56 protein-coding genes and 2 tRNA genes (2 of these 58 cut by a window edge) are annotated in these 57,671 nt (G+C 37.1%); 35 read left to right on the top strand and 23 right to left on the bottom strand.

What is annotated here, in order from left to right; translation table 11 throughout:
• The 5 genes from bamA to V8G61_RS10190 all read right to left on the bottom strand — a co-directional run.
• Positions 1–2,374, bottom strand: the 5' portion of a protein-coding gene (bamA, locus tag V8G61_RS10170; protein ID WP_394875544.1) for an outer membrane protein assembly factor BamA. The gene continues 275 nt to the left of window position 1, outside the view; the window shows 2,374 of its 2,649 coding nt (coding positions 1–2,374); it begins with the start codon at positions 2,372–2,374; the stop codon falls past the left edge of the window.
• Positions 2,307–3,047 carry an isoprenyl transferase gene (locus tag V8G61_RS10175; protein ID WP_394875545.1) on the bottom strand — a complete coding sequence of 247 codons (741 nt, stop codon included), beginning with the start codon at positions 3,045–3,047 and terminating at the stop codon, positions 2,307–2,309. The genes bamA and V8G61_RS10175 overlap by 68 nt, the downstream gene beginning before the upstream one ends.
• 1 nt (position 3,048) lies before the next feature.
• The gene (locus V8G61_RS10180; RefSeq protein WP_394875547.1) at positions 3,049–3,735 is read right to left on the bottom strand and encodes a DUF6089 family protein; all 687 of its coding nucleotides are present in this window, start codon (positions 3,733–3,735) and stop codon (positions 3,049–3,051) included.
• 103 nt (positions 3,736–3,838) lie between these two features.
• A complete protein-coding gene (locus V8G61_RS10185; RefSeq protein WP_394875772.1) occupies positions 3,839–4,723 on the bottom strand; it encodes an NAD kinase in 885 nt (294 codons plus the stop codon).
• Positions 4,724–4,725: 2 nt separating this feature from the next.
• Positions 4,726–5,385: an acetoin utilization protein acuB gene (locus V8G61_RS10190; RefSeq protein ID WP_394875548.1), complete on the bottom strand. Its 660-nt coding sequence runs from the start codon at positions 5,383–5,385 to the stop codon at positions 4,726–4,728.
• A gap of 87 nt (positions 5,386–5,472) precedes the next feature.
• On the opposite strand from V8G61_RS10190, the gene V8G61_RS10195 reads away from it, so the two are divergent.
• The 6 genes from V8G61_RS10195 to clpX all read left to right on the top strand — a co-directional run bounded on the left by V8G61_RS10195 (position 5,473) and on the right by clpX (position 10,985).
• A complete protein-coding gene (locus V8G61_RS10195; protein WP_394875549.1) occupies positions 5,473–6,186 on the top strand; it encodes a pyridoxine 5'-phosphate synthase in 714 nt (237 codons plus the stop codon).
• Positions 6,186–6,950 carry an alpha/beta fold hydrolase gene (locus tag V8G61_RS10200; RefSeq protein WP_394875550.1) on the top strand — a complete coding sequence of 255 codons (765 nt, stop codon included), beginning with the start codon at positions 6,186–6,188 and terminating at the stop codon, positions 6,948–6,950. Before V8G61_RS10195 ends, V8G61_RS10200 begins: the two co-directional genes overlap by 1 nt.
• 38 nt (positions 6,951–6,988) lie before the next feature.
• A complete protein-coding gene (locus V8G61_RS10205) occupies positions 6,989–7,336 on the top strand; it encodes a phage holin family protein (RefSeq protein ID WP_394875551.1) in 348 nt (115 codons plus the stop codon).
• A 194-nt stretch (positions 7,337–7,530) separates the two neighbouring features.
• A complete protein-coding gene (gene tig, locus V8G61_RS10210; RefSeq protein ID WP_394875552.1) occupies positions 7,531–8,859 on the top strand; it encodes a trigger factor in 1,329 nt (442 codons plus the stop codon).
• Positions 8,860–9,003: 144 nt separating this feature from the next.
• A complete protein-coding gene (gene clpP / locus V8G61_RS10215; protein WP_394875553.1) occupies positions 9,004–9,678 on the top strand; it encodes an ATP-dependent Clp endopeptidase proteolytic subunit ClpP in 675 nt (224 codons plus the stop codon).
• 74 nt (positions 9,679–9,752) lie between these two features.
• On the top strand, positions 9,753–10,985 hold the full coding sequence (gene clpX / locus V8G61_RS10220) for an ATP-dependent Clp protease ATP-binding subunit ClpX (protein ID WP_394875554.1): 1,233 nt from the start codon (positions 9,753–9,755) through the stop codon (positions 10,983–10,985).
• A gap of 304 nt (positions 10,986–11,289) precedes the next feature.
• Here clpX and V8G61_RS10225 read toward each other — a convergent pair whose 3' ends face one another.
• Entirely contained in the window at positions 11,290–12,807 is a 1,518-nt protein-coding gene (locus V8G61_RS10225; protein ID WP_394875555.1) for a GH3 auxin-responsive promoter family protein, read from the bottom strand.
• A 41-nt stretch (positions 12,808–12,848) separates the two neighbouring features.
• Between V8G61_RS10225 and V8G61_RS10230 the strand changes: the two genes are divergently transcribed.
• Complete coding sequence (locus tag V8G61_RS10230; RefSeq protein WP_394875557.1) at positions 12,849–13,643, top strand: DUF2797 domain-containing protein; 795 nt, start codon at positions 12,849–12,851, stop codon at positions 13,641–13,643.
• 51 nt (positions 13,644–13,694) lie between these two features.
• Here V8G61_RS10230 and rpsU read toward each other — a convergent pair whose 3' ends face one another.
• The 4 genes from rpsU to V8G61_RS10250 all read right to left on the bottom strand — a co-directional run bounded on the left by rpsU (position 13,695) and on the right by V8G61_RS10250 (position 18,441).
• Complete coding sequence (gene rpsU, locus V8G61_RS10235) at positions 13,695–13,889, bottom strand: 30S ribosomal protein S21 (protein WP_394875558.1); 195 nt, start codon at positions 13,887–13,889, stop codon at positions 13,695–13,697.
• Between the two features lie 29 nt (positions 13,890–13,918).
• The gene (locus V8G61_RS10240) at positions 13,919–14,782 is read right to left on the bottom strand and encodes an RNA polymerase sigma factor RpoD/SigA (protein WP_394875559.1); all 864 of its coding nucleotides are present in this window, start codon (positions 14,780–14,782) and stop codon (positions 13,919–13,921) included.
• Positions 14,783–14,932: 150 nt separating this feature from the next.
• Positions 14,933–17,599, bottom strand: coding sequence for an AsmA-like C-terminal region-containing protein (locus V8G61_RS10245; RefSeq protein ID WP_394875560.1), 2,667 nt, complete (start codon positions 17,597–17,599; stop codon positions 14,933–14,935).
• A 137-nt stretch (positions 17,600–17,736) separates the two neighbouring features.
• Entirely contained in the window at positions 17,737–18,441 is a 705-nt protein-coding gene (locus V8G61_RS10250) for a queuosine precursor transporter (RefSeq protein WP_394875561.1), read from the bottom strand.
• 72 nt (positions 18,442–18,513) lie between these two features.
• Here V8G61_RS10250 and folK point away from each other — a divergent pair, with 72 nt between their 5' ends.
• From folK to V8G61_RS10270, 4 genes are all read left to right on the top strand, one after another.
• Entirely contained in the window at positions 18,514–19,647 is a 1,134-nt protein-coding gene (gene folK, locus V8G61_RS10255; RefSeq protein ID WP_394875562.1) for a 2-amino-4-hydroxy-6-hydroxymethyldihydropteridine diphosphokinase, read from the top strand.
• Between the two features lie 287 nt (positions 19,648–19,934).
• A complete protein-coding gene (locus tag V8G61_RS10260; protein ID WP_394875563.1) occupies positions 19,935–20,828 on the top strand; it encodes a c-type cytochrome in 894 nt (297 codons plus the stop codon).
• 128 nt (positions 20,829–20,956) lie between these two features.
• Positions 20,957–21,640, top strand: a complete 684-nt coding sequence (locus V8G61_RS10265) for a twin-arginine translocation signal domain-containing protein (RefSeq protein WP_394875565.1) — start codon at positions 20,957–20,959, stop codon at positions 21,638–21,640.
• Positions 21,641–21,656: 16 nt separating this feature from the next.
• On the top strand, positions 21,657–22,070 hold the full coding sequence (locus V8G61_RS10270) for a DsrE family protein (RefSeq protein WP_394875566.1): 414 nt from the start codon (positions 21,657–21,659) through the stop codon (positions 22,068–22,070).
• Positions 22,071–22,130: 60 nt separating this feature from the next.
• Here the strand turns inward: V8G61_RS10270 and V8G61_RS10275 are convergent, their stop codons facing one another.
• Positions 22,131–22,676, bottom strand: coding sequence for an RNA methyltransferase (locus tag V8G61_RS10275; protein WP_394875567.1), 546 nt, complete (start codon positions 22,674–22,676; stop codon positions 22,131–22,133).
• Between the two features lie 132 nt (positions 22,677–22,808).
• Here V8G61_RS10275 and mutS point away from each other — a divergent pair, with 132 nt between their 5' ends.
• The 6 genes from mutS to V8G61_RS10305 all read left to right on the top strand — a co-directional run bounded on the left by mutS (position 22,809) and on the right by V8G61_RS10305 (position 28,366).
• Positions 22,809–25,421 carry a DNA mismatch repair protein MutS gene (mutS, locus tag V8G61_RS10280; protein ID WP_394875568.1) on the top strand — a complete coding sequence of 871 codons (2,613 nt, stop codon included), beginning with the start codon at positions 22,809–22,811 and terminating at the stop codon, positions 25,419–25,421.
• A 134-nt stretch (positions 25,422–25,555) separates the two neighbouring features.
• Positions 25,556–25,627, top strand: a tRNA-Gly gene (locus V8G61_RS10285).
• Positions 25,628–25,657: 30 nt separating this feature from the next.
• Positions 25,658–25,741 (top strand) — tRNA-Leu (locus V8G61_RS10290).
• A gap of 415 nt (positions 25,742–26,156) precedes the next feature.
• On the top strand, positions 26,157–26,819 hold the full coding sequence (locus V8G61_RS10295; protein ID WP_394875569.1) for a DUF3800 domain-containing protein: 663 nt from the start codon (positions 26,157–26,159) through the stop codon (positions 26,817–26,819).
• 161 nt (positions 26,820–26,980) lie between these two features.
• Positions 26,981–27,811 (top strand): hypothetical protein, encoded by an 831-nt coding sequence (locus V8G61_RS10300; protein ID WP_394875570.1) that lies wholly within the window; start codon positions 26,981–26,983, stop codon positions 27,809–27,811.
• A gap of 51 nt (positions 27,812–27,862) precedes the next feature.
• The gene (locus V8G61_RS10305; protein ID WP_394875571.1) at positions 27,863–28,366 is read left to right on the top strand and encodes an SHOCT domain-containing protein; all 504 of its coding nucleotides are present in this window, start codon (positions 27,863–27,865) and stop codon (positions 28,364–28,366) included.
• Between the two features lie 69 nt (positions 28,367–28,435).
• Here V8G61_RS10305 and V8G61_RS10310 read toward each other — a convergent pair whose 3' ends face one another.
• Positions 28,436–28,954 carry a hypothetical protein gene (locus V8G61_RS10310; protein WP_394875572.1) on the bottom strand — a complete coding sequence of 173 codons (519 nt, stop codon included), beginning with the start codon at positions 28,952–28,954 and terminating at the stop codon, positions 28,436–28,438.
• Positions 28,955–29,068: 114 nt separating this feature from the next.
• On the opposite strand from V8G61_RS10310, the gene V8G61_RS10315 reads away from it, so the two are divergent.
• From V8G61_RS10315 to V8G61_RS10325, 3 genes are all read left to right on the top strand, one after another.
• Positions 29,069–29,947: an RteC domain-containing protein gene (locus V8G61_RS10315; RefSeq protein ID WP_394875573.1), complete on the top strand. Its 879-nt coding sequence runs from the start codon at positions 29,069–29,071 to the stop codon at positions 29,945–29,947.
• A gap of 72 nt (positions 29,948–30,019) precedes the next feature.
• Positions 30,020–30,298 (top strand): helix-turn-helix domain-containing protein, encoded by a 279-nt coding sequence (locus tag V8G61_RS10320; RefSeq protein WP_394875574.1) that lies wholly within the window; start codon positions 30,020–30,022, stop codon positions 30,296–30,298.
• A 471-nt stretch (positions 30,299–30,769) separates the two neighbouring features.
• Positions 30,770–32,011, top strand: a complete 1,242-nt coding sequence (locus tag V8G61_RS10325; protein ID WP_394875575.1) for a hypothetical protein — start codon at positions 30,770–30,772, stop codon at positions 32,009–32,011.
• A 22-nt stretch (positions 32,012–32,033) separates the two neighbouring features.
• Here the strand turns inward: V8G61_RS10325 and V8G61_RS10330 are convergent, their stop codons facing one another.
• The 4 genes from V8G61_RS10330 to V8G61_RS10345 all read right to left on the bottom strand — a co-directional run bounded on the left by V8G61_RS10330 (position 32,034) and on the right by V8G61_RS10345 (position 35,946).
• Positions 32,034–33,101 carry a nucleotide-binding protein gene (locus V8G61_RS10330; protein ID WP_394875576.1) on the bottom strand — a complete coding sequence of 356 codons (1,068 nt, stop codon included), beginning with the start codon at positions 33,099–33,101 and terminating at the stop codon, positions 32,034–32,036.
• Between the two features lie 546 nt (positions 33,102–33,647).
• Entirely contained in the window at positions 33,648–34,388 is a 741-nt protein-coding gene (locus V8G61_RS10335) for a hypothetical protein (protein WP_394875577.1), read from the bottom strand.
• Positions 34,389–34,476: 88 nt separating this feature from the next.
• On the bottom strand, positions 34,477–34,617 hold the full coding sequence (locus V8G61_RS10340) for a hypothetical protein (protein WP_394875578.1): 141 nt from the start codon (positions 34,615–34,617) through the stop codon (positions 34,477–34,479).
• A 12-nt stretch (positions 34,618–34,629) separates the two neighbouring features.
• On the bottom strand, positions 34,630–35,946 hold the full coding sequence (locus tag V8G61_RS10345; protein WP_394875579.1) for a tyrosine-type recombinase/integrase: 1,317 nt from the start codon (positions 35,944–35,946) through the stop codon (positions 34,630–34,632).
• Positions 35,947–36,598: 652 nt separating this feature from the next.
• On the opposite strand from V8G61_RS10345, the gene V8G61_RS10350 reads away from it, so the two are divergent.
• The 12 genes from V8G61_RS10350 to V8G61_RS10405 all read left to right on the top strand — a co-directional run bounded on the left by V8G61_RS10350 (position 36,599) and on the right by V8G61_RS10405 (position 48,281).
• Entirely contained in the window at positions 36,599–37,399 is an 801-nt protein-coding gene (locus V8G61_RS10350) for an alpha/beta hydrolase (protein ID WP_394875581.1), read from the top strand.
• Positions 37,400–37,555: 156 nt separating this feature from the next.
• Entirely contained in the window at positions 37,556–38,314 is a 759-nt protein-coding gene (locus V8G61_RS10355) for a hypothetical protein (protein WP_394875582.1), read from the top strand.
• Positions 38,315–38,806: 492 nt separating this feature from the next.
• The gene (locus V8G61_RS10360) at positions 38,807–39,577 is read left to right on the top strand and encodes a hypothetical protein (protein ID WP_394875583.1); all 771 of its coding nucleotides are present in this window, start codon (positions 38,807–38,809) and stop codon (positions 39,575–39,577) included.
• Between the two features lie 142 nt (positions 39,578–39,719).
• Complete coding sequence (locus V8G61_RS10365; RefSeq protein ID WP_394875584.1) at positions 39,720–40,586, top strand: helix-turn-helix domain-containing protein; 867 nt, start codon at positions 39,720–39,722, stop codon at positions 40,584–40,586.
• Positions 40,587–40,691: 105 nt separating this feature from the next.
• Complete coding sequence (locus tag V8G61_RS10370) at positions 40,692–41,270, top strand: OsmC family protein (protein ID WP_394875585.1); 579 nt, start codon at positions 40,692–40,694, stop codon at positions 41,268–41,270.
• An 11-nt stretch (positions 41,271–41,281) separates the two neighbouring features.
• Entirely contained in the window at positions 41,282–42,019 is a 738-nt protein-coding gene (gene mddA / locus V8G61_RS10375) for a methanethiol S-methyltransferase (RefSeq protein WP_394875586.1), read from the top strand.
• A 115-nt stretch (positions 42,020–42,134) separates the two neighbouring features.
• Entirely contained in the window at positions 42,135–42,911 is a 777-nt protein-coding gene (locus tag V8G61_RS10380) for a DUF6090 family protein (RefSeq protein WP_394875587.1), read from the top strand.
• Positions 42,912–42,977: 66 nt separating this feature from the next.
• Positions 42,978–43,385 carry a nuclear transport factor 2 family protein gene (locus tag V8G61_RS10385; protein ID WP_394875588.1) on the top strand — a complete coding sequence of 136 codons (408 nt, stop codon included), beginning with the start codon at positions 42,978–42,980 and terminating at the stop codon, positions 43,383–43,385.
• 371 nt (positions 43,386–43,756) lie between these two features.
• Positions 43,757–44,350: a sterol desaturase family protein gene (locus tag V8G61_RS10390; RefSeq protein WP_394875589.1), complete on the top strand. Its 594-nt coding sequence runs from the start codon at positions 43,757–43,759 to the stop codon at positions 44,348–44,350.
• A gap of 117 nt (positions 44,351–44,467) precedes the next feature.
• Complete coding sequence (locus V8G61_RS10395; RefSeq protein WP_394875590.1) at positions 44,468–46,009, top strand: FAD-dependent oxidoreductase; 1,542 nt, start codon at positions 44,468–44,470, stop codon at positions 46,007–46,009.
• Positions 46,010–46,039: 30 nt separating this feature from the next.
• Positions 46,040–47,542 (top strand): glycerol kinase GlpK, encoded by a 1,503-nt coding sequence (gene glpK, locus V8G61_RS10400; RefSeq protein ID WP_394875591.1) that lies wholly within the window; start codon positions 46,040–46,042, stop codon positions 47,540–47,542.
• Positions 47,543–47,552: 10 nt separating this feature from the next.
• The gene (locus V8G61_RS10405; RefSeq protein ID WP_394875592.1) at positions 47,553–48,281 is read left to right on the top strand and encodes an MIP/aquaporin family protein; all 729 of its coding nucleotides are present in this window, start codon (positions 47,553–47,555) and stop codon (positions 48,279–48,281) included.
• A 1-nt stretch (position 48,282) separates the two neighbouring features.
• On the opposite strand, the gene V8G61_RS10410 is transcribed toward V8G61_RS10405, so the two are convergent.
• The 3 genes from V8G61_RS10410 to V8G61_RS10420 form a co-directional block, all read right to left on the bottom strand.
• On the bottom strand, positions 48,283–49,326 hold the full coding sequence (locus V8G61_RS10410; RefSeq protein WP_394875593.1) for an SMP-30/gluconolactonase/LRE family protein: 1,044 nt from the start codon (positions 49,324–49,326) through the stop codon (positions 48,283–48,285).
• Positions 49,327–49,454: 128 nt separating this feature from the next.
• A complete protein-coding gene (locus V8G61_RS10415; RefSeq protein WP_394875594.1) occupies positions 49,455–49,676 on the bottom strand; it encodes a hypothetical protein in 222 nt (73 codons plus the stop codon).
• 74 nt (positions 49,677–49,750) lie between these two features.
• Positions 49,751–50,986 carry a 3-deoxy-D-manno-octulosonic acid transferase gene (locus V8G61_RS10420; protein WP_394875595.1) on the bottom strand — a complete coding sequence of 412 codons (1,236 nt, stop codon included), beginning with the start codon at positions 50,984–50,986 and terminating at the stop codon, positions 49,751–49,753.
• Positions 50,987–51,130: 144 nt separating this feature from the next.
• Here V8G61_RS10420 and V8G61_RS10425 point away from each other — a divergent pair, with 144 nt between their 5' ends.
• The 3 genes from V8G61_RS10425 to V8G61_RS10435 are packed head-to-tail and all read left to right on the top strand — an operon-like array spanning position 51,131 to position 54,609.
• Positions 51,131–52,285: a DegT/DnrJ/EryC1/StrS family aminotransferase gene (locus V8G61_RS10425; RefSeq protein WP_394875596.1), complete on the top strand. Its 1,155-nt coding sequence runs from the start codon at positions 51,131–51,133 to the stop codon at positions 52,283–52,285.
• Positions 52,278–53,306, top strand: coding sequence for a UDP-glucose 4-epimerase GalE (galE, locus tag V8G61_RS10430; protein ID WP_394875597.1), 1,029 nt, complete (start codon positions 52,278–52,280; stop codon positions 53,304–53,306). Before V8G61_RS10425 ends, galE begins: the two co-directional genes overlap by 8 nt.
• A gap of 28 nt (positions 53,307–53,334) precedes the next feature.
• Entirely contained in the window at positions 53,335–54,609 is a 1,275-nt protein-coding gene (locus V8G61_RS10435) for an amidohydrolase family protein (RefSeq protein ID WP_394875598.1), read from the top strand.
• On the opposite strand, the gene lspA is transcribed toward V8G61_RS10435, so the two are convergent.
• The 4 genes in view from lspA to V8G61_RS10455 are tightly spaced (at most 45 nt apart) and all read right to left on the bottom strand, a layout consistent with a single transcriptional unit that may run on beyond the window.
• Positions 54,610–55,134, bottom strand: coding sequence for a signal peptidase II (gene lspA / locus V8G61_RS10440; RefSeq protein WP_394875599.1), 525 nt, complete (start codon positions 55,132–55,134; stop codon positions 54,610–54,612).
• A 4-nt stretch (positions 55,135–55,138) separates the two neighbouring features.
• Positions 55,139–56,026, bottom strand: coding sequence for an ACP S-malonyltransferase (gene fabD / locus V8G61_RS10445; RefSeq protein ID WP_394875600.1), 888 nt, complete (start codon positions 56,024–56,026; stop codon positions 55,139–55,141).
• 42 nt (positions 56,027–56,068) lie between these two features.
• A complete protein-coding gene (locus tag V8G61_RS10450; protein WP_394875601.1) occupies positions 56,069–57,625 on the bottom strand; it encodes an NAD(P)/FAD-dependent oxidoreductase in 1,557 nt (518 codons plus the stop codon).
• A 45-nt stretch (positions 57,626–57,670) separates the two neighbouring features.
• Position 57,671, bottom strand: partial view of a dihydrofolate reductase gene (locus V8G61_RS10455; RefSeq protein ID WP_394875602.1) — a 1-nt sliver only. It continues 911 nt past the right edge of the window; only 1 of the gene's 912 nt is visible here; the start codon falls outside the window, past its right edge; its stop codon straddles the right edge of the window (only 1 of its three bases is visible, at position 57,671).

Genomic DNA, 57,671 nt, shown 5'->3' on the forward strand with positions numbered 1-57,671 from the left:
AGATGGCACCACCATCCTGATTCGATAATGATTGATTAGGATAACCACGCAACTGGATCACCTCTCTACCATCTAGTGAGAAATTACCTAAACCATCACCACCCACAAAAAAGCGTTCAAAAGGAATAATACCTCTGTCGTTATTATAAGCGCCTAAAAAACCAAATTCTATACTTGGTCGTAATACCAAATCTTTAACAATTTGAGTGTACCAATCTGCTTTGAAATTAATCTTATAGAATTCCAACCATTTGTAACGTTCCTGATCGATCTCAGCGATTCGGCCACTAGCGCCCTGTCTTTGAACATTCGTCGAGTTTACATCATTAATGATAGCCTGGTTATCGTCTCTTTCACTTTTTAAGCCTGCATAATCTACCTGATTGAGCAAAGAATAAGGTGGTGATAATTTTGCCTTAATGCTAAAATTCGAACCGCCTGTTGGATAAATAGGGTCTACACTGGTATTATTCCGTGTAAGACCAATGGTGTATGAAAAGTTGTTAGAATAACCATCGCCGAAAGTAAATAATCCGGTGTTGTAATTGTTTAGATCGTAACGTTGAAATCCTAATGCCTGGGATAACACAAAATAGTCATCGGGAGCACTTAAACGCTTAGCTAATCCAAAAGTAATTCCGGTAATGTTAAAACTTTTACTTTTGTCGGCATTACGTGTTAAAGGATTCCATAAAAATTGTTTGGTATGTGATATTGATGTAGAAAACTGTACTGGACGTTTACCGCCTAACCAAGGTTCAGAAAATGAAAAACTATATGTTTGGAAGAATCGGCTGGCCTGAAGGCGAAGTGCTAATTTTTGCCCATCACCCATAGGAATTGGTTTGTAGGCATCCTTTTTAAAGATATCTTTTATCGCAAAGTTGTTAAATGATAAACCTAAAGTACCAATAAAGCCACCACCACCGTAACCACCTTGCAATTCAATTTGGCTCGATCCTGTTTCCTTAACCGAATACTCCATATCGATGGTACCTTCTACAGGATTGGGGTTATTAAAGTTTGGCGCTATTTCCTGAGCGTCAAAAAAGCCTAATTGTCCAAGTTCACGAACAGTACGTACCACATTGGCTTTACTGTAAAGTTCCCCAGGACGTGTTCTCAATTCACGGTAAATAACATGGTCGTTGGTTTTATCATTCCCTACCACAGAAACCCTGTTGAAATAAGCAGGTTTTCCTTCAGTGATACGTATCTCCATATCAATAATATTATTATCGGCACTGGTTTCAACGGCGTTAATGGTCGAAAATAAATAACCGCTGTTTTGGTAGAGGTTTGTTATATCGTTGGCATCTGGTTTTGAATTATCTGCAATACGCTTCGCCAGAGCCACACCATTATAGGTATCTCCTTCTTTAATACGAAGAATACGATTTAAAAGAGCATCAGTGTAAGCTGTGTTTCCAATAAAACTAATGTCACCAAAAGTATATTTATTACCTTCCTCAAGTTTGATATTGACACTCACGGTTCTGTCGTTATTATAAATAAGACTATCCGACAAAATACGTGCGTCTCGAAAACCATTTTCCTTATACTTATCGATGATGCTTTCCAGATCTTCCTTGTAATCTGCTTCAATATATTTGGAACGTTTAAAAATACGGATTGGATTTATTTGCTTCGTATTTTTCATGCTTTTACGAAGTTTCTTACCACTTAAAACTTCATTTCCAATAAAGGTAATGTCCTTTACTTTTACCTTTTCACCCTTATCAATATTAATAACCATATTCACGCGACTCGTTGGTATAGAATCTTTTACTTCGATGGTATTAATATGAACCTTAGTATTTAAAAATCCATCTTTTTTATATTTACTGGTAAGATAGTTTTTAGTGGTTGTAATAAGGTTTTCGGTAACCTTTGTGCCTTTGTCTAATTTGTTTTCTTTAATGATGTCTTCAAATTTAGACTTTTTAACACCGTTAATTTTGAGTTCATTTAACTGCGGAAGATCGGATAATCTAATTTCCAGATAGGCCACATTACCTTCAGTATTTATAAGGTAAATATCAATATCATTAAAGAGCTTGGATTTCCATAATTTCTTGATGGCATCACTAATTTGTTCTCCCGGAATGGTAATTTCTTCGCCCTTACGTAAACCGGAATAAGCTATAATGGTTTGCTCGCTAAAACTGGTGTTTCCTTTTACAGTGATTTCGCCAAGAGTGAATTTATTGCCATTGGGATTTAAATCCTGAGCTTGAGCAATATAACTGCATGCTAATAGAATAAATGTTAGGCAGTATTTGAGGTATGTTTTAAAAGGTATAGTATTAGCTAATCTGCTCACTTGTTTTCCCAAATCTTCGTTCTCTTTGTTGATATTCAATAATAGCTTCATACAAATGCTGTTTCGTAAAATCAGGCCAAAGCACATTTGTAAAATATAATTCGGCATAAGCAATTTGCCAGAGCAAAAAATTGCTTATTCGCTGTTCGCCGCTAGTTCTAATCAGCAAATCTACATCTGGTAAATTTCGCGTGTAAAGATGCTCATTAATAATTGATTCATCAATTTTTTTTGGCGAAATTATATTATTTTTAACTTTAATACTAATTTCTTTAACAGTGTTTATTAATTCTTCTCGCGAACCGTAGCTTAGTGCTAGGGTCAGGGTCATTTTATCATTGTCTTTTGTTTTCTCTATAACCTCGGTTAACTCATTGAAGACTTTTTTTGGTAAGGTTTTTAAATTTCCAATGGCCTTTAATCGAATTTCATTTTCCTGAAGATTTTTTATTTCTTTTTTTAAGGATGACACCAAAAGCTTCATTAAAGTTTCAACTTCCATTTTAGGACGGTTCCAGTTTTCGGTTGAAAAGGCATAAAGTGTAATATTAGGGATGCCTAATTCGCCGGAAGCTTCCACAACTTCGCGCACGGCTTTAGCTCCATTTTCATGCCCAAAAACGCGCATCATACCTTTTTGTTTTGCCCAGCGCCCGTTGCCATCCATAATAATGGCCAGATGTTGTGGTAAATTTTCAGTATTGATACGTTCTTTTAAATCCATTTTATTGATGACAGTAACATGGGTTTTCCCCAAAAGTATAGGTTATTGTAATTCCGGAAAATACATACCAGTCATTATTATTAATATTTCCGAAGCGGTATTGTTGGAAAGCAGCATCATTAGGGTTACTGCCATCCAGAGCATCTGTAAATGTATATCGGGCTCCAACTTCAACACCAATTACGAAGTTACCCAAAAAATTGGTCTTCACACCCAATGTCATGGGAATTCCGTACGACCAGGTCTTAGAGTTTAAAGGTGTTTGAGCACCGTTCAAATAATAGTATTCATCAAATCGAAAAGCACTTAGTCCCGAATATAAATAAGGCGTTATCATGGGGTAACCAGAATGCAAATCAAAATCAATAAAGGTGAATTCCAAGCCGGCAGAAACTTCAAGTAGATTACTTTCAAAGTCATAATTCCTTTGTATACGGCGCGGATCATCCGACTTACTGTCAAAAGTTTCAACATCGGAATAAATTACTGAAAGACGCCAGGAATGTCTGGAGCTAATATTTAGTTTATACATTAAACCCAGAGCCAAATTATTCGGGCTGATGTAATTTGTTGCTCCCACATCAGTAATAAGATTACTACCTCCAGCAAATACCCCAATTTCATGAATTTGAGAGAAACTCAGCTGTAAACTTAGGAAGCTTATAATTAAAATCGTTGACTGCCTCATAGATATTAAAAAGTTTGCAAATATAACAAATATGCCGAGCCCATAACAATCTGAGCTCGATTGTATGGATTAAAACAGGATTTATGTTAATTTATTGTTTTGATTAGTTTCGGTTGTCTTCGCCCCAAAGGAGTTTCTTCCTTAGAGTTACAAGAAAACTTTCGTTCAGAAGGTCAATCATCTTGATTTTGAAATCAGCCTTTTTAAGGGTGATGATCGTACCATTTTCTAAAGTTGCAATCCTGGAATCTAAAGAGATTAAATGACTATTTTCTCTGCCATCCACTTTGAGTTGAATTACGGTAGAATCGGGTATCGCCAAAGGGCGTGCACTTAGGTTGTGCGGGGCAATTGGGGTAAGCACAAAGGTATTGGTGCCCGGAGTAATCACAGGGCCTCCACAACTTAATGAATAGCCGGTAGAGCCTGTTGGTGTTGATACAATTAGGCCATCACTCCAATAAGTTGTTAAATATTCGCCATCTAAAAAGGTTTCTACATTAATCATCGAGGTGGTATTTTTTCTGCTTACAGCCACTTCGTTCAAGGCAAAATTTAAAGCTGAAACGTCTTTATTTCCGGAGGAGGTTTCTACGGAGAGTAAACTGCGTTCCGAAATACGGTATTTTCCAGCGATGATGTCTTTAAAGGCATTTTCAATTTCATTCACCGAAACGGTTGCTAAAAATCCGAGACGTCCGGTATTAATGCCAATTATGGGAATATCTTTATCTTTCACGAAGGTAATGGCACGCAAAATAGTACCATCACCACCCACACTTACTAATAGATCAAAGCTATTATCAAGGGTGTCAAAAGTTTTTAGGGAAAAGTAATCTTTGCTGTTTTGAGATTCGTTTATGATCAATTTCAGGAATTCGGTCTCAATGTAGGCATCAATGTCATTATTCAACAAATAATGAAACAGTGTTTCAACCGACTCCGTTGTGGTGGCATTGTAAAATCGACCAAATACAGCAACTTTCATCATTATATATCCAGATATTTTTTTAAATAGTTCGACCGTTCTTTTAAACTTTCAACATAACTGTCCTCATCATGATCTGAAACGATGATATAAGAGTATCGCCGAAAGGTTTGAATGATATCACTCAGGGTCGTCTGTCCAATTTTTAAAGTAATTTGAACCAGATCAGTATTCATATGAGAAATAAAAGCCCCTAATAGTTTACCATCATTTGATTCTACAATCTGGCTGATCTCACTAAAAGAATAATCATTTATGCCTTTTTCAACAACTAAAATACCACCGGCTTCAGAGAAAAAAGGTGATTCGCTAAACAACCCGATAATATCATTAAGCTCATAATATCCTAGGTAATCATTATGGCCATTTAATACGGGCATAATATTGGCGTTGTTTACAGCAAAAGCTTCCAGAATATCTAGCCAGGGTGTAGTGTCCCGAACATAGAAATCTTCTAACGAATACAGAAACTCCTTGATTGGTTTATCGCCTTCAAAGCAATGAGCGTCTGTTTCGAAAAACGATCCTATAAAAACACCGCTCTCATTCTGGATGGGAATGTGCGAATATGTCAGCTGATTGAAAAGCTGTTGCAATTCACCCATATTACTCTCTACCGAGATGGGTTTGATGTCATTAATGATGTAATTCGAAAGTGTCATTTGTCTTGAAAACTTGTATTGCAAATTAATCAAAAAAATAGCAAAAACGGCCTTCTAGTTTGTATTTTTGCGTTTAAATTAATGATGATGACAAAGTTAAGTGTAAATATCAACAAGATAGCTACATTGCGGAATTCTCGAGGTGGCGATGTGCCAAATGTGGTTCAATTTGCTAAAGACGCCCAACGTTTTGGGGCGCAAGGAATTACTATTCATCCGAGACCGGACGAACGCCATATTCGCTATCAGGATGCACGAGATTTAAAACCGGAAGTCTATACCGAGTTCAATATTGAAGGAAACCCTGTTGATAAATTTGTAGATCTGGTTTTAGAAGTAAAACCAACACAGGTTACATTGGTGCCCGATGCCGTAGATGCTATAACCAGTAATGCCGGTTGGGATACCATTAAACACAAGGATTTTTTGGTGGAAGTGATTAAGGAATTCCAAAAAAATGGTATTCGTACCTCTATTTTTGTTGATCCTGTTTTAAAGCAGATTGAAGGCGCTCAGGCAACAGGAACTGACAGGATTGAGTTGTATACCGAATCGTTTGCTCATCAATATAGTCTGGGAAATAAAGATGGTGTGAAACCTTATGTTGAAGCTGCTGAACTTGCCGGTAAATTAGGATTGGGCATTAATGCCGGGCATGATCTTTCCTTAGAGAACATCAAGTTTTTCAAATCACAAATACCAAATTTATTGGAAGTGTCTATAGGGCATGCACTTATCGCCGAAAGTTTGTATCTAGGCGTGGAGAATGTGATTCAAATGTATTTACAAAAATTGAAGTAATGGAATTATACTCGAATATAATTGGAGAAGGAAAACCATTTATTATTCTACATGGTTTCTTAGGAATGGGAGACAATTGGAAAACTCTTGGTAAAGAATTCAGCGAGGCCGGATTTCAGGTGCATCTCGTTGATCAGCGGAATCACGGGCGTAGTTCCTGGAGTGATACTTTTAATTATGAAGTAATGGCCGAGGACCTCAAGGGCTATTGCGATAAAAACAATATAAAGGATATGGTATTGATGGGGCATTCCATGGGCGGGAAAACAGCCATGTTATTTGCAACGCTTTATTCGGAATATATTGATAAACTGATTATTGCGGATATATCGCCGCGATTTTATCCGGTACACCACGATGCTATATTGAACGGCCTCAGTGCTCTGGATTTTGATGCGATAGAAAGCCGAGGTGAAGCCGATGAAGCTTTGAGTGCTTATATTAAAGATGTCGGGATACGTCAATTCTTACTCAAAAATTTATATTGGAAGGAAAAAGGACGCTTGGACTTGCGCATGAATTTAGAGGTGTTAGACAGGGAAGTGGCTGAGGTTGGAGAAGCCTTACCATCCTATGCGACCTATAATAAGGACACCTTATTTTTGCGAGGCGATCGTTCCGAATATATTGGTGTTGATGATGAAGCCAACATTAAAAACTATTTTCCAAAAGCGGTTATAGAAACAATTCCGAATGCCGGGCATTGGCTGCATGCGGAAAATCCGGAAGCTTTTTACGACGCCGTAATGTCGTTTATTAAATAGTTTTTGTAATTTTAAGAACATACAAATCAAATTAGTTCATGAAACTCCTTATCAGATTATTACTCAATGCTATAATTGTTTTTGCCCTTGCCAACCTTTTAAGTGGTGTCACTCTTGATGGTTACGGTACTGCTGTTATTGTAGCGCTTGTCCTTTCTATTCTTAATTTATTAGTAAAACCCATTCTGGTGATATTCACCTTACCCATAACAGTTCTAACACTTGGTCTTTTTCTTTTGGTAATTAATGCGCTTATTATTTTAATTGCCGACAATTTGATCCAGGGCTTTGCCGTGAACAGCTTCTGGACAGCCTTGTTATTCAGTATACTACTATCTATTTTTCAATCCATTTTATATTCTACGCTTAAAGAAGAGAAGGGATAATCTTGGATATTTTTATGATATCCGGTATTCTTTTTTGCTTATTATGGCATCATTAAAAAGGGTCAGGGAAATCCCATAAAATCAACTATTTAAAAACTTTGTTGCGATGTAAAAATGTATTATTTTTGCATCCCAATTTTTGGCTATTCAGGTAGTCGTTTGTTAAATACCTAAAAGGTTTATATCATTAAAGCATGAATATTACAAGAGAAAACGTAGATGCGTTAAACGCCGTAGTGAAAGTGGATATCGCTAAAGAAGATTACAGCGATAAGGTGGAGAAAATATTATCAGATTACCGCAAAACCGCTAATATTCCCGGTTTCAGAAAAGGGCATGTGCCTATGGGAATGGTTAAAAAGCAATATGGAAAAGCGGTATTGGTAGATGAGGTTAACAAGCTATTGCAGGATGCTCTTAACAAATATCTAACCGAAGAAAAATTAGATGTTCTTGGGCAACCACTTCCAAAACAACAGGATAATATCGACTGGAATGGTGATGGTTTTACCTTTGAATTCGAATTAGGTCTGGCGCCTGAATTTGAGGTGAAGCTAAAAAGTAAAAAACCAATCACACATTATCATATCATTGCCGATGATAAAATGATCAACGAGCAAGTAGAGAATATGCAGAAGCAGTACGGAAAACTGGTACCTGAACAAGAAGTTCAAAAAGAAAGTGAGATTACCGGAACCTTCGTAAATGAAGAACGTGACATTGAAAATAAAGTAACTTTAACCTTGGATAAATTCAAAGGTAAGGCTACGGCTAAAAATTTTATCGGTGCTAAGGTTGGCGATACTATTGAATTAAAAACAAAAGGTCTTTATGAAGATGACCACGAATTGATGCATGCCTTAAAATTAAGTCATGATGAGGTTCATGGATTGGATATTCTGGTTACTTTTACTATTTCAGAGATCAACAAAAGAGAATTAGCAGACCTGGATCAGGAGCTTTTCGATAAGTTGTTTGGTAAAGATGTCGTGAAGACTGTTTCAGAACTTAAAGAAAAGATCAAGGAAGATGCCGAGAAACAATTCGTTCAACAATCTGATCAAAAGTTATTGAACGACGTAACAGAGTATTTAGTTGAAAACACTAAGTTCGATCTTCCAGCTGAGTTCTTAACAAAATGGTTACAAACTGCTGGTGAAAATGAAATGGATATCGAGCAGGCGAAAGAAGAATATGAAAAATCAGAAAAGAGTTTACGTTATCAGTTGATCGAAGGTAAACTGATCGAGGAGAATGATATCAAGGTGACTATGGAAGATATCAAGGGTCACGCCAGAAAAATGATCAAAGCTCAAATGGCACAATTTGGCCAGATGAACCCTTCTGATAAAGAACTGGATGATATCGCAGCGCGTGTATTGTCAAATCAAGATGAAGCACGTCGTATTTCCGAGCAATTGATAAGCCAGAAACTACTCGAACTGTATAAAGAAAAAGCAAACATTAAGGAAAAGGAATTGAGTTACGAAAAGTTTGTTAAAGAAGTTTACGGTGACAAGTAAGTAAATAATAATTCACTATATTTAGGGCGTTTAAATCGTAGAGGTTTAAACGCTTTTTTATTCTCAAATCAACTGCAAAACCACAGGGCTTTCAACAGTTTTTTTAGAATCAATTATTAATTTAAATTTTAGAGTAAACAAACGATGGATTACGCAAAAGAGTTTGAAAAATTCGCCATAAAAGACCAGGGTATTAGCAGTACATACTACAATAAGATCATCAGTAGTATGTATCCTACTAGCTTAACTCCCAACATTATAGAAGAGCGCCAGATGAACATTGCGGTGTTCGATGTATTTTCAAGATTAATGATGGACCGTATCATTTTCTTAGGTACAGGTATTAACGACCAGGTAGCTAACATAGTTCAGGCTCAGCTATTATTCCTTGAAAGTACAGATGCTTCAAAAGACATCCAGATCTATATCAATTCTCCGGGAGGAAGCGTTTATGCAGGTTTGGGTATTTACGATACCATGCAGTTCATTAAACCTGATGTGGCTACTATTTGTACCGGAATGGCAGCCTCCATGGGAGCTGTATTGTTATGTGCCGGACAAAAAGGAAAACGTAGTGGTTTAACCCATTCTAGAGTTATGATCCACCAGCCTTTAGGGGGTGCCCAGGGTCAAGCCAGTGATATTGAAATCACGGCCCGTGAGATCATCACTTTGAAAGAAGAACTATACAAAATTATCAGTAAACATTCAGGTCAGGAGTACGACAAAGTGTATGAAGATAGTGATCGTGATTATTGGATGAAAGCTGATAAAGCGAAAGAATATGGGATGATCGACGAGATTTTAACCCGTAATTAAAGAAAAAGTTGTAATTTTAACTAATTGCTATACACGTATTTATGTGAATACGCTCTCAAAATTAGAATAGATTAATGGCAAAAGAAGAATTAGAATGTTCGTTTTGCGGTCGTAAAAAACCGGAAACAAATTTATTAATAGCTGGCCTCGATGCGCACATTTGTGATCGCTGTATCGAACAGGCTCACGGTATTGTTATTGAAGAATCTAAGCAAAGCGACAGCAGTGATTTGTCGGCAGAGCTTAAATTGCGAAAACCAATACAAATTAAAGAATTCCTGGACGAATATATCATCGGACAAAATGATACCAAAAAGGTTATGTCCGTTGCTGTTTATAACCACTACAAACGCTTGTTACAAAAGCCTTCAGGTGACGATATTGAAATTCAAAAGAGTAATATCATTATGGTGGGGCAAACCGGAACAGGTAAAACCTTAATTGCCAAAACTATAGCAAAAATGCTAAACGTTCCTTTGGCCATTGTTGATGCTACCGTTCTAACAGAAGCCGGATATGTAGGTGAAGATGTTGAAAGTATTTTAACCAGACTTTTGCAGGCTGCAGATTATAATCTAGAAAAGGCTGAAAAGGGGATTGTTTTTATTGATGAAATTGATAAGATTGCGCGTAAAAGCGATAATCCATCTATTACCAGAGATGTTTCCGGTGAAGGTGTGCAGCAAGCTTTGCTGAAACTTTTGGAAGGAACTGTAGTGAATGTACCACCAAAGGGCGGGCGAAAACACCCGGATCAAAAGTTTATAGAAGTTAATACTGAAAATATTTTATTTATTGCCGGAGGGGCCTTTGATGGAATTGATCGTGTGATCTCTAAACGCTTGAATATGCAGGCTGTTGGCTATAGCGCCTCAATGTCTGACGACGGTGTGGATCATTCCAATTTGCTACAATATATCATTCCAAAAGACCTAAAAGATTTCGGACTTATTCCAGAGATCATTGGGCGATTACCGGTGTTAACACACATGAATCCGCTGGATGAGAAAACTCTAAGAGCTATTCTCACGGAACCTAAAAATGCGATCATCAAACAGTATAAGAAATTATTCTTAATGGATGATATTGAATTTTCCATTACTGATGGTGCTCTGGATTTTATTGTAAATAAGGCCGTCGAATATAAATTAGGTGCCCGTGGATTACGTTCGCTTTGCGAAGAAATCCTAACCGATGCGATGTTCGATTTACCGAGTAGCGATGAGAAAAAACTTAACGTTACCAAACCTTACGCTGAAGATAAATTAACGAAAACGACCTTGAAGAAACTTAAGGCAGTATCATAAAAAATAACATACTCTGAATAAAAAAAACCACCCGAAAAGGTGGTTTTTTTATTTTTTATGGATGTTTTAATTAATAAGAGACATTACGAATTTTGCTTACTTATGTCTAATTTTTTTTCAAAAATAGGTCTTAACTCAGTCCTGTACAATACAGCTATTTAAAAATTAGATGATAAGACCAAATATTCGTTTAACGCCTAATTTTGGAAGTATTTAATCGATGGTGCTGTAAATGGGTCGTTGTACGGGTTAATTTATCTTATGAAATACCTTGTGATTACTAGGCTTAGGAAGATGGGAGCATTTAACCATTATTAAGTTCCAAAAGTTCTTCCAGATAATTTCTGGAATTCGAGAGGCGTGGGATTTTATGCTGACCTCCAAGTTTATCATTTTGCTTCAACCAATCGTAAAATAAATTTTTTCGTGCTACATGGACCGTAGGTTCATTAAGCGTAATATTATTATAACGTTTGGCCTCGTAATCTGAATTCACATCCTTTAATGCATTGTCAAATTGTGAAATAAAATCAGGTATGTTCTCGGGTTCTGCTTTAAATTCAATGAGCCATTCATGAGCACCTTTTTCTTTACCCTTCATAAAAATAGGTGCCGCCGTGTAATCTATAACCTCGGCGCCCGTTTGTTTGCACACTTTTTTTAGCGCAACTTCAGCGTTTTCAATGATAAGTTCTTCGCCAAAAACATTAATATGATGCTTGGTACGCCCGGAGATCTTGATTCGATAAGGGCTTAACGATGTGAACCGAACGGTATCACCTATTTTGTAGCGCCATAAACCCGCATTCGTAGTGATGATAATAGCATAATTTTCACCTAATTTCACTTGGCTCAAGGGGATGGCGTGCTCTTCAGCGGTTTCGTAAACCGACATAGGAATGAACTCATAGAAAATACCGTAATCCAGCATAAGTAATAATTCATCAGAATCATTTTGGTCCTGGATCGCGAAGAATCCCTCTGAGGCATTATAGATTTCATAATACTTAAACCCGGATTTTGGTAGTAATTTCTGATATTGATTCACATAAGGTGTAAAGCTAACGCCACCATGAAAATAGACTTCTAAGTTTGGCCAAACCTCATGAATATGATTTTTTCCGGTGGTTTCTAATACATTATTTAACAAGACGAGCATCCAGGAAGGTACCCCGGCCAAACTGGTTACGTTTTCATCAATGGTTTCATCAACAATGGCCTGCATCTTAAATTCCCAATCGCTCATTAAAGACACTTTGTTACTTGGCGTACTACTAAATTCTGCCCAAAAAGGCATGTTATCAATAAGGATAGCAGACAGGTCACCTGAAATAGTGCCATTCTCCTTGTATAGTTTTTTACTACCTCCTAAACGCAAACTTTTGCCTGTAAATAACTTGGAGTCTTCATTATTATTAAAATACATACAAAGTAGGTCCTTACTAGCTGCATAGTGACAATCTTCCAATGATTGCATACTAACCGGTATGAATTTACTCTTTGAACGGGTGGTGCCACTCGACTTCGCATACCATTTGATTGTTGTGGGCCAAAAGATATTTTGCTCTCCACTTCGGGAGCGCTCAATAGCATCCTGCCAACCGTCATAATTTTTAATAGGCACACGCTCGGCAAAGGTGTTGTAATTGGTAATGGAAGCAAAATCATAGGTTTTGCCAAACTCAGTATCCTTAGCAAAATCAATGAGATACATGAGTAACTCATTCTGCACCTCATTAGGGTATTTTAAAAACAATTCTATTTGATGAAATCGCTTTTTTAAAAACCAAGAAGCTACTGAATTCACTATAGGTATTGGCATATTTATTTTATCTTTAAGTTTTAAAAATAAGATTTTTTTTTATGAACTACCAAGGGGTTTTAACAAAAATGGAAACTGAGTTTTCCCAGCCTATACAATACTATTTAGTATTTGAACACGATTTCATTCATATGAATCAGTTATTGGGAAAAACCATGAGTATCCGTTTTGAAAAATACCAGTGTTTAAATTGTGGTTTAAATAAACCGATTTATCGTCAAGGATTTTGTCGAAGTTGTTTTTTCGATATTCCTCAGGCAGCCGATTGGGTTATCCGCCCTGAATTAAGTAAGGCTCATTTGGATAAAGAAGATCGTGATCTGGAATACGAAAAAAAGGTTCAATTACAACCCCATATTGTATACTTGGCTAATTCCAGCGATGTCAAGGTTGGTGTTACGCGTAAAAGTCAAGTGCCGACTCGTTGGATCGATCAGGGGGCTCATGAAGCCATTGAGATCGTGGAAACACCCAACCGTTATTTAGCGGGAATTACCGAGGTGGCATTAAAAGATTTCGTAAGCGATAAGACCAATTGGCGAACCATGCTTAAGAACGACATTAAAGATGAAGACCTTGTGGCCTGGCGAGAGCGTTTAAAGGCAAGTATTCCTGAAGAAGCTCAGGATTACTTTATTGAAAACAATTCTGAAACGAATTTAGAATTTCCTGTTTTACAGTATCCCAAAAAGCCAAAGAGTTTAAACCTTTTAAAAGCGCAAACCTATACCGGTACTCTAGTTGGTATTAAAGGTCAATATCTCATCTTTGAGGACGATACTGTTTTCAATATTCGTAGCAATGAAGGTTTGGTAGTGTCTATAGGTATCGCATAAAAAAACCCGTCGCAAGAACAACGGGTATTTTATTTATCTTAAGCAATCTTTTTATATATCTTCCTGATCTCTTAGATTTTGAATATAGGCCGCCTTCTGAATTTCACGACGACGCTTTACAGAAGGTTTTGTAAAAAATTTACCTTCACGCAGGTTTTGCATTACCTTTATGTTTCTGTGTTTTCTTTTGTAGCGTTTTAAAGCACGTTCAATGCTTTCGCCATCTTTTACTATGATTTTGAGCATAATTTAAATTTAATTTTTTTGTTTAAGGATTATCCTAAATACGTTTTAAGCACTTTGCTTTTTGAGGCATGTCGTAAACGTCTGATGCCTTTTTCTTTGATCTGTCTTACACGTTCCCGTGTTAAACCGAACTGATCACCAATTTCTTGCAAACTCATTGGTTGTTTTTGACTAATACCATAATAATGCTTAATAACTGTAGCCTCGCGCGGAGACAGGGTGTCTAAAGCTCGATTAACTTCTATGTTCAATGAAGCTTCCATCAAACCATTATCCGGTCGCGGTGATTCATTCGATTTCACCACGTCGTATAAATTGGATGTTTCACCTTCTTTTAAAGGGGCGTCCATTGAGACATGTCTTCCGGAAACCTTTAAGGATTGCTTTACGTTACTCACTGAAATATCCAGGCGTTTCGCTATTTCTTCCGGTACCGGAGGACGTTCATTTTCTTGCTCTAAACTGGAATAGGCCTTATTAATTTTGTTAATAGAACCAATTTTGTTTAAGGGCAAGCGAACAATACGAGCCTGCTCTGCCAACGCCGATAAAATGGCTTGTCTGATCCACCAAACCGCGTAAGAAATAAATTTAAATCCACGGGTTTCATCAAAACGTTTTGCGGCTTTTACCAGACCGGCATTTCCTTCGTTTATTAAGTCGGGAAGTTTTAATCCCTGATTTTGGTATTGTTTTGCAACCGAAACAACGAATCGCAAGTTAGCGTTTACTAACTTATCTAAAGCACGCTGATCATCTTTTTTTATCCGTTGGGCTAATTCTACTTCTTCGTCTGCTGTAATTAACGGAATTTTACTGATGTCTTGAAGGTACTTGTCTAGAGATTTAGACTCTCTGTTAGTAACTTGCTTCGTAATTTTTAATTGCCTCATATGTTGTAGATATATAGTTTATCTACAACATAAACGAATAATTAAAAAATCCTAATTTTTGGCCTCATTTCTTTGCAAATACAACCAAAACGAGCAAACTTTAGCATTTTTTTATGATTTTTTAGCATTTTTTTTGATAGCAGGTAAAATTTATTTTACAGTATCCTGAACTTTTTTCTTTTTGCCCAGTAAGCCACCCAGTACATTTTTTACCGTTTCTTTGGTGGTACCTGTTTTAGTTGAATCTGTTTCCGTGTCCTTACTGCCCACAAGATCACCCAATACTGTTTTTACAGAATTACTTTGTTCTTGTTTCAAAGAATCTGATTTGGTTTGATTCGTACCGATAAGATTACCTAGCATACTTTTCACCTTATCTTTTCCTGTATTAAGCGCTTTTTGCTTTTCAATTTCTATCAGTTGTTTGGTCAGGTTTGAAACACCGCTAGACAGGTCGGTTTTAACTTCCGGATTACTGAAGGTGCCACCAATTTTAGCCGTTATCGGAATACTTAGCGTATTCGCCTCTTGCGCGTCTATTTTTCCAATCAGACGGTTCACATCGCTGCCCAGATATTTTGCAGGTACGTTAAACACGGCACTGTAATCCATGGTCTTATCAAAACCATGCGATCCGGAAACTGTGATAGCAATGTCATCATATTTAAAATCAAATGGCTTTACCTGAACCTTTCCATTAGCAAAAGAAACTTTCGTTTTAAGGTCGTTCAAATTGAGTTTATTAAAATCAATAAAGCGCAACGAACTTCCTAAACTACTAATCAATGGATTTTCGGTTGTCGTTAATTTAGTTGACAATAATTCTGCTAAGGCATTTCCGGAAACCGAATTTAAATTTGGTGTAAAATCCTTGGTTAGATCTCCGGAGATATTAAGATCACTATTTAGTTTTCCCTGGAGTAGTTTTGCTAGAGGTGCAATATTCTGCAGCAATTCCAAACCTTTAAAGGATTTACCAATATCAAACCCACTGGCATTTAAGTTAAGTTTGAAAGTCGGGGTGTCCTCTTGTGTGGAAACCGCTCCGGAAACCGTTAATGCCCCATCAAAAATACTGGACTTCAAATCCTTCAAGGTTGCGGTTTGATCTTTAATGGTCAGGGTTCCAGAAACATCTTTTAAATTTAAATTATCGTACACCACAGTTTCTGCCATGGCTGTGATGGTACAATCCAAAAAGGCGGGGATCTTTAAATTTTCAGATGCCTTTTCATCACTTTCCTCCGGCGTGTCTTCACTCATAAAATCATTCACCTTTAATACTTTTGAAATGAGATTAAAATTTCCTTGCAGGGTGTTATCACTTAATAAAAATCCGGTTAAATTCTTAATGGTACCTGTGGCGTTAATGTCGCTCTCGCCAGTCTTAGCATTGAAATTCTTCAAGGTCACCGTTCCCGAATTAAACTGCACATTGGCACTGGCAATTTGCACTGGGTGTAACATTTCCGGCGAACTGTAATTAAAATTAGTAATGCTTGCCGTACCACTGTTCTTAATCCGTTCATAGGCATTCGTTTCGATCGCATTCATATCAAAAGACGTATTCACATTGGCTTTTAAAATGCCGCTTAATTTTTCTTTTAGGTCAAGGGGGTAAACCTGACTTATTTTCGCTAGATTCAAAACACCATCAACATAAGCGTCCACCTGCATGTTACCCATCAGGTTTTTAAGTGTTGCAGACGACCTGAAACTATCCTCATCAATATTAAAATTAAGCGCCTTTATGGCCACATAAGTGTCTTCCGTTTTACCGGTAGTATTTTTAATCTCCGTATCAATGGTAATATTAGTCACTCGTTTTGGAAGCTCGGGATATTTAAACGAAGCATTGTTCGATTTAATACTGATATCGAGCGTTGGAATGGTCGTATCGGTCACAAGGCCTTTTATTATACCCTTCACTTTAAAATCACCTGTGGTTTCTACATTTTCAATATTCTTGGAATAGGCTTCCGGAATAACCGCTAGGAAATTTTTAAAATCTGACTCCGGATTTTCAAAACGGATGTCTATGTCTTGTCCCCCTTCTATCAATTGTACATAACCATCAAATGCGATGGGTAACTGGTTAATAAATCCTTTATTTTCTTTGAAGGTGTATTTGCTATTTGGCAAGTCGAGCCCAATCAAAGCGTCCAGTTTTACAGGGTTACTGCTCAGGTAATTTGTGCCTTCAAGACTTAGACTTAGGTTAGCATCAGTCTTTGTGTCTAATTCTGATGTGTTGGCCGAGAAGATCCCATGACCGCTATGGTTCAATTCTGTGATATCTAATTTGATCTGCGAGGCTTCATCTTCATAGGTCACCGCACTTTTATAAATGCTGTAATCTTCCAGACTGAATTTAAGGTTGGAAGGCTCGTCTTCCGCAACAGCGGTAGAATCTGTTTTGGTAATATCGTAATTAGTATTGCCGAAAGTATCAGATTTTAGGGTTAGCAAGGCTTCTTCAATCGAAAATTTATCGATCACAATGGGCTCTTTTTCAAGATCTTTAAAAAGCTGTTTGATCGATAGGGTAAAGCCTATGGTCTTTGCGGTTGCCAGTGTTTCTCCTTCAAAAGGAGCCAGATTGGTGACCTTAAGATCATGAATTCCCACATGAGCATTTGGAAAATTGCGTATGAAACTCAAGCTTACATCGCTAAAACTTACTTTCGCATTTAAATTTTCATTAATGGTATTTTCAAGATAGGTATTGATCTTACCGCTAAAGGCATAAGGTAAAATTAAAAGTAAGGCGAAAATAATAAGGACACTAAGGCCCAAAATTTTTAAAAACTTCTTCATAACTATGATTTGGTATAACCGCTTTCGCGGAAAAATTAGTCGCTATTTTAATATACGGATAAAAACAACGAACGGTTGAAATGGGTTGATTTTTATAACTTTTTACGTGAGTTGAATATACAGGTAATTTCTCGCATTTACAATAAATCGAGCTCCTCATTTACCTTCAAATTAAAACGCTTTTTGAAGAGGTAGACGCCCAAATATAACAAGGGTGTGTCACAAATGGCAACAATAACTTTAAACAAAAAACCGCTAATTAATAAACCTTTGAAATTAACCCAGGGAATGATCCCGAACAGGCACAATAAAAAGGTAATCGTAAAGGTGTCTACAAATTGTGAGAACCAGGTGGAAAAATTATTTCGTAACCATAAATGCCTCCCCTTGGTCAGTCGTTTCCAGAAATGATAAATCTGAATATCGATTAATTGGGCTAGCAAATAGGTTAACATGCTGGCGAATACCGCTATGGCCGAATTTCCAAACACACGCTGGAACATGGTATCATCAACATAACTCCAGGATGTTGCCGGCACTGAAGCAGAAGTAAAAATTATGGCGAGTGAAAATATGGAAGCAAACACTCCAACGGTAACCACATCGTTGGCGCGTTTTTTACCATAGATCTCACTGATGAGGTCGGTGATCAAAAAGGTGATCGGGTAGGGTAGGATGCCTACCGAGATTTCAAAAAGTTTAATTCCGAAAATTTCAATATCGAAAGGATACCAATGAAAGAATTTTTGGAAAATAAGATTCGATACAACTAATGAAGTAATGAATAAGGCGCCCAAAAGGAGGTAAATACGTTGGGCAACCAGCTTGTCTTTTAATGTCATCTATAATTGTGAATAAATAGGTTCTGTAAATATAAAAGAATAAAATTTGTTTTAGTTATTTTGTGCTCGCTTATGGAAGGATCTGCAACATATTATTTGGCGCTTGGGAGCAATAAGGGAGATAAATTCAAAAATCTTCAAGATGCTGTTGATGCGATCCATTTGAATATCGGACAGGTAAAACTGATCTCAAAAGTTTACAAATCGCCGGCCATGGGTTTTAAAAGCGAGGATGCATTTTTTAACTGTTGCCTGATCCTTGAAACCGACCTCAAACCGGCGTTAGTTCTAAAAACCTTACTCAGAATTGAAAAGCAGTTGGGGCGCACGCGTTCTTCAAAACCGGGCTATGAAGACCGTACCATCGACCTGGACATTATTTTTGTCGAGGATATGGTCGTTCACACAAAAACGCTGGATATTCCACATCCAGAGATGCAAAATCGACGTTTTGTTCTCCAGCCTTTAAATGATATGGCACCCAAGCTGGAACATCCGGTATCACACAAGACCATTCATGAGTTATTAGAGATATGTAAGGATAAATCGGTTTTAGAACCCGTAAATATTTGGCTTAAGAATCCGAGTAAAGCGTTTGATTTTTCGAAGTATAGTTATTTTGCTATTGAAGGAAATATCGGTGCCGGGAAAACCAGTTTGGCCACTAAGATCGCTCATGATTATAATGCCAAACTGATTCTGGAACGCTTTGCCGATAATCCGTTTCTGCCCAAATTCTATGAGGATGCGCATCGTTATGCCTTTACCTTAGAGATGTCTTTTTTAGCCGATCGGTACCAGCAGATCTCAGACGATCTCTCACAACTCGATTTGTTCAAGGATTTTATTGTGAGTGATTACGATGTTTTCAAATCCCTTATTTTTTCGAAGATCACCCTTGCGGAAGACGAATTTAATCTGTACCGCAAACTATTTTATTTGATGTATAAGGACCTGCGTAAACCCGATCTGTATGTGTACTTGTATCAAAATACGGAGCGATTGCAGGAGAATATTAAAAAAAGGGGTCGGGATTATGAGCAGAATATCGCCAACGAGTATCTGGAAAAAATCAATGAGGGCTATTTGAATTTCCTGAAAACGCAAAAAGATTTCAATGTAAAGATCATCGATATTTCAGATCGTGATTTCATTAAGAACCGCAAGGATTATTTGTGGATTCTAGAGGAGATTTGTAAATCTTAAAGAAATCTGTTGAACCCCTAAACATCTGTTTAGTGTCTTAGTTCTGAAAAACAGGGTTTTAGTATTTTTTTTGTGTATCTTTATTTGCTTCATATTTGCCTTGAATAATCTACAGGATGTTTTAATTTTTAGATTATTTGAGCACAACAGATTTCCATAAAACAAAACTTTTTAAACGACTCAGATCCTGTTTGTACTGTCTGGTGGTTATGGTATTCGTTTTATTTATTCTTCAGAAATTGAACATTATTGAGATCAGGACTCCGCTTCATCCTACTAAAACACAGATGGTAGATATTTTCTTAAGGGATTACGATGTTTATAAATTAGATGATTCGGAAGACCATCGCGAGGTTAAGTTAGGGTATGAGATCTTCATGAACACGGCACAATATATCGGTCCTGAAAATGGTGATCCAATTAAGGCCTATTCCGGTAATAATCTCGCTTGTACCAATTGTCATTTAGCAGCGGGCACCAAACCGTATTCCGGTCCTTTGATCGGGGTGATCAAACGATTTCCTCAATACCGTGGTAGAGAGGATAAAATAGGAACCATTGAAGAGCGTATAAACGGTTGTATGGAGCGTAGCATGAATGGTCGGATGATGCCTGAAACCGCTCCGGAGATGACTGCCTTAATAAGTTACCTGAAATGGTTAGGGCGCTATGCACCGGATGATGGCAAAATAGAAGGTCAGGGCTTTCTGGAAATTACGATCCCTGAGCGTGCTGTCGATCTTGAAAAAGGAGCACAGATCTTTACACTGAATTGTGTGGTTTGTCATACTGCGGAGGGTAAAGGGATGAAAAAACCGGTTGGTCCTGGTTATTTATATCCACCACTTTGGGGCGATGATTCCTATAACAACGGAGCGGGGATGACCAGAGTGATCACCGCAGCACAGTTCATTAAGGGGAATATGCCCTTCGGGGTTCAATACACGAATCCAACGCTTAGCGATGAAGAAGCTTACGATGTGGCCGGTTATATAAACCAACAATCACGGCCGGTAAAACCACATTTGGAAAAGGACTTTCCTGATCTGAAGAAAAAACCGGTGTCTACACCGTACCCGCCCTATGTGGATGATTTCCCGATAGAACAACATCAATTAGGGCCTTTTCAACCGATCATGGCTTTTTATAAAACCAAATTCAATATGGAGAAAACAAAATAGTTTCATTACAACTTATTTCTCTGATTTTAAATAAGTTGGTTAAACCAAAGCTTATTTTTATTAACTTTAGAATTCCCACTTCCATGGCGCGCCTCTCACATTAGTATCAACAAACAAACTATTACATTATGAAAAACATGAGTAATTCTCGTAGAGATTTTTTGGGAGCTTTGGCTCTTGGAGCTGCCGCGAGTGGATTATCGGTATTTGGAAATCCACTGCATGCAGGCACCAGCGTGGCTGATTTTGACAAGAAAACCTTAGGAGATCCCAAAGAATGGTTCAACAAAATTAAAGGTACACACCGCGTTGTGTACGATGGCTCTACACCGCACGACAGTTTTCCAATTATTTGGAATTGGGCCTTTTATCTATCCAACAATCAGGCGGGAACTCCTGATGAGGATATGACGGCCATGACGGTTATTAGGCATAGTGCGATCGCATTTGCCCTGAAAGACAGTTTATGGGCCAAGTATAAGCTGGGGGCGTTTTTCGATATTAAAGACCTGACGACCGGAGAACATGCCGTACGAAATATGGTTTATGAACCAAAAGATGGCGATTTTATCCTACCGGGTATCGACGGGATCAAGCGCTTACAGGAACGTGGAGCCATGTTCTGTGTGTGTAATTTGGCTCTGAACGTTTACGCTGGTTTCCTTGCTAAGGGCATGGAAATGGAAGCCGATGCTGTTTATCAGGACTTGCTTGCCGGTGTATTGCCGGGCATCCAGGTGGTGCCATCAGGGGTTTGGGCTTTAACCTTAGCTCAGGAAAACGGCTGCGGATATATTTTTGCTGGCGGATAATTTAAAACCAAACATTATGAAAGCATATGCTATTTTATTTATAGCCTGTTTCATGTCGCTATCTATGGTAGCTCAGGAGAAACCGGTTAAAATTGTTTTTGATGTCACCAGTAGTGATGAGGGCGTTCATAGTTCTACGATGCGGCATGTAAAAGCCATGTCTGAAGCCTATCCGAAATCACAATTTGAGGTCGTTATGTACAGCGGCTCGCTGAATATGGCACTCAAGAATAAATCATCGGTTGAACAAGACATGGCGGATCTGGCCAAAAAGGACAACATCTCTTTTGTGATGTGTGAGGGCACCCTCAAACGTCACAAGGTTGATAAATCCGAATTGATCGATGGTGTTAAAACGGTCCCTGACGGGATCTTGGAGATCATCAACAAACAAAAAAAGGGTTGGGGCTATATCAAAGAAAGTAAGTGAAACCAAAAAACTCCGGATTTTCCGGAGTTTTTTATTTTTCAGTATGTCGTTCGCAAAGTTTTACGAGTCTTGGTTCAATCGGGATAATTTCGAAAACAGATCCCAGACCACCACACCACAACTCACTGAGATGTTCAAAGAATGTTTGGTGCCTAGTTGTGGAATTTCCAGAACGGTGTCGCTGGTACTTACCACGTCCTGTGCCACGCCTTTAACCTCGTTACCAAAAACAAGCGCATAGGTGGTGTTTGGCAAAACTTCGAAAGCGTCGAGCATCGTTGCTTTTTCGGCCTGTTCCACGGCACATACATGCACATGCTCCGCCTGTAATTTTTTAATCAGGTCCATGGTGCTTTCAGCATATTCCCATTGTACGGTATCGGTACTGCCTAAAGCGGTTTTATGAATATCCTTGTGCGGCGGTTTTGCCGTGATTCCGCAGAGGTATATTTTTTTAATGAGGAAGGCGTCACAAGTGCGAAACACCGAACCAATATTGTTCAGACTACGGATATTGTCCAGAACCACAATAAGGGGTGTTTTTTCTGCGGCCTTAAAGCCTTCCACACTCAATCGATCTAATTCACTATTTTTAAGTTTTCGCATGAAAATATAATTGTTGACATCTTGGATGAATTGTAGATAACTTCTAAAGTAACAACTTCAAAAAACATGAAATTAATAGTACCTTGCCCTCTACAATTTTTACAAAAATAACATTTAAAACCGAGCTCGCCATTGGCTAAAAAAACAAATAAAGAAACGCCTTTAATGAAACAGTACAACGCTATCAAGGCGAAGTATCCTGATGCGCTGTTGTTGTTTCGCGTGGGTGATTTTTATGAGACCTTTGGTGAAGATGCTGTAAAAGCTGCCGGGATACTCGGAATCATTTTAACGAAACGCGGTGCGGGAAGTCAGAGTGAAACGGAGTTGGCAGGATTTCCGCATCATTCCCTGAACACCTATTTGCCTAAGCTGGTAAAGGCAGGGGAGCGGGTGGCCATCTGCGATCAGCTGGAAGATCCTAAGCAAACCAAGACCATTGTAAAGCGGGGTGTTACGGAACTTATTACACCCGGTGTAGCCCTGAATGATGAGGTGTTGCATTCCAAATCCAATAACTTTTTGGCTTCGGTTTATTTTGATAATAAATACCTGGGCGTGTCCTTTTTGGATATTTCCACAGGGGAATTCCTAACGGCGCAAGGTAACGCCGAGTATATTGATAAGCTCCTTCAGAATTTTAGTCCGAGTGAGGTTTTGGTATCCAAGCAAAAACGCACGGCATTTACCGAGACTTTCGGAAAGGACTTTCATACGTTTTATCTCGAGGATTGGGTGTATCAAAGTGATTATGCCTACGAGACCCTGATCAAACATTTTAATACCAAAACCCTTAAAGGCTTTGGGGTGGAGGACCTTTATGAAGGCATTATAGCCTCGGGGTCCATTCTCCATTATCTTGGGGAAACACAGCATCATAAATTGCAGCATATTACATCGATTTCCCGCATTGCGGAAGATGATTATGTGTGGATGGATAAGTTTACCATTCGAAATTTAGAGTTATACCATTCGCCCAATATGAATGCCGTAACGCTTTTGGATGTGATCGATAAGACCATTTCGCCTATGGGCGGAAGATTATTGAAGCGCTGGTTGGCACTACCCCTGAAACGTCTGGAAAAAATAAAACAGCGTCATGAGGTGGTACATTACTTGAGTCAGGAGAATACTGTGCTCAGTAAGATCCAAAACCACATCAAACACATTGGCGATCTGGAGCGTTTGATCTCCAAAACGGCTACAGGCAAGGTAAACCCTAAAGAGGTCATTCAACTAAAAAATTCCTTGGAAGCCATCGTCCCTGTTAAAGCCCTGGCTACAAATTGCACCAATGAATCTTTAAAAATTATTGGAGACCATCTACAGAATTGTGATGTACTTCGCGATAAGATAAAAGAGACCTTAAATGAGGATGCGCCGGTAAATATTTTGAAAGGGCATACCATTGCGGCCGGTTTTTCGGAGGAGCTCGATGAGCTTCGCGGTCTGAGGAAATCCAGTAAGGACTACCTCGATGGCATGTTGAAACGCGAAACGGAACGCACCGGGATCACCTCGCTTAAAATAGCTTCCAACAATGTATTTGGCTACTATATTGAGGTACGCAATACCCATAAAGATAAGGTGCCGGAAAGCTGGATCCGGAAACAGACTTTAGTAAGTGCCGAGCGCTACATTACTGAAGAGCTTAAAGAATACGAGGCTAAGATCCTGGGTGCTGAAGAACGCATTCTGGGTATCGAGCAGCAGTTATTTGCCGATCTGGTGGCCTGGATGCATCAGTACATCAAAGCTGTACAACAAAATGCGGCGCTTATTGCGCAACTGGATTGTTTATGTGGTTTTGCTCAGTTGGCCAAAGACACTAATTATGTATATCCCAACCTCGACGACAGTTTCGATCTCGAGATCAAGGACGGGCGTCATCCGGTGATCGAAAAGCAGTTGCCGCATGGGGAGGCCTATATTGCCAACGATGTGTATCTCGATCGTACAACCCAACAGATCATCATGATCACAGGGCCAAATATGTCGGGTAAATCAGCGATACTCAGGCAAACCGCCCTGATTGTGTTATTGGCACAGATCGGGTGTTTTGTACCGGCAAAAGAAGCCCGTATTGGTTTGGTAGACAAGATCTTTACCCGCGTGGGTGCCAGCGATAATATCTCGATGGGCGAATCGACCTTTATGGTGGAAATGAATGAGACGGCCTCGATCCTGAACAATATTTCAGAGCGCAGTCTGGTGTTGCTCGACGAGATTGGTCGTGGTACCAGTACCTATGACGGGATCTCTATTGCTTGGGCCATCAGTGAATATTTGCACGAACATCCGGCGAAACCTAAAACCTTGTTTGCCACACATTACCACGAGCTTAATGAAATGACTGAAACGTTTGATCGCATCAAGAATTTCAATGTATCGGTCAAGGAGTTAAAGGATAATGTGCTGTTCCTGCGTAAACTGGTAGCAGGCGGTTCTGCCCACAGTTTCGGGATCCATGTGGCAAAAATGGCCGGGATGCCGCAACAGGTATTACATCGGGCGAACAAGATTCTGAAAAAACTGGAGCAGTCGCATTCCAGTGAAGAGCTAACCGATAAGATGAAAGCGGTACAGGACGAGATGCAGCTCAGCTTTTTCAATCTTGATGATCCGCTTTTAGAGAACATTAAGGAGGAGATATTACGTACCGATATTGATACCCTAACGCCGGTGGAAGCGTTGATGAAACTCAACGAGATTAAGCGCATGCTGGTGAAGAAAAAACAGGCCTGAAAATAAATGGATTTATTTTTATAAAAGGCTTTGCTTTTCCTAGAAATATTTTAAATTTGCACCTGCCTAATTGAAAGTGGCCTGTCTCGGCAGGTAAATCCGCTAAGATTAGGAAACGTTCATTACAAAAAACTGCGAAAGTAGCTCAGGGGTAGAGCATCACCTTGCCAAGGTGAGGGTCGCGGGTTCAAATCCCGTCTTTCGCTCTGAACTTTCAAAAATATACCAAGTAAGTTGCTGAAGTGGTGGAATTGGTAGACACGTTGGACTTAAAATCCAATGGCCATTAGGCCGTGCGGGTTCAAGTCCCGCCTTCAGTACTCTTTAAAACCGTAAACAATTGTTTTTCAATAGTTTGCGGTTTTTTTATTTTTATTTTAGTCAACATTTAGTTAACCGTTGTTGAAAAAGTGCTTTTCTTATAGTTTTATTAGTTAATTATTTATCAAGAAAGTATTTAGTATTCTTAGCGACTAATCATAAAAGAAATTTATTTCTAATTAATCATTTGGTTTTTAGTCGATTAAAAGCAATTAAAATGTTAAATATATTTAATAAAGTGTTATTTGTTAGTGTTATATCTAACAAATTGTATATCTTTGATTCATAAACAGGTAAGTCCTGAGTAAAGTGTGGCGGTGAAACATCTACCATAAATGTATTATAAATACATCACTCTCAGGGTCTGTTTTTAAAAAAATAAATCAAGAGCCTAATTGGGCTCTTTTTTTTTATATGAATATATACATTGATGAAAGTGGTGATCTAGGTTGGACGTTTGACAAACCTAATAGAGCAGGTGGTTCGAGCAGATACATAACTATATCAGGATTTATTATTCCGCCTGATGACGAAAAGTATGTAAAGCGCTTTTTAAAAAATATACATAATAAGTATAACTTAAATCCTTCAATAGAAAAAAAAGGGGCTAACTTTTCCTCAGACCATTCAAGGTATATTATTTCACAGTTAAATAAAATTATTATAAAGAGTCCAGGTTTTAAGATAATTTCTATTACGGTTTATAAGCCAAAAATCTTTGATTCTTTGAGAAGAGATAAAAATATTTTCTATAATTATATGCTTGGTTTGTTGGTTAAACAGGAAATTATTGACAACGGTTCCGTTGTTATAAATATTGATAAACGGACAATTAAAGTTAGTCATGGTGAAAGTTTTCCAGACTATATCAAAACACAAATATGGGGTGAAGGTCATGATATGGAGATTGAGTGTAATTTTATCGATAGTACTAACAATAAAATGATATGGTTTGCAGATTGGTTTTCAAATTTTGTCTGGAGACACTATGAAGATGGTGATTCTGAGGCTTACCAAATACTAAATAAAAATCCTAGTAATAAAATATTTTTTGAGAAAAGACTTTTTTTCCCCTAGTAGGTAATTTACATGCTTACGCATTTCAGATACTCGGATATTAATATAACTTAACTATTAATCTTTTATGGTTTCGGAAAATTAAATAAATGTATTTTTCTTTTAATACTGTCAGTAAAAGTTTACTTTTAAAGTCGCAACCCTTTTACTCTTACACAATTATGAAAATTATTTTTTCCTTCATTTTATGTCTTTTGACGCAACAATTAATTTCTCAAGTACAAATAAATAATAAATCGATTATCGAGATGCATGAACTTGGTCTTGATTCCACAATTATTATTTCTAAAATAAACAGTTCTGATTGTAATTTTAATACTGATACGGATGACTTGCTTAAACTTACAGAAAAAAATATTCCTTCAAATGTAATATCAGCAATGATTGAATATCGTAAGAAAAGAAAAGAGGTTGGGATATTTTATAATACAGTTGAAGGTTTAAAAAAGATTGAAGCAAATTCGTTTATAAGTACTTCTACCGACGCGACTGCTTCAGCATTTACAATGGGCTTAGCAAATTCAAAAATAAAAGCCAGGCTTGAAGGAGAAGTATCGAATAATAAAGTTAGTTTTAAAAAGCAAGAATTTGTTTTTCAATTTGATAACAGTAACAACGAAATAAATCAATTTAATTGGTGGTTTTATACAGTTAATTCTCCAGAAAGTTTTTCGTTAATAGAATTTAAAAACCCTGATCCTAGAAAAGTTAGTAATAGACGGCCTAGGAAAGGGGAAACTAATATTCAAAGTATTTCTGAAAAAACTAAGAAAAGAGAATTAGTAATTGGTAAAGTTGGATTTGCAAACTATAAAATGGGGGTTGATGAAAAGGAACTTATTCCCTTTAGTTTCGAAAAAATTGGTGATAATAGATTTAAAATCACTCCTAAAAAACCATTGGAATTAGGAGAGTATTGTTTTATTATGAAAGGAACTTATGCTGGGTATACCAATCAATCTGTTTTCGACTTTTCTATTGTTGAGGATTAATCTTTAAATTATGAAATTAATACAGTATAATTAAAAAATTAAAGAGTAAAGATGAAAAAGAAGAATAGGATTTTGGATACAATATTGACAATATTTTTTGCCTTTATTTTGTCCTCAGGTTTGAAATTTATTCATTTTATGAGTCAACCTCGATATATTAGAGATAGTTATCATTCCTTTCTATCTTACCCGGGTACTGGTGGGATTTTTTCAATTGCAATTTGGTGTGGTGCGATATTACTGCTTTTCAAAATTTGGAAAAAATCTAAAGAAGAAAGATTATTGAGTGTTGGAAAAACAGAAGAAGTTGAAAAAGTAAAAAAACTATTCAAAGAAGGATTGTTGACCGAAAATGAGGTAAATAAAAAATTTGATTTTCTCTTAAATGAGTTAAAAAAAGACCAAGAAGAAATTAATAATGAAGCGGAGATAAAAAGAAAAAATGAATTGATTAATCAATTATCGGAATTGAAAGAAAAAGGATTATTGACCGAAACTGAATTCAATACGAAAAAGGAAATGGTTTTGTCAAGTAAAAAAAGTTCCCTAGACTAAAATCACCAATTCAAACTAAACTTTTATGTAAAAAATAATTAACTATTTTTTAGTGGTTTCAATATTTTCTTATTTATCCTCCGTTTTATCGAATACTCCAGCACGTTCCGCATAGGCTGCGGCACCTAAAAATCCTCGTAGTCCACTCCAAACATTTTGACGCCCTTCTTGAATCCTATTATTAAGCCCTTGTACATCCCCTAAATACCTGTTTTCTTCCATGCTTCGAATACGCGCATCGTCTTGGGCCACGGCATATTGTCTTTTATTAACTTGGTCGTCTAAGTAGAGTTGAGAGTCTTGGTTTATTCTATTGTTTTGTGCAACAACTCCTGGTAAGGCCCCAATAATACTACGAGCACCACCTGAGCGGATAGCATCAATAGTATTCGCGGAAGTCCTAGAGGCTTCTTCTTTTATAAGGTCACTGCCAATTGTACTTATTCTAATGTCCTCAAAAACATTATCAAGTTCTGGCGTTTCAAGATTAGCAAGCTCGTCTTTAGCCTTCTTTTTGTCTATCATACCAGATACGGCTTGTCCTGCTGCCAAGCCTCCTGCGAGTATAGATGTTGTAACTGTTGCCATAATTCAATGTTTTATGATTATACACAATAATAATAATTTACTATTAATAAATTGAAAGTTATAGAATATTTTTATAGTTTTACTATTAGTTTAAATTTTAATCACTCATTTTAAATGGAGTCAAAAAATTTCGATAAATCAAATATGTACTTCGGCGAAGTAAATATTAATTCTTTACCCGGACCTGTAAAAAAAGAGTTTGAAAAAATATTGGAGTTATATGACTCCAGCCCTTCCTTAGATGATTCAGATATTATAATTGCCAACAATATTCATGTTTTCCAGATGATTGGAGAGGGTGTTAAAAACAAAGAAATTCTTATTAGAATTAACAACAACCTCCTTTTAACCGAAACTTCAACTATCGAAAATGGTTTTGAGAAAATTAAATTCGATAATCTAACTTTTTATGAATGTAAAAGTGAAGACTATTTTGATTGGTTTAAGTCTTGGGTTTATGATTTGGGATTTATCCATGGATACAAAAAAGAATTTAAATCAGATTACGAAATATTTAGTACTGTATTTAGAAAACATGAAAGGAGTTTGAATTTGTTGGAGGATTGGTTTGACGAAAATTATCAAATCAAAGTATTAAATCAAGTTTCTCTATCTATTTACGGTGAGAATGAAGGGAAGTTTGCCAGGGCTTGGAATGAGGTACTTGAAAGGCCTTTTGATTTTTTAGGTATGTTTGAAGAGTTTGCTGAAAAATTTAGTGACATAACACCCGTTGAATGGAAAGGGACTCAAACAGAACTTATTGAACTTACTAAGGCTCTAATAGAAGCCGGTATTTTTCAAGGGAAGCAAAAGGAGATCTTTAAACAAATTGAACTTGTATTTGAAACCAAATTAAATAATATTGATAAAACAATTTCAACTTTCAATAATCGAAATAATGATAATGAAACAATCTTTATTGATAAACTAAAAGAGAGCCTATTAAATTCAATTAGAAATAAATTAGAAAAAAACTCTGGTAAGGTATAGGTAACTAACCTTTAACCACCTTTAAACCCTTGCATATTTGCTGAAATAATTTTTTAATAAAACATTTCAGTTATGCAAAATGTACAATTCATTCAAGTCACTCCTCAGGAACTCCAAGACGCAATTATAAGCGGTGTAGATGCTAAATTACAGGATCTTAAAAAACATTTCCAACCAAAAGAGCCAAGCGCCTACCTAACAAGGAATGAGGTAGCAAACATGCTTAAAATTGATTTATCAAGTGTTCACAATTGGACAAAGAAAGGGATATTAATTTCTTACCAAATTGGAGGGCGGGTTTATTATAAGCGCGCTGAGGTTGAGAGTGCTATGACCAAACTAAAAAAATAAAGTTTGTTATGGCAACGCAACCGATAATTCACGAGTTCAAAGAAATCAACGTTGGAAAATATAAAAGTGTTAAGCACTTTGAACTGTACAGCGTTAGCCCCGGACAATCTTTATTGTCTGATCAAATTAATATTAGTAAAAATAGAAACTTTGCTCAATCATTACCCGACTATTGGCTTAAGAAAAGAGAAAAAAATAAGTGGAGTAAATGTCTGACCGGGCTATTTAAAACAGAATATAAACTAACCTACAAGGGGGATATTTCTAACAAAAGAGACCTTTTGATCTTTAAGTTTTCCAAAAAAGGTAGTTTTCTAACTATCTATTACTTCTACAACTATTTTACTAACGATTTAAATGTAATAGAGAAATATTTGAAATAACAAAAGAGGGTGTTCAAAGCCCTCTTTTTTGTTCAAATAAAGTAATACTGGCAACGCATTACAATAAATCAAATATAAGAATTTTAAATTGATTGATTACGTTAAAATACTGCTTATTAACATTGATATCAGCCGGTTGTTAAACCTATCTTTACTCGACTTTAAAACTGAAGTTTCTGAAAATACGGGAGAGTTATCAACTAAAAGAGTTTCAGAATATCACTTCTGTAAAATAATTGTTTATGATACAGGTCTTGTCTATTTTTCAGGAAGTATACATAAACTTTGGAACTCATTAAATAAAGTAACGTCTCCTAATTTTAGTAAGTCAAATACCTACAAGGGATACAACGGTAATATATTTTTCTTTCATGATATTGTTGAGGTTAGGAATCATCTTAAAAACATATTTGATTGTAGTAGTAAACAAATGATTTTCCAAAATATTGAATTTGGGTCTAATTTGAATTTGAGTTTTAAAACTCAAACATTCATTAGTGGTTTACTTTTTCATAAGGGCAAACTATTTGAGTTTAAGTATGACGGATATTACGCCCAAGTGAGGCACCAAAGATATTTTATTAAAATCTACAATAAAGGGAATCAATATGGCATGGAAGGAGATATTATTCGAATAGAACTAAAAATTAAAAAGACTGAAGAATTAAAGTGTTTAGGTATTAAGACATTTTATGACATAAATACCTCAACATTAATCAAGGCCGCACAATTAATTTACAAGCGATTTGAAGAGGTTGTTCATTATGACCACACCATTGACACTAAGAAACTAAATAGTCGCGAGAAACAAGCGGTAAATAAGTATTCTAATCCCAATTATTGGGCGTATCAACTAAAGCCAAAAGAGAGAGATCGACATAAAAAAAGACTCGCTAGAATAACCGATAAGAACTCCCTAAAATTACACAGTCGTTTACTTCAAAAATTAGAAGAAAAGTGTGTAATAATTAACCGGCAATCCAAACAGTCTAAATGCGTAATAATTAACCCTTCAAATATAGGGGTAATCGTTACACAAAAAGAATTAAGAAAATGTCCAATTACCGGTATTAGTTTGGAACATGAAAGTAATACAGCAAATTACATTAGGACTACAACGCTCAGGTACTTAAAACGTAATAACCAGAAACTTTTTTTCGAGTTATGTAGTTTACTTTTAAGCAATAACGGACGGAGGCCAAAATATGAGAATTCAATTGTTTCACATTTAGCGAAGCAAATAAGAAACCGGTACTACAATAGTTTTAAAATTAGGCGCCAGGGATATAGATCCAAAACCTATCAAGATCAGTATAAAATTGTGTTTTAATTTTGGATTGTGTTTAAAAAATTCATCGTAGCCCGAGACTAAACTCTTTTAGAATTCTTATAATTTTTTCAGCATTGGGAACAGAATGAAATTTTAAGGTTAAATTTAAAGTATTTGATTTCTCCATATTTTGTGGTGAAAGTTGATCTTCAATCAAATCGGGGAACTCATTTATTGTGTCAATTATCCCTTTAGTCCAACCTTTCATTAATTCTTTTGCCTCAGATATGCCTTCAGGAGGAACTATTCCCTGTAAATTATATTCCCATGACAATAATTCTTTACAAACGGAATGTATTCTGTCTATTGCTGATTTTATTTCAATAATATTTCCTGGAACACCTGGTTCACCAAAGGCCTTAATTAATTCAATTTCAAAAATCTTTTTCAAAATCGTTAGTAACCTTTGAATATCATTTATTGAATTACTGAACCAATCAAATACATCTTCTTCCCGTAATTTCTCTGATTTTTGAAAGATTAGTCCCATTTCAAGTTCCTTATAACTTCGATTAATTTCTTCCATACGCGATTTTAATAATTCCGAGGAAAGAAAGAACTCCCAAGGGCCTTGTTTATCAACAGCAATTTTTTTGATTATATCATTTTCATCCTCCAAATCCATTAAATTCTCATAGATAAACCCCTTTAATTTCTGTCTTACTTGGTTACAAAATGGTCCTAATGCGGCTTTTAAATTCCCGTCTTCTCGAGTATTATTATATTTTCCAGGAATTACACCTAATAAATCAGTTGGAAGATGAAAATCCTTTGTTGAGTCAGGTAAAACAAAGAAGACTCTTTTTTTACCCAGTCTACCAATAAATAATCCCAGTTCAAATATGACATTATCCCGAACAGTATTCACCTGTAAATTTCGCATTTCTGTGATATCGTCTGGTTTGAATACAAAAACTCCAAAATCAAAATTTTCTAAAGCCTGAATTAAATCATCTAGGGAGTTACTTGAAAGTTCAAAGATACCCTGTGTCCAAACTGTTGCGTTTGAATCATATTCTAAGTTTTCTTGAATCACGTAGGCCACATCAAGAGCCTCCTTTGATGATCCAATAAATATTCTTGGTTTCATATTTTCTTAATTTTCACAGAATTTATTTAAATAAGACTTTTCCTATATAATCAAACTGATGATAAAACTAATAAATAGAAACATAAACACCCCAATAATGAGGTAATTAAATATTACGATTCTTCGGTATTTCGGATATTAAAAAGGCATAATAATCCAAATATGGTAGATTTACCCTAATTAAAAGTTCGATAGGATTCATAGGATAGATACCCGTATTTACGGGCATGTAATATTTTCGTGTACATATTTACACCAATAAATCAAAATTTCACAACTAATTGGATTTAAAAATAAAATGTATAACAATAAAAATTAATTGGTAAGATATAGGTGTAAAAGCCAAAAAGTTTTGAAGGCTAAGCGTAAATATACCCCCATACCCCTTTTAAAATCAAGTTTTTTATTCCGGCCAGGGTCTTATATTATTGTAATACCTCTCAACCCTAAACACATAGACTAAATCCTAAATATTAGGAATACACTTTATATACACGAATGAGTTATTAAAAATTTTGGGTGTCACGTTCGACCGAGAGTCGAGGGTTAATTAAAATAATTAATCACCTTATTTCTTAGTGGTTTTTTTAGAAAGATAAAAAGAATGATTGTTGTTAAAAAAGTAATAACGAATGCGGCCCAATTAAAATTAAAATCTTCCAACCCGAAAAAACCATTCTTGGCTGTTAAATAATTTAGATAATCATTCCTTTTCCATTCGGCGCTAGATTGTAATGCCGTAAAGTAAAACTTTTGATTTGGTATTTTAAAATAAAAACCTAATTCGATTGACGTTGCAAGTGTAATTCCAGATAAAATTATTAATTCTTTAATACTAATAGAGGGTTTAGCCTTTTCTATATGTTTTTGATCCATTTTTGGTTTTAGGTTTTTGATTACTGGTGGTATATTGCTTTTAGTTTGAGTGTTTGTTTCTTCATCATCTTGACTAATTTCAAACTCGGATATCCTCTTTTTGGTCTGAGGGTTTTGTTTTTGCCTGCAAAATGCGAAATGAACTCCTCGAATTATCGCATCATAAAAATCATGTCTAATTCTAAATTTCTTATCCTCTGGTAATTCACAAAACCATTCTGTTTTTATAAGAAAATCTTCGGTGCCGCGGTACATTGAATATTTTGAGTAATAAGGGCTTTTTAAATCCTCCATTTTGTCTAATAATTGTTCAAGTAATTTATTAGGCATTTGTCGATCAATACTAACCAAGTATATTGCATCATTATTTTGGGCCTCATTATCTCGTTTGGCAATAACACTTTTTAACACCTCTTCTTTAAAATTTAAATCAGGGTTGTTAACCTTCCATCGCTCTAACCTAAAACTCCAGTATTCGGACTCCAGATCGTCTAATTCCTTATCCATTAGTTAGGAGTTCACTTTTTAAAAAACGAATCTCACTTTCAGATAGATTATTAAAAAAGGTTAATAATTGTTTTTGTGCTTTTTCCTTTTCTTGGTGTAGTGCTTTCAAGTCTTGTGACATGTTGGGTTTCATAATTATAAAGATTTAATTGTTAATAGCATCTTTGACAACGGTTAAGTTGCTTTCTTTTTTCTCCTTTTGCGCTCGAAGGATATAGAAATCGGCAATTTGCTGAGCGTAATCTAAACTATCCTTACCTATATAATTCAATAGCATTTTTTCTGTACTGTGTGCGGTGATTTGCATAATCAAGGCGGGTGATAGTACACCGTAAAGATTTGTTGCAAATGACCGCCGGCAAATATGTGAGGTGATTAAATCATACTTTGGATATATGCCCTCCTTTTTCCTTTTAAACTTGTTTCCTTTTCCCTCTTTGGTTACTTCGATAACCGCGCCTTTTATCATTTCATCAATTTCGGCAACCTCGCAAACCTTTTTTATGTACTCATTAAATTTTTGAATTGAAATTTTATAGGGCAAACCATCTTCAAGAATTTCCTTAGTTTTTTCGAGTACTGGTATAGTTACATTTTTGCCGGTCTTTTGTTGTTTTAGTTCTATAACCTCCAAACCATTACGAGTAACAAAGTTGTTTTCGTTGAGGTTTAGTAAGTCTCCTCCTCTTTGGCCTATATTACAGCCTAATAAAAGCCATTTACGAGCGTTTTGTAACGCTTCATTAGTAATGTTTGCCTTTTCGATTTTCTCTAGTTCTTGAGGGCTGAGGTATATTATATTTTCATTACTTGGTTTAGTGCTATCTATCTTTTTAAGTTGCGGACTAACCTCAACACCATTTGTTTCGGCATCGTAACAAACAGTTTTAAGATCTGCGATTTTTTTAATGGCATAACTCTTTTGGTACTTCTTTTCTTTTAGTAGCCACCTTAAAAAATCCTTTGCAAAAGGTACATTAACCTCTTTTACTTTAAATTGTTTTAAGCCTTGGTATTCTTCAATGATTTTTTTGAGAGAGTTGTAAGCATTAATCCGGCTCTTAGATAATCCTAAACCACCCTTGGCATTTTTCCGGACCTCAGCATTGTCAATTATATCCTGAATAGCATCAATAATTAAATCACTTTGTTTGTGTTCAGTTATACGATCAAAATATAAGTCTATAGAATTTTCAAGCCAATCGCCATTAATTAAAACACCTCTAGTGTTAGCATGATTTAATCTTTTAATTATATCATTTGATAAGTCCAATAAATCGGTAGAGAGATTTTTATTTGAGGCCGAGGTTTGTTTAGGTAACCCGGTATTTTTACTCCAATTGTTTGGACTTATAAATAACCCGGTTTTTCGCTTAATAACGAGGTCCCGATTAACTGATAATCTTAAATAAATTGGTGCGTTTTTGGACTTACTTTGAAGTAAAAATTTAATGGTTGCCATAGAATTTAGAAGTATTTGAACACTCAAATATAGTAATTATATTTAATGTTTAGTCAACCGTTAGTCAATATTTAGTCAACCATTTTAAATTTTATTCTATAATTATACATTTTTAATAAACCTCTGTAAAGTGCTGTTGATATTGATTTTACTGGTATTAATCATTGATTTGAGCATATATTTAAGTTTTCATAATTGAATGGTTTCAAGTCCCGCCTTCAGTACAGATAAAAAGCCGAAACAAATGTTTCGGCTTTTTTGTTTTCGGAACGCAACGAAACGTGTTTCAGGGCGTGGAGAAAACAAAACAGGCGACCCGCAGGGTAGGCTTTTTTCAACATGTTGAAGTTGGGACTCGCCGCAGGCAATTCCCGTTTTTAGTGCGAATACAACCGCTTCGCGAAGCGGTTCTCTTTTTGACTATGTCGCCTCGGGACGCGTCGCAGGCAATTCCCGCCTCTAATTAATTAAGCCATTTCCTTTTGCTCGTTTGACGGGTATCATCTTCTAAATCAACTGGTTTTTCTGTAATAAAGCTTAAAATTCCTCTGCGGTTATACGAATTTTTCTATTTTTAGATGAAATAAACATAATGTGGCTAAACACAATTGGGTTTAGCTATACGTTGTGTTTAATTAGAAAACCGAACTAAATGAAAAATAAACCAATAACATATTTAATTATTTTACTGCTATTTGGCTATAATTTAAGTGCTCAAAATAGCAACATAAGTTATCCAGCTACCAGCGAAGAAATTACAATAACAATCGGTAATGATTCGATTGCGGCTTTTGGAATGTTTGCCGCTGGAAAGGAAAAAAAAGAAACAGTTCTTCTTCTTCACGGACTTCCAGGAAATGAAAGAAATCTTGATTTAGCTCAAGAATTAAGAAGAGACGGAAAAAATGTAATCTATTTTAATTATCGCGGTGCTTGGGGAAGTCAAGGAGAATTTATGTATTCAAATTGCATCGAAGATGTAAAAAAAATAATGGATTTTTTCTCTACTTCAGAGAATTCTCATAAATACAAAATTAAGGCAGATTCATATATTCTTTTTGGACACAGTTTGGGTGGCGGAATTGCTCTTTTAAGTGGCGCAAAAGACAAAAGGGTCAAAAGAATAGCAATTTATTCACCTTTCAATGTAAATACAGCATCGAAAGAAACCTTGGACTGGGCGAAAAATTATATAAGCGGATTATTTATGCTCAATGTTGACTCGGAAAAGTTTATTAAAGAACTAATTGACAATCAAACTTCATACAATCCATTGAATTTTAAAAACGAATTAAGCGAAAAAAGCCTTTTGGTTTTAGATGAAAACGAAAGAAATAAAGAATGGGTAGAACAAATCAAAAATGGCGAATATATTTTAATGAAAACTGACCATTCATTTTCGGATAAAAGACTTGAACTAATTGAAAAAGTTGTCGAATGGATAAATAACTAAACACAACAGCGTGTATAATTAATTGCTAGTGCAAGCCTGCTTGCGAAAATCCTCGCGGATTTTCTATTCGGTTTGTATTTGCTAAATTAGTTGCTTAAACCACACAACTAATCTTATACAAGACCGTTGTGCTTCATTATAACCAACTATTAACCAATGATAAAATTCTTTAGAAAAATTAGACAGAACTTACTTGCAGAAGGAAAAACAGGAAAGTATTTAAAATATGCCGTTGGAGAAATTGTGCTAGTCCTAATTGGAATTTTATTAGCGTTACAAATAAACAATTGGAATATTAATCAAAATAATTTAAAAGAATCAAGGGAATTTGTAAATCGACTTCAAAAAGAAATAATTAGTAACATCAATTTTACCAAATCTGAAATTCAGCGGAAAGAAAGTGAAATAAAAAGTGCTCTTGCTATTTTAAAAATGATTGATGAAGAAGATAAAACCAAGAATTCTTCTCGTTCCTTGGATAGTCTTATTTTTATTTCAATGACAAATAATAATATGGAATTTAAAATAGGAACGTTAAATGAAGGGTTTAATACAGGAAAAGTAGCGCTTATTACTTCAGACTCTTTAAAATCATTATTGTATGGGTTACCTTCCATAATTGATGAAACTAGAGTGTTAGAAAAATATAATAATGAAGATTTAAATAGTTACTTCTACCCCTTCATATATAAAAACATAAGTTTTAGGCAGATGGATGGTGTCCATTCAGAATACGCAGATCAAATAGGCACTTCTAAATTTACTAATCATAAAAATTTAAATGTACTTAATTCAATGGAATTTGAAAGTTTAATAGACAATAGGTTTTATAGTTGCAATAGCCAACTTAAAAGCTATGTAAATCTTAAAAATTACTTGGATAGCATTAATAAAATGATAGAAGAATTTCATTAGAATGACGAAAGCACAACAACGGCTATAAGTAATTGCTTGTTCTCGCCTACTTCTGAAAATCCGTGAGGATTTTCAGTTTGGTGTGTAATTGCAAAGTTAAGTACTAACCCAGGCAACTACTCATAGCTGGAGACGTTAATTCATATTTTTGGATAGTGACAAACTCAACAATAAATACAATCGGACTTGTTTTTGACCTGATAGGTGTTTTAATTCTTTTTAAATATGGACTTCTATCCGATGTCGATAAAAAAGGACACATAGGATTGGTTTTACAACAAGAAGACGAAAACGAAAAAAAGAAATGGAAAAAATATAATTTTTGTTCTAAAATAGGATTAGGATTTATATCTGTTGGATTCATTTTTCAAATAATTTCTAATTACTGTTAATAGCTGTATTTTAAACATAATAAGCCTAATGAAATTGACAACTGTTTTATTTTTTTCATTTTTCGTGACGTTTGCATATTCTCAAACAAATAGTAAGCAAGTGGAAAAAAATTATGAATTGATTGCGGACGATGACGGCATTTTAGTAGAAAAATTTGATTCGACGATCGTTGATGAAAACAAGTACAACCACAACAACATCATTTATAAAGTAGGTAATAGTTTTAAGTACAAATTTGAGCACATAACGACTCAGGGAGAAATCAAGTTTTTTAAAGTCATAAACGACGACAGCGGGTGGGTGTTTGTGGATTTCAATAACACCGATTCTACTACAGTGAGATCTGTAGAGATTAAAGTGCTTAATGGCAATCCAATGTCAGAATACATACCCGGCTATAGTCAAACAGCCTTAACTTATAAAAGCGGCAACAACAAAGGGTATTCTATGTCGGGGGCGATTGAGAATGAAGGAAATGTCTGGATTCATCCACCACGTGACAAATACTTTGAAATTTTAGAATTAAATCCATTCCCATATATTAAAGCACCTTACGACATTGGAACGAAATGGACTTGGCGTTTGGACATTGGCGACTCTTGGGCAGACGGCCGCTGGAAACTTTGGAATGGTAGTATTGAAAATAAGTATCAATACGAAATTACAGGCAAACAGACTTTAAAAATGGCCTTGGGAGAAGTTGAATGCTTCGTCATCGAATCGGACGCCAAAAGCCGAATTGGAGAAACAAAACTGACCGCCTATTTTAATCCTAAATTTGGATTTGTTAAATTGAATTATACAAATATTGACGGAAGTAAAACAAATCTTGTTTTAAAGGAATTTTCTGAGAATGAAAACGGCAGGTAACACCCTATAAATTTAACAGCTATTACAAGCCTAATCACAAGAATTCGCGCCGATATTCTATTCGGATTGTATTCACTAACTTAGGTTCTTAAATATTGCAACGATAGATTTAGCATCATTTAAAAAAACTAAAGAGCATAAAGTGATCAATGCCTACGAATACTTTAAAAATCATCCGAAATTCAACAAGCTTGTTGGGAATGATTTCTTGTTCGTAGAATATAAATGTCCTCTCAATATTGAAGAGTTTCAATTGTGGGTTGAAAATCATTTAATTACCTATGTTATTAGTGGAAAAAAGGATTGGATTACTTCAAAAAAAACACACAAGCTTAGTGCAGGAGACACACTATTTGTTAGAAAGGGTGTTTATACTACAAAGCAATATTTAGAAAGTGATTATTGTGTTATGCTATTTTTTATTAATGATAATTTTATAAATAGGTTTATTGCAGCGAACCCAACTTTTAAAAGAGAATTCAATCATAAGAACGAGCATAATCAAATTTTTGAGATTAGCACCAATGATGTTTTTAAAACATTGATAAAAAGCATTTTCCAATATTTAAATCAAAAAGAGGAAATGCCTAAAGAATTAGTGGAAATTAAATTTAAAGAACTACTCTTCAATATCGCACTTAACCCAAATAACAAGGACCTGCTATTTTTCTTTAATTCAATAATGCAAGACAGTAAAACAACTATTGAAAACATAATGACAGAAAATTTTCAATACGATCTAAAAATAACTGATTATGCAAAACTCTGCGGGAAAAGCTTGTCTTCTTTCAAGCGTGAATTCAAAAAGTATTTTAATACAACACCAAGTAGGTGGTTGATCAAGAAACGATTAGACCACTCTAAAATACTACTATTAGGCACAAATTTAACCGTAAGTGAGGTAGGTTATGAATGCGGTTTTAAAAATAACTCCCATTTTATTCAAGCTTTTAAAAAGGCAACTCAAGTAACGCCCAACAAATATAGGCTCCTCAAAAAAGAAGCGTAACTATTATTCTGGACTTTTAAGAACATTATCTGGGCTTTTAGGAAATCCTTTTTGGTAAGATAAATACAACCTTTACATCATTAGTTAATTAGAATAAATGATGTGATGCCCAATCAAAAACTTTCAACCAAGAACACAAAATCTGTTTACGACACTTCCATTGTTTACCAAAGACATTTAGTGCTTAATGAAAAATATCTAAAAGATCCCGCATCGGCCTGGATTACTGATTCTGCGGAGATTATTGGAAAAAATTTACACGATCCATTTAGAACATTGGTTTCCATAAATGATAAAATGAAGGTTCCATTTAAAATTGGAGTTCATAAAGCCGTTGGAGGCGACCACGATTTCCCAAATCCCGGAGATTTACTTTGTGCTACGCTGGCATCTTGTTTTGAAAGCACCATTAGAATGATCTCCAATAAACTGAGAATAGAACTTATTGAAACAAAAATAAAGGTAAATGCTCAAGTTGATGTTAGAGGAACTTTAATGATGGATAAGTCTGTTCCCGTTGGGTTTCAATCTATGCATATTGATGCATTTATTATGGCTAAAAACACCAATGAAAAGATCTTACACAAACTCATAGAAGGAGCAAAACTTAGCTGTATAATCTATCAAACCATAAAAAAAGGCATCCCAATTACGATAAACTCGGATGTTAAAACCAAAAACTAAAGCCGTAAATCATGAAAAAATTAATCATATTATTATTTGGTATTATAGCCTATTTTGTTTTTCTAATGGCTTTTTTATATGCCATTGGGTTCGTAGGTAATATCATCGTTCCAAAATCAATAGACTCAGGTGCAGAAACTTCAATGTATTCTTCAATAGTTATCAATGTCGTTTTATTAAGTGTTTTTGCTTTACAACATAGCATTATGGCCAGACCCAAATTTAAAAAATGGTTTACTTCAATTTTTAGTCATGCTATGGAACGCAGCACTTATGTTCTACTATCTAGTTTAGCATTAATTTTAATTTATTGGAAATGGCAACCAATAACAGCTATAATTTGGGAAATTGAAAACACGATGCTTTCTAGCATTATCATTGGAATATTTTTTCTAGGTTGGCTTATTGTTTTACTTTCTACATTTATGATCAATCATTTTGAACTTTTCGGACTATCTCAAATTTTCAATAATCTAAAGAACAAACAAATTGCCAATCCAAAATTTCAAACAAACTATTTATATAAAATTGTTCGACATCCCATTATGCTGGGGTTTTTAATTGCCTTTTGGGCAACGCCTATTATGACAGCTGGACATTTACTATTTGCTCTGGTAACGACTATGTATATCTTTATTGCTGTAAAGTTTTTGGAGGAAAAAGATCTGAGAAAAGTTATAGGAGAAAAATATGTAACGTACCAAAAAGAAGTTCCAATGATTTTTCCTTTTACTAAAGGCAAGCGGTAAGATTTTGGGAAAAGTTAGAAGCCAAATCTGCCTGTAAATCATTGCTGGCTAGTTGATAAACCGGAAAAAAAGCTATCTTTAAGCAGTAACGGCTTTCAACCAATCCAAACCAGCAATGATAAAATTCTTTCGTAACCTCCGTAAAACATTTTTAGCTGAAGGTAAAACAGGAAAGTATGTGAAATATGCGGTTGGAGAAATTGTTCTTGTGGTTATTGGAATTTTAATCGCCCTATCCATCAATAATTGGAATGAATCTAAGAGACTGAAAAAAGAAGAAACACTCTACCTTGAAAGATTAAAAATAGATTTAGAAAAAGACACCCTTTATTATAACAATACTATTGACAGAGCAAATCTATTAATAGAGAGGAGCAATTTATTTTTCATAAAACTCTACGACGAACAAAAATCTATTGATGAAGCTAGGGAGTTATTGAGTATTCCATTATGGGATTCTGAATACCTCACCATTCAGGACAATACCTATATGGAACTTGTTAGTTCTGGAAAACTCAATATTATTTCTAATGCAACTTTGAAGGTAGCCATCGTTGATTTTTATCGATTAGTAGAGTCACATAAAAATTATATAAGAGAAGGTAATGAATATTCTAGAGAGCTCATGGCTCATCATGCCAGTAATTATCCTGGACTTATAAAACAATCAAGAGATCCAATGGAATTGGAAAAAATCATTAATGATAGAATGTTTAGGATGGAAGACTTTCAATTTCTCAATACCCCTTCTAGTGATCAATTTCAAAGTTTCGAAGATATTGTTATGGTTTATAAAATTAAACATGAAGCATTTATTAATCTATTTAAAGAATTAAAAAGTAGATCAAATGATTTATTATATCAAATAGAACAAGAAAATCGGGAAAACTGAAAAGAGACTTAATTATTTTAAACCTGTAATAGTATTAAATTTTATTAACCACCTAAATAATAGATTATGACAACTGAACAAAACATTGAAATTATTAAATCATTGTACAATGCGTTCTCAACCGGGGATATGCCAACGGTTTTGGGGCTTATGCATCCTGAAATCGAATGGAATGAGGCCGAAAGTAATTCGCTTGCAGCTGGCAACCCATATATTGGGCCAGATGCCGTTTTAGAAGGCGTATTTGCAAATCTTGGTGATAAACATGAATACTTTGGGTTACAGGATGTAAAAATTCATGGTATGAATGATAATATGGTTTTGGCTACGCTTCGCTACGATGCTAAAGTAAAAGTGACTGGCAAGGCTTATAAGGCACAGGCCGCACATTTATGGACGCTTAATGATGAAGGAAAAATTACGGCCTTTCAACAATTTGTAGATACCAAGAAATTGGCAGACTCAGAAGTGTAACGTGAATTGCGGTACCGGATAAGCCATAAAAAATAAGGAAAGCAAAATATCGGCTAAAAGTAATCGGACCTTTCTTGCTAACTCATGAAAATCCTTGAAGATTTTCAATTTGGTTTTATTCCTAGAAAAGGCAAACATTATTATCGGTTCTGGAGCATGGCTTCTGATTTTCAAGCAAGTAAAATCTTTGAATTTTAAGGCGTAAGTTTTTTTCACTACTTTAGTTTTTTAACCTGATGCGAGGTGAAAAAGATCTTTAATAAAAACCCCAAATGAGATTAAATTATTTTTCTTAATTTTATTTATAACAAAACCAACGTCTTAAAATAGAGTGTATTAGGTGTTATTTTTTTAATTAAAAATGATCCGATATGTCGCAACAAACCACCTTTAAAATACCCAAGACCAATTCGCTGGTAGCCGTAAGCATCTATTTGGCTCTGGGTCTTTGTGCCTTGGTATATGGTATTCTGAATATTGAGGTAGCATTCTGGGCTAAATTATCTTTACCTTTTGCCGGCGCCATCTTTTTTACCTTTATTGAATATGTAGCGCACCGTTACCTATACCATTCCGGAGAGGATTATACCAATGCCGAGAACTGGCAGTATACCATGCACGGAGTGCATCATATGCATCCCAACGATAAAGGCTTGCTGGCCATGCCCATTTTTCTGGCACTGGTTTTGGCTGCCGCCTTTTTTGGTTTGTTCCATCTCGTGATGCAGGATCATGCCTTCTTCTTTTGGCCCGGTTTCCTAATGGGGTATGCCGGTTATTTATACGTTCATTATAGCATTCATGCCCACAAACCACCCAATAATATTTTTGGCTATTTGTGGAAGCACCATTTACTGCACCACCACATCTATGACGATAAGGCCTTTGGTGTCACCTCGCCCTTGTGGGATATGGTTTTTGGTTCCATGCCGCCTAAAAAAGCATTGCACCGAAAAGAGGGTTAGAACCAATGCCCTTTTTTATTTTATTCTTTGAGCGAACTTTATTAATTTCATAGAGAATTATTTTATTCAACAGCTCTAAAAAAAATTGACTTCAATTTGTTCGACAGAAAAACTTTAATGCATTCCCTGAAAACCACCGAATCTTGGGATGTCATCATTATTGGTGGTGGCGCTACCGGTTTAGGTGTAGCGGTAGATAGCGCCTCGCGGGGCTATAAAACCGTATTATTGGAACAGGTTGATTTTGCGAAAGGAACCTCCAGCCGTAGTACCAAACTCGTTCATGGTGGCGTGCGTTATTTGGCGCAAGGAAATATCGACTTGGTTCGGGAAGCATTGTATGAGCGTGGCTTAATGCGGAAGAATGCCGATCATTTGGTGAGCGATCAGCCCTTTATTATTCCTACCTATTCTTTTTGGGGAACCTGGTTCTATACCATTGGATTGAAGATTTACGATCTTCTTTCTGGTAAATTAAGCTTTGGGAAATCGACACGCATTTCTAAAAAAGCGACCGAAGAGCGCTTGCCTACCCTTAAGTCAGATACCTTACGCAAAGGCGTTCTATATCATGACGGGCAGTTCGATGATGCCCGGCTCGCCATAAACCTGGCTCAGACTGCCATAGAGCAGGGGGCTACAGTACTCAATCATTTTCAGGTAACCCAACTTTTGAAAAATAGTGCTGGTAAGATTTCGGGGGTGGAGGCTCAGGATTGTGAAACGAATACGGTGTATACCTTAAAATCTAAGGTCGTGATCAATGCCACTGGGGTGTTTAGTGATGCCATTCTGCAAATGGATAATGCTGAAGCCAAACCCAGTATTCGACCTAGTCAGGGGATACACCTTGTTTTGGATCAATCGTTCCTGCCGAGTCGTGACGCCATTATGATCCCAAAAACCTCCGACGGTCGGGTGTTGTTCTTGGTGCCCTGGCATAACCGTGTGGTCGTCGGAACGACAGATACTTTATTGGATAGCCATAGTCTGGAACCAAAGGCCTTGGAATCAGAGATCGCATTTATTTTACAAACGGCAAATAATTACCTAAGTAAACCGGTTACCAAAAATGATGTACTGAGCATTTATGCTGGTTTACGTCCTTTGGCAGCACCTAAGGATGCCTCGGAAAAGACCAAAGAAATATCCCGTAGTCATAAGGTCATCGTCTCAGAATCTGAACTTGTTACCATTACCGGTGGCAAGTGGACAACCTACCGCCGTATGGCGCAGGACACTTTGAACAAGGTGATCACTCTGGGAAAATTACCTCCCGCTAAATGCCGAACAAAACAGTTGAAGATCCATGGAGCAGGTCTGGTTTTGGATGAGACCGATCATTTTTATGTGTATGGTAGTGATTATAAGGCGATCGCCCAACTCATTGAAGCCGAACCGGAATTGGGGGAAAAACTGCATCCCGATCTGGAATTTACCAAAGCAGAAGTGCTTTGGGCTATACGCAATGAAATGGCGCGAACTGTGGATGATATCTTGTCACGCCGGGTGCGTCTTTTGTTTTTGGATGCTCGTGCCGCCATAGATAGCGCACCTATTGTTGCTGCGATGCTCGCCAAAGAATTAGGTAAAGATAAGAACTGGCAAGACCAGCAAGTAACCACATTTTTAGAACTGGCTAAAAGTTATGTGCTTTAAATGAAATAACACCAACCAAACTAAAGTAATATGGAAAAGTATATCCTCGCCCTGGATCAGGGCACGACAAGTTCCAGAGCTATTGTTTTTGATAAACAAGGCCGAATTGTTTCGGTCGCACAAAAAGAATTTACCCAGCATTTTCCAAAACCGGGATGGGTAGAACACGATCCTCAGGAGATCTGGTCCACTCAGGCCGGAGTGGCAGCGGAAGCAATTGCCAAAAAAGGTCTCAACGTAGAGAATATTGCGGCTATAGGGATCACTAATCAGAGGGAAACTGTGGTAGTTTGGGATAAACATACCGGGCAGCCGGTATACAATGCTATCGTGTGGCAGGATAAACGTACGTCTGACTATTGTGATACCCTTAAAAAAGAAGGTAGGGAAACCATGATCCGTGAAAAAACTGGCTTGGTTATCGATTCCTATTTTTCAGGTACAAAAGTGAAATGGATCTTGGATAATGTGGAAGGAGCCCGCAAAAAAGCTGAGGCCAGTGATTTACTTTTAGGGACCATTGATACCTGGCTCATCTGGAATTTTACGAAAGGGGGGCAGCATATCACTGACGTAACGAATGCGTCGCGAACCATGTTGTTCAATATCAATACTATGGATTGGGATGACGACTTGTTGCAACTGTTCGACATTCCAAAAAGTATGCTTCCCGAGGTCAAGCAATCTAGTGAAGTTTATGGTTATACCCAATCGACTTTTTACGACGCGAAGATCCCCATTGCCGGAATTGCAGGAGATCAGCAGGCGGCCTTGTTCGGCCAGATGTGTACCAAGCCGGGAATGGTGAAAAACACCTATGGTACCGGTTGTTTCATGCTGATGAATATTGGGGACGATCCCGTTATTTCAAAGAATAATTTACTCACAACCGTGGCCTGGAAGATCAACGGAAAAACAACCTATGCCATTGAGGGGAGCATTTTTATAGCTGGTGCTGTTGTACAGTGGTTGCGTGATAGTTTAAAAATTATAAGGAACTCCTCGGAGGTGGAAAAACTGGCGGGTTCGGTGCCTGATACCGAGGGCGTTTATTTTGTACCTGCCTTTTCCGGACTTGGAGCGCCACATTGGAACCAACAGGCACAGGGTACTATTTTCGGGCTCACACGAGGTAGTACGGATGCTCATATTTCTCGGGCGGCTCTGGAATCTATCGCCTTCCAAACTATGGATATCTTAAAGGCTATGGAAAAAGATTCAGGGATCGCCATCAAAGAACTAAGGGTGGATGGTGGCGCCAGTGTGAATAACATGCTGATGCAATTTCAGGCTGATGTGCTGAATACCAAAACGGTACGCCCTAAAATTGTGGAAACTACCGCTATGGGTGCTGCATTTTTAGCTGGTTTAGCGGTAGGTTATTGGGAGAATTCAGAAGAAATTCAAGATATTTGGCAAACCGATACCTATTTTTATCCAACCGAGGAGCGCGAAGCCATCGAGAAAAATATCAAAGGCTGGTACCGGGCTATAGACGCGATGCAATACTGGACTGAGGATCATTCTAAATAAAAAATAAAACATGACACCATTTGCTTCAGAAATAATAGGAACGACCATACTCATGTTATTGGGTAGTGGCGTTAATGCTAATGTGGTATTAAACAAGACCTATGCGCATAACAGTGGCTGGATGGTTATCACTACTGGTTGGGCTTTGGCGGTATATGTGGCGGTTGTTGTTGCAGGTCCTTATAGCGGGGCGCATATTAACCCTGCGGTTTCAATCGGTCTGGCAACCGCTGGAAAATTTCCCTGGCATGAGGTTCCCCTGTATATCGTAGCTCAAATGTTTGGTGCGATGATAGGTTCAGGTTTGGTTTGGCTCATGTATCGCCAACATTTTGAGGAAACGGTGGATGCTGCGGCAAAGAAAGCGGTGTTCTGTACCACACCAACCATTCGAAATTTTACTTCAAACTTTTTAAGTGAGACCATCGGGACCTTTGTTCTTATTTTTACGATCCTCTATTTTACAGATGCCACCATCACTGATACAGAAACTGTGATCGGACTAGGGTCTTTAGGGGCTTTGCCGGTGGCATTTTTAGTTTGGTCGATAGGCTTATCTTTAGGAGGAACAACAGGGTATGCTATTAATCCTGCACGTGACCTAGGGCCGCGTATCATGCATGCGGTATTGCCTATAAAGGATAAAGGTTCCAGCGACTGGAGTTATTCATGGATCCCAGTTTTTGGTCCCATTTGCGGTGGGGTTTTAGCAGCTATATTAATGCAGTTGTTGTCCTGAATTATTTTAGATCCACCGAGAGAATGCGGTCATCCGCAGTCATGTATAGCGTCTTTTGATCGTTAGTGAAAGCACAATTGGATGTGGGGCGATCTGTGCGGATTCGTGCTATCGGTTTTCCTTCCAGATTAAAGACCCAAACGCCACCCGGACCGGTTCCAAATACATACCCGTCTTTATGCATTTTCATACCGTCGGGATTTCCGGCTTCATCCGGTTTCCCGATATGATTTGTTACATCGTAGAAGATGTTTTTATCAGTTGCTATTCCCGGTTCTGAAAGTTTGTATTCGTACCAAACCGCATGATTGGGATCGGAATTTGCTACATACAATTTTGAATTATCCGGTGATAAGGTCAAACCATTCGGGCGACTGATACTGTCTAGCACTTTTAATTCGCCGCTTTTTAATAGGCAATACACACCCTGAAAGTTTAATTGTTTATTGATGGTATCAAATTGGCCTTGAGGTAGACCATAAGGCGGATCGGTAAAATATAAATTACCCTCATTATCATAGACCAGATCGTTGGGACTATTGAATTTTTTTCCTTCGAAATCAGCAGTTAACACCTTAAAATCCGGCTTTGGATCGTTCAGTGGAGCATTCATTTCTGCTATATCGCGGTTACCATGTTGTGCCATTACCAACCGTCCTTCAGGATTCAGGGTCAAGCCATTCGAGCCCGGTTCACTGCCTTTAAAATTGGTGTCTGTAAAACCGGAAGGTTCTAAATAGGTGAGGGTATCATTCGTTGTTGTAAGCTTATAGATCTTATTCCGGGGCACGTCTGAAAAAATCAGGTACTGTCCGTCATTGATCCATAGTGGGCCTTCCGACCAGTCGAATCCGGTAGCCAACACCTTGATCTGACTTGTAGAATCAATTATTGCATTAGCCGAATCATCTAATATTTCAACAAATAATTTTGGGTCACTTTCGGTGGGCTTTACGGAGTCCTTTTCCACGTTCTTGCAAGAAATGCTCACACTGATAAGGATGATACTAAGTATGAAAAAAGTTCTGGATAATATTGTTTTCATTGTAAGAAGAAATGGTTTAGTTAGTAAAGGTTTCTAAAATTACGTATTGTATTTTAAAAACAGCGCATAAAAAAAGAGAAACACAAGGTTTCTCTTTTAGGAATTGTACTTTTTTGATTCAATAGGAATTATTTCACGGCTTCGCCTGTTTTTTTGATAGCTTCGCCTGCTTTTTCAACAGCATCTCCTGAAGCTTCAACCGCTTCGTCCATGGCTTTACCCGCCTCTTCCATAGCGCCTTCGGTAGCTTCAACAGCATCATCAACGGAGTCTTTTTTTGTGTCTCTACAAGAGGTAAACGATAAACTTAAAGCTAAAACAAATAGAGTACTTAATGCTAATTTTTTCATAATATTTAGTTTGTTGGGTTAGGTATATTAACACTTAATTAACTAATATACAATTTGATAGGTTAACTTATATCTTATATACGTAGGTAATTGCATATTTGGATGACAGCTCCTTTATTTTTATCGATAAACTGTGCGTTGGCTTGCCCGGCCTTTTTGCGATGTACGGTATTTTCAATAAGATCATCCAGGATCTCATCAAAAGTATTTTGGTTACTAATGGAAAACGTCCCGCCTGTTTTAATAAGATCATGAGCTTCAGGGAAATTTTCATAATGGGACCCTATAATAATGGGGACACCAAAAACTGCAGGCTCTAAAGTATTATGCAAACCTGTTGTTCCCAAAGCACCGCCAACATAAGCGATATCGGCATAACTGTAAATTTTCGATAGTAGTCCGATCGTATCTATCACAAAAACTCGAGTGTTTTTAAGGTCAGCGGTATCCTTATTTGAATATAATGCTACAGGTTCTTCTATACTTTCTATAAAATTTTGAATCAAATGTGATTTGATATTGTGAGGGGCAATGATGAATTTCAGGTCTGTTGAAGGATGGGTATTAATATACTTCGCTAGAAGCGCTTCACCTTCGGGCCAAGTACTTCCCCCTACAATACAGAGTTTGTTATTTTTGAAGTTCGCAATAAAATCCAAATGATTAACCATGTCTAATTGTTTCGTAACGCGATCAAAACGTGTATCTCCGGATACCGTTATTTGCGTATAACCTATAGATTTCAAAAGTGTTTTTGAACTTTCATTTTGGGTGAAAATATGTTCAAAAACAAACAAAGCTTTTCGCAACGGACTTCCATACCACTGGAAGTAGGTTTGATGTTTTCTGAAGGTTGCCGAAATTAAAATCGCCCGTTTACCAAGAACCTTCATTTCATTTAAAAAATTAGGCCAAATATCGTATTTTACAAAAACAGTGAGTTCCGGATGTACCAGATTCATAAAGCTTTTAGCATTCTTTTTGGTATCAAGCGGTAAATACACCACAGCATCAGCGAGCGGCGTATTTTTTCGAATCTCGTAGCCGGAGGGCGAAAAAAAACTTAGTATAATCTTGTGGGTTTTATAGTGTTCTTTTAGTTTTTCAAAAACCGGTAAGCCTTGTTCGTATTCCCCCAGCGACGCGCAATGAAACCAAAGGGTCTTATCGTTAGCTTTGATAGTATTTTTAAGAATCTCAAAGGTCTGACGCCGGCCAATAACTCCCTTTTTGATCTTCAGATTGAATAGGGCTAGTACCTGTAAAATAAAACGGGTAAGATGGATTCCTAGATTATAAATAATATGCACACTATTTTCTTTGGAGCTAAAATACAGTTCTTTGAAATAAATTCATTGGTTGGGGCTTATGAATTTTGTAATTTTGTTCTTTACGAAACCCTGCAAATACCTCAATAATAAGTCTTAAATTACGCAGGATTTAATTTTTTTTAAATGAAGAAAATACAAATGGTTGACCTTAAGGGTCAATATGAAGGTATCAAAGATGTTGTCAATCCATCCATACAAAATGTCATAGAAAATACCGCTTTTATCAATGGCCCGAAAGTTCACGAATTCCAAAAGAATTTAGAGGATTATCTTGGGGTTAAACATGTTATCCCCTGTGCCAATGGGACCGATGCTTTGCAAATAGCTATGATGGGACTAGGTTTAAAACCCGGCGATGAAGTGATCACGGCCGATTTTACCTTTGCAGCTACTGTTGAGGTGATCGCCCTTTTAGGTTTGACACCGGTGTTGGTGGATGTTAATGAAGATGATTTTAATATTAATATCGAGGCTATAAAAAAAGCCATTACGTCTAAGACCAAGGCTATAGTTCCTGTACATTTGTTTGGGCAGTGTGCTGATATGGATGCTATTATGGCGATCGCAGAAGAACATAATTTGTTTGTTATCGAGGATAATGCACAGGCTATTGGTGCGAATTACACCTACAAAAACGGAAACAAGACTAAAGCCGGAACCATAGGTCATGTTAGTGCAACGTCCTTTTTTCCTTCTAAAAACTTGGGTTGTTACGGCGATGGTGGTGCGATTTTTACCAATGATGATGAATTGGCTCACACCATTAGGGGGATTGTAAACCACGGGATGTATGAGCGCTATCACCACGATGTAGTAGGTGTGAACTCACGATTAGATAGTATTCAGGCTGCAGTTTTAGATGCTAAGTTACCACATTTGAATGCTTATAATAATGCCCGTAGAACTGCTGCGAGAAAATATAATACTGCCTTTGCCGGAAAGGAAAATATCATTACACCAAAAACAGTGAATGGCTGCGAAGGTATTTGCAATACCTGCGATTGCCATGTGTTTCATCAGTATACTTTAAAGATTAAGAATGTAGACCGTGATTCGCTCGTTAAACATTTAAATGAGCAAGGTATTCCTTGTGGGGTGTATTACCCGATTCCATTACACCTGCAAAAGGCTTATGCAGATGAACGTTACAATGAAGCGGATTTTGAGGTGACAAACCAATTGGTAAAAGAGGTGATCTCCCTACCTATGCACACCGAGCTTGACGATGAGCAAATCGAATTTATAACACAAACCATATTAAAATTTATTCATGGATAAAATATTAGTAACAGGCGGACTGGGCTTTATTGGCTCACATACCGTGGTTGAACTTCAAAATGAAGGCTACGAAGTAGTCATAATTGATGACTTGTCGAATTCGTCTGAGGGTGTTTTGGATGGTATTACGGCCATCACTGGGATCAAACCTATATTCGAACAGATCGATCTTAAGGAAAAAAGTCTTGTAGAGGATTTTTTCAAAAGACATAACGATATTAAAGGAGTTATTCATTTTGCAGCCAGTAAGGCTGTTGGGGAGAGTGTTCATAAACCTTTATTGTATTATGAAAACAACATTGGTACCCTTGTTTATCTGCTTAAAGAATTAAGCAAACTTCCTGAAGCGGCTTTTATTTTTAGTTCTTCCTGTACCGTTTACGGTCAGGCTGATGAGTTACCGATCACGGAAAGTGCCCCGGTGAAAAAAGCGGAATCACCTTATGGTAATACAAAACAAATTGGTGAAGAGATTATCCAGGATACCTGTAAAGTGGCTGAAAATTTAAAGGCAATTGCCTTGCGATATTTCAACCCTGTTGGAGCACATCCATCTTGTAAAATTGGGGAATTACCTATTGGAGTACCACAAAATTTAGTGCCCTTTATAACCCAAACCGGAATTGGTTTGCGAGAACAACTTTCGGTATTTGGAGATGATTACCCAACGCCGGACGGTACTTGTATCCGTGATTATATTCATGTGGTGGATCTGGCGAAAGCCCATGTGGTAGCTTTAGAACGCTTGTTAAAACATAAAAATAAATCAGCTTATGAGACCTTTAATTTAGGAACGGGTACAGGTAGTTCGGTACTGGAAGTGATCGAGTCCTTTGAACGTGTTTCTGGTGAAAAGCTCAATTATAAAATTGTCGGCCGCCGGGAAGGTGATGTGATTGCCGCTTACGCGGATACCAAAAAAGCCAATGAAGAATTGGGTTGGAAAACCGAATTATCACTTGATGATGCGATGCTTTCTGCTTGGAAATGGGAGCAGGCGGTTAGGTCTGAAAATGAATAGCAAAAACACAAACTAATTTCTCTAAGAAATGAAAAAATTATTCACTTTATTACTTTTAATGGGCTATTCAGCGATTGCTCAAAACACGTATATTCATTGTGGAAACCTTATTGACACGAGATCCGGTAAGGTTTTGAAAAATAAGACCATTGTAGTTGAGGACGGAAAGATCTTGTCGGTAAATAGTGGTTTTGTCAATCCTAAAACAGATAATGATATACTGGTTGATCTCAAGGATAAAACGGTATTGCCTGGTCTTATAGATTTGCACGTGCATTTGGAAGAAGAAAGTAATCCAAAAAAATATATTGAACGCATCACGAACAATAGAGAGGACGTTGCTCTGAGGGCGACGGTATTTGCAAAAAGAACTTTGTTGGCAGGATTCACCACGGTACGCGATTGTGGTGGTACTGGTGTTAATATTGCGGTGCGAAAAGGTATCAATAATGGCTATGTTGCGGGGCCCAGAGTATATACATCGGGCCGCATTATAGCCTCAACTGGTGGACATGGTGATCGGTCAAACGGACGAAACCTGGAGTTGGTAGAGGATTGGGGGCCTGATAAAGGGATCGTCAATGGTGTCGCAGACGCCCGAAAAGCAGTAAGACAACGTTATAAGAATGGGGCAGACCTTATAAAGATTACCGCAACAGGCGGCGTATTGAGTCAGGCAAAGAATAGCTCTAATCCGCAATTTACCTTGGAGGAGATCACAGAAATTTGTAAGATCGCCAAAGATTACGGTATGAAAGTGGCGGCCCATGCCCATGGTGATGAGGGCATCAGGCGAGCTATTTTAGGGGGTGTAACCACGATTGAACATGGAACTCTAATGAGCGATGAAAGCATGGAATTAATGAAACAATACGGAACCTATTTTGTGCCTACCATAACCGCCGGAAAAGAGGTTGCAGAAAAGGCGAAGATCGAGGGGTTTTTTCCTGATGTTATTGTGCCCAAGGCCTTGGCTATTGGACCAAAAATTCAAAATACATTCGCACGTGCTTATAAAAAGGGCGTAAAGATTGCCTTCGGAACAGACGCTGGCGTTTTTGATCATGGTGATAATGCCCGAGAGTTCACTTATATGGTGGAAGCCGGAATGCCTGTCATGGAAGCCATTCAATCCGCTACGATCACCGGAGCAGAGGTCTTAGATCTTGAAAATTCAATAGGCAGTATTGAGCCTGGATATTTGGCCGATATCATTGCCGTAAATGAGGACCCTACACAAAATGTAGAAACGCTTAAGGATGTGATTTTCGTAATGAAAGACGGTGTGATTTACAAGCAGTAATCAGGATGCTTCAGGCTTAGATTTATCTTTTTTGAAACTTAGTACCATTAAGATGATCATCCCCGTGGTTACAGATAGGTCCGCCATATTAAAAATGCCGGTACGTACCAAATCCGTTATTTTTATATAAAAGAAATCAGTTACTGAACCATACATAAAGCGATCGAATACATTGGCAATTCCCCCACCAATGATGCTGGAAAAAGCAAATAGGGACCAATAATTAAGTTCCTTGTCCTTTAAGATATAACGAAATACAAAACCAAGAACAATAACGGGGAGGATAAGTAAAAGTGCGATTCGCATAGGCTCACTGAGATCGCTACCCATACCCAAAAAGGCACCTTCGTTTTCTACATTCATTAAGGTGAAATAAGATCCAATGAGGGAAATTTGCTCCCCGGGATTGGTGTCTGTTCGAGCACCAACATAATGGCGTACTAATGCTTTAGAGATTTGGTCAACGGCTATAGTAAGCGTGATGATTAAAAAAATAAAACGGTTACGCTTGGAAAGTAACTTCATATGATTATTGCTCAAGAGTTGCGGACGTCGTTTCGGCAGAACGATCTATTTTTTTAACCAGACCCTGCAATACTTTTCCGGGACCAACTTCGATAAAAAGACTGGCGCCATCAGCGATCATGCTTTGCACAGATTGGGTCCAACGCACAGGTGCTGTTAACTGTGAGATCAAATTTCCTTTGATTTCCGCAACATCGGTTACCGCACTAGCCGTTACGTTTTGATAGATCGGACAGTTTGGTACATTGAAACTGGTATTCTCAATAGCTGCTGCTAATTCTTGTCTTGCCGGTTCCATCATAGGGGAGTGGAAAGCACCACCAACGGGTAGGACCAAGGCACGACGCGCTCCAGCTTCGGTTAGGGCTTCGCAAGCTTTATTTACAGCTTCTACTTCACCCGAGATTACCAATTGTCCTGGACAATTGTAGTTTGCGGCAACCACAACACCTGGAGTTTCATCACATATTTTTTCCACCACAGCATCATCTAAACCCAATACTGCAGCCATTGTACTAGGTTGCCTCTCACAGGCTTTTTGCATGGCTTGCGCACGTTTCGAAACCAGTTTTAGACCATCTTCAAAAGTTAATGCACCGCTAGCAACTAAAGCTGAAAATTCACCTAAAGAGTGCCCTGCAACCATATCCGGTTTAAAGGAATCTCCAAGTGTTTTGGCTAAGATCACGGAGTGTAAAAAGATGGCCGGTTGTGTTACTTTAGTTTCTTTAAGATCTTCGGCAGATCCTTCAAACATAATGTCTGTAATATTAAATCCTAAAATCTTATTAGCCTCCTCAAATAATTCTTGTGCTAATGGGGAATTCTCGTAGAGATCCAGGCCCATACCTGAAAATTGTGCCCCTTGACCGGGAAATATATATGCATTCATGTGTTTCAAATTTGTCATGCAAAAATAGAAATAAAAATAGAACTAAGCGTTATGAACTGCAGCTTCTGCACAGCGCTCTCCATCCATGGCAGCAGAGACAATGCCTCCGGCATAACCGGCACCTTCTCCACAAGGGTATAAGTTTGTAATCACGGTATGTTCCAGTGTAACGTTTCGGGGTATCGATACAGGTGATGAGGTTCTCGATTCCACACCTACAATATTGGCCTCTTCGGTGTAGTACCCGTTCATTTTTCGGCCAAAGGCCTCAAAACCTTTACGTAATCGGCTACCGATCAATTTAGGTAATAAGGAATGTAATGGCGCCGATCGTAATCCGGGTTGATAGGAACAGTCATTTAACTGATTAGACAGGCGACCTTCAACAAAATCGGTAAGACGCTGCGCAGGGGCAGTCTGGTTTCTGCCACCGGCGGTAAATGCCAGACGTTCCAGATCTTTTTGGTATTCCAGAGCTTTTAGCGGGCCAAAGGCTTCATATTTATAAAGGTCTTTTTCGGCATCTATTTCCACTACGACCCCTGAATTTGCAAAAATATTGTTGCGTTTCGAAGGCGACATCCCATTCACTACAACCTCACCGGGAGCTGTAGCTGCCGGAACGATAAAACCGCCGGGGCACATGCAAAAGGAATACACGCCTTTGCCATTAACCTGTTCGACTAAACTATAGGCCGCCGCAGGGAGTAAGTCACTTCGTTTGTCGGAACAATGATATTGTATACTGTCAATGATATGTTGTGGATGTTCTACACGAACTCCCATGGCAAAGGACTTCGCGGCGATAACTACCTGCTTTCTTTCGAGCATGTAAAAAATGTCTCTGGCCGAATGCCCTGTTGCGAGGATCACTTTTTCTACGGCCATTTCGGTCGCCTCATTTAATTGTATCGCGGTTATCTTTTTATTTTTTATAGTGAAATCAGTGACGCGTGTCTCAAAATGAATCTCTCCTCCGTATTTAAGAATGGTCTCCCGAATATTCTGAACCACTTTAGGTAATTTGTTCGTGCCGATGTGTGGATGGGCATCAATGAGGATCTGTTCAGTGGCACCGTGATATACTAGGTTTTCAAAAATACGTCGTACATCACCGCGTTTTAAGCTTCGCGTGTATAATTTTCCATCGCTATAGGTTCCGGCACCACCCTCGCCAAAGCAATAATTTGAATCTTCGTTTACGATATGATCCTGATTGATAGCTTTGAGGTCCCTTCGTCGGTCCCGTACATTTTTACCGCGTTCTAAAACAATAGGTTTAAAACCTAATTCAATACATCGTAGGGCTGCATACATACCGGCCGGACCAAATCCGATGATATGAATAGGTTTGGCTTTCGAAACATCTTTATATTCAAAAATATAGTTTGAAACTTCGGGTGGGTTTTCATTGATATAAACCGCGATCTTATAATTGAAAACTATATGTGGTGTCCGGGCATCGATAGATTTCCGAAGGACTTTTACGGCATTTATATCCTTGGTTTTGACGCCCAATTTTTGAGCGGCTTTTGCTTTTAAATTACCGCTTTGAGCTTCTTCTTCCAGAGAAATACGAAGTTGTAAATTTTTGATCATTCAGAAATGAGTTAAGCTGACTACCGCTTTATATATTAAGTAAATT

Origin of the sequence: Gaetbulibacter sp. M240 (genome assembly GCF_043876815.1) — a bacterium.
Lineage (GTDB): Bacteria > Bacteroidota > Bacteroidia > Flavobacteriales > Flavobacteriaceae > Gaetbulibacter_A.

Excerpts from the sequence above, each read along its gene's own strand:
- V8G61_RS10175 (WP_394875545.1), bottom strand. The coding sequence starts at position 3,047 with ATGGATTTAAAAGAACGTATCAATACTGAAAATTTACCACAACATCTG.
- V8G61_RS10180 (WP_394875547.1), bottom strand. The coding sequence starts at position 3,735 with ATGAGGCAGTCAACGATTTTAATTATAAGCTTCCTAAGTTTACAGCTG.
- V8G61_RS10185 (WP_394875772.1), bottom strand. The coding sequence starts at position 4,723 with ATGAAAGTTGCTGTATTTGGTCGATTTTACAATGCCACCACAACGGAG.
- V8G61_RS10190 (WP_394875548.1), bottom strand. The coding sequence starts at position 5,385 with ATGACACTTTCGAATTACATCATTAATGACATCAAACCCATCTCGGTA.
- V8G61_RS10195 (WP_394875549.1), top strand. The coding sequence starts at position 5,473 with ATGACAAAGTTAAGTGTAAATATCAACAAGATAGCTACATTGCGGAAT.
- V8G61_RS10200 (WP_394875550.1), top strand. The coding sequence starts at position 6,186 with ATGGAATTATACTCGAATATAATTGGAGAAGGAAAACCATTTATTATT.
- V8G61_RS10205 (WP_394875551.1), top strand. The coding sequence starts at position 6,989 with ATGAAACTCCTTATCAGATTATTACTCAATGCTATAATTGTTTTTGCC.
- tig (WP_394875552.1), top strand. The coding sequence starts at position 7,531 with ATGAATATTACAAGAGAAAACGTAGATGCGTTAAACGCCGTAGTGAAA.
- clpP (WP_394875553.1), top strand. The coding sequence starts at position 9,004 with ATGGATTACGCAAAAGAGTTTGAAAAATTCGCCATAAAAGACCAGGGT.
- clpX (WP_394875554.1), top strand. The coding sequence starts at position 9,753 with ATGGCAAAAGAAGAATTAGAATGTTCGTTTTGCGGTCGTAAAAAACCG.
- V8G61_RS10225 (WP_394875555.1), bottom strand. The coding sequence starts at position 12,807 with ATGCCAATACCTATAGTGAATTCAGTAGCTTCTTGGTTTTTAAAAAAG.
- V8G61_RS10230 (WP_394875557.1), top strand. The coding sequence starts at position 12,849 with ATGAACTACCAAGGGGTTTTAACAAAAATGGAAACTGAGTTTTCCCAG.
- rpsU (WP_394875558.1), bottom strand. The coding sequence starts at position 13,889 with ATGCTCAAAATCATAGTAAAAGATGGCGAAAGCATTGAACGTGCTTTA.
- V8G61_RS10240 (WP_394875559.1), bottom strand. The coding sequence starts at position 14,782 with ATGAGGCAATTAAAAATTACGAAGCAAGTTACTAACAGAGAGTCTAAA.
- V8G61_RS10245 (WP_394875560.1), bottom strand. The coding sequence starts at position 17,599 with ATGAAGAAGTTTTTAAAAATTTTGGGCCTTAGTGTCCTTATTATTTTC.
- V8G61_RS10250 (WP_394875561.1), bottom strand. The coding sequence starts at position 18,441 with ATGACATTAAAAGACAAGCTGGTTGCCCAACGTATTTACCTCCTTTTG.
- folK (WP_394875562.1), top strand. The coding sequence starts at position 18,514 with ATGGAAGGATCTGCAACATATTATTTGGCGCTTGGGAGCAATAAGGGA.
- V8G61_RS10260 (WP_394875563.1), top strand. The coding sequence starts at position 19,935 with ATGGTAGATATTTTCTTAAGGGATTACGATGTTTATAAATTAGATGAT.
- V8G61_RS10265 (WP_394875565.1), top strand. The coding sequence starts at position 20,957 with ATGAAAAACATGAGTAATTCTCGTAGAGATTTTTTGGGAGCTTTGGCT.
- V8G61_RS10270 (WP_394875566.1), top strand. The coding sequence starts at position 21,657 with ATGAAAGCATATGCTATTTTATTTATAGCCTGTTTCATGTCGCTATCT.
- V8G61_RS10275 (WP_394875567.1), bottom strand. The coding sequence starts at position 22,676 with ATGCGAAAACTTAAAAATAGTGAATTAGATCGATTGAGTGTGGAAGGC.
- V8G61_RS10295 (WP_394875569.1), top strand. The coding sequence starts at position 26,157 with ATGAATATATACATTGATGAAAGTGGTGATCTAGGTTGGACGTTTGAC.
- V8G61_RS10300 (WP_394875570.1), top strand. The coding sequence starts at position 26,981 with ATGAAAATTATTTTTTCCTTCATTTTATGTCTTTTGACGCAACAATTA.
- V8G61_RS10305 (WP_394875571.1), top strand. The coding sequence starts at position 27,863 with ATGAAAAAGAAGAATAGGATTTTGGATACAATATTGACAATATTTTTT.
- V8G61_RS10310 (WP_394875572.1), bottom strand. The coding sequence starts at position 28,954 with ATGGCAACAGTTACAACATCTATACTCGCAGGAGGCTTGGCAGCAGGA.
- V8G61_RS10315 (WP_394875573.1), top strand. The coding sequence starts at position 29,069 with ATGGAGTCAAAAAATTTCGATAAATCAAATATGTACTTCGGCGAAGTA.
- V8G61_RS10320 (WP_394875574.1), top strand. The coding sequence starts at position 30,020 with ATGCAAAATGTACAATTCATTCAAGTCACTCCTCAGGAACTCCAAGAC.
- V8G61_RS10330 (WP_394875576.1), bottom strand. The coding sequence starts at position 33,101 with ATGAAACCAAGAATATTTATTGGATCATCAAAGGAGGCTCTTGATGTG.
- V8G61_RS10340 (WP_394875578.1), bottom strand. The coding sequence starts at position 34,617 with ATGAAACCCAACATGTCACAAGACTTGAAAGCACTACACCAAGAAAAG.
- V8G61_RS10345 (WP_394875579.1), bottom strand. The coding sequence starts at position 35,946 with ATGGCAACCATTAAATTTTTACTTCAAAGTAAGTCCAAAAACGCACCA.
- V8G61_RS10350 (WP_394875581.1), top strand. The coding sequence starts at position 36,599 with ATGAAAAATAAACCAATAACATATTTAATTATTTTACTGCTATTTGGC.
- V8G61_RS10355 (WP_394875582.1), top strand. The coding sequence starts at position 37,556 with ATGATAAAATTCTTTAGAAAAATTAGACAGAACTTACTTGCAGAAGGA.
- V8G61_RS10370 (WP_394875585.1), top strand. The coding sequence starts at position 40,692 with ATGCCCAATCAAAAACTTTCAACCAAGAACACAAAATCTGTTTACGAC.
- mddA (WP_394875586.1), top strand. The coding sequence starts at position 41,282 with ATGAAAAAATTAATCATATTATTATTTGGTATTATAGCCTATTTTGTT.
- V8G61_RS10380 (WP_394875587.1), top strand. The coding sequence starts at position 42,135 with ATGATAAAATTCTTTCGTAACCTCCGTAAAACATTTTTAGCTGAAGGT.
- V8G61_RS10385 (WP_394875588.1), top strand. The coding sequence starts at position 42,978 with ATGACAACTGAACAAAACATTGAAATTATTAAATCATTGTACAATGCG.
- V8G61_RS10390 (WP_394875589.1), top strand. The coding sequence starts at position 43,757 with ATGTCGCAACAAACCACCTTTAAAATACCCAAGACCAATTCGCTGGTA.
- V8G61_RS10395 (WP_394875590.1), top strand. The coding sequence starts at position 44,468 with ATGCATTCCCTGAAAACCACCGAATCTTGGGATGTCATCATTATTGGT.
- glpK (WP_394875591.1), top strand. The coding sequence starts at position 46,040 with ATGGAAAAGTATATCCTCGCCCTGGATCAGGGCACGACAAGTTCCAGA.
- V8G61_RS10405 (WP_394875592.1), top strand. The coding sequence starts at position 47,553 with ATGACACCATTTGCTTCAGAAATAATAGGAACGACCATACTCATGTTA.
- V8G61_RS10410 (WP_394875593.1), bottom strand. The coding sequence starts at position 49,326 with ATGAAAACAATATTATCCAGAACTTTTTTCATACTTAGTATCATCCTT.
- V8G61_RS10415 (WP_394875594.1), bottom strand. The coding sequence starts at position 49,676 with ATGAAAAAATTAGCATTAAGTACTCTATTTGTTTTAGCTTTAAGTTTA.
- V8G61_RS10425 (WP_394875596.1), top strand. The coding sequence starts at position 51,131 with ATGAAGAAAATACAAATGGTTGACCTTAAGGGTCAATATGAAGGTATC.
- galE (WP_394875597.1), top strand. The coding sequence starts at position 52,278 with ATGGATAAAATATTAGTAACAGGCGGACTGGGCTTTATTGGCTCACAT.
- V8G61_RS10435 (WP_394875598.1), top strand. The coding sequence starts at position 53,335 with ATGAAAAAATTATTCACTTTATTACTTTTAATGGGCTATTCAGCGATT.
- lspA (WP_394875599.1), bottom strand. The coding sequence starts at position 55,134 with ATGAAGTTACTTTCCAAGCGTAACCGTTTTATTTTTTTAATCATCACG.
- fabD (WP_394875600.1), bottom strand. The coding sequence starts at position 56,026 with ATGAATGCATATATATTTCCCGGTCAAGGGGCACAATTTTCAGGTATG.
- V8G61_RS10450 (WP_394875601.1), bottom strand. The coding sequence starts at position 57,625 with ATGATCAAAAATTTACAACTTCGTATTTCTCTGGAAGAAGAAGCTCAA.